Genomic DNA, 56,403 nt, shown 5'->3' on the forward strand with positions numbered 1-56,403 from the left:
CGCGGTGAAGATACTGGATGCCGTGTCCGAGGCCGAAGGCGCGCTGACCCGCGCCACAGCCCAGCCGCGCGGCATGTTGTTTGTTGCCGCGCCCTTGGGTATCGGGCGGCGGTTGATTGCGCCGCATGTGCCGGTATTCAAGGATGAGAACCCGCAGATCGAGCTGCGCTTGCGCCTGTCCGACCGCAGCATTGATGTGACCGCTGAAGGGCTGGATGTGGCCTTTCACCTTGGCCCGCTAGAGGATTCGGCGCTGAAAATGCGGGTTATTGCGGAATGTCCGCGCATTCTATGCGCTGCCCCCTCTTATATTGCGCGGCGCGGCATGCCTGCGGATGGCGACGCCCTTGTGCGCGACCGCCATGACTGTCTGAACCTACGCTTTCCGGGCGCGCGCGAGTTTCAATGGCGGTTGCAGACAGCCAACGGCCCGCAGCGGTTCAAGATTGCAGGCCCCTTCGAATCGGATGATGGCGATGTGCTGACCGCTTGGGCGCTTGCAGGGCGCGGGATCATCCTCAAGCCCGCATTCGAGGTGGTGGACTATCTGTTGGCAGGCACGCTTGTCCCTGTTGCCACCGCGACGCCCCCCATGGCCGTAACGCTGGCGGCACTGACACCGCACCGGCATTTGCGCGACCCGAAGGTGACGATCTTTACCGATTTCATCGCCACCCATATCAAAACCGCGCTGGCAGAGGCGATGGCCCGCTGCGCTCAGCTTCCGCGATAGGTAGAATAGCCGAAAGGCGACAGCAACAGCGGCACATGGTAATGGCTGGTCTTGTCGCTGATGCCAAAGCGGATCGGCACCTCGTCCAGAAACAGCGGGTCCGGCCCCGCCTGGCCCGTGGCGCGCAGATAGTCGCCTGTAAAAAAGACCAGCTCATACTGGCCCGCGGCAAAGGCGTCTTGGGGCAGAATCGGGGTGTCGGTGCGCCCGTCGGCATTGGTTACACGTTCGACCAACGCCTCTCGCGCGCCCCCGTCCAGCCGGTACAGCGCGATCTTCAGCCCTGCCGCAGGCAAGCCGCGCGCTGTGTCCAGAACATGGGTGGTCAGGAATCCGGCCATGGTGATCTCCCTCAAACTACGGTCCGCGCGATCTTGCAGCGCAAAGCAGTGTTTTGCCAGCCCCTTGCATCTGCCCTTGGCTTGAGGTCTTTCAAAAATTGACAGAAGGTCGAGACAGCTTTTGTGCTTTATCACCTGTTCATGCAACGCTCCGGAGGCTCTTGTGCAACGCTATCCCCGCAACCTGACCGGCTATGGTGCCACTGGCGCCCAAGCCAAATGGCCCAATGGCGCAAACATCGCCATATCACTGGTGTTGAATTATGAAGAAGGCGGCGAGAATTGCCTGCTGCATGGCGACGCCGCCTCTGAAGGGTTCCTGTCGGACATTCCGGGCGCAGCCCCCTGGCCCGGCCAGCGCCACTGGAACATGGAATCGATCTATGATTACGGCGCACGCGCAGGGTTCTGGCGGCTGCACCGCTTGTTCACCGCGCGCAATCTGCCGGTAACAATTTACGGCGTGGCAACCGCATTGGCGCGCAACCCGGAACAAGTGGCCGCCATGAAGGCCGCCGATTGGGAAATCGCCAGCCACGGCCTGAAATGGGTCGAGCACCGCGACATGAGCGTGGAAGAAGAACGCGCCGCGATCCAAGAGGCTCTGCGCCTGCATACGCAGGTCGTGGGAGAGGCCCCGCGCGGCTGGTACACTGGGCGCTGTTCGGTCAACACTGTCCGCCTTGCCGCCGAGACAGGCCAGTTCGACTGGATTTCAGACACTTATGACGATGACCTGCCGCATTGGATGGAATTCGGGGACCGCGACCAGCTGATTCTGCCCTACACGCTGGAAGCCAATGATATGCGCTTCGCCACATCCCCCGGCTGGACGACGGGTGCGGAGTTTGAAAGCTACCTTCGGGACGCATTCGATGTGCTTTATGCCGAAGGGGCCGCTGGCGCGCCCAAGATGCTGTCCATCGGGTTGCATTGCCGCCTGATCGGGCGCCCGGGCAAGATTGCGGGGCTGATGCGCTTTCTTGGCCATGCCATGGCGCATGACGGGGTGTGGTTTGCCCGCCGCCGCGACATTGCGCAGCACTGGGCCACAACCCACCCCCATACCCGCCGCGAACGCCCCAGCCAGATGGACCGCGCGCGCTTTGTCGCCTGCTTTGGTGGCATATACGAACATTCCGCTTGGGTGGCAGAACGCGCGCATGGGCTGGAGTTGGGACCAGCACATGACAGCGCGACCGGCCTTGCCAATGCGCTGGCGCGCGTATTCCGTGCGGCACAAAGCGACGAACGCATGGCAGTTCTGCGCGCCCATCCGGACCTTGCGGGCAAACTCGCTGCCGCCAAACGCCTGACCGCTGACTCGACTCAGGAACAGGCCAGCGCAGGGTTGGACGCGCTCACCGATGCCGAGCGCGCGCAGTTCCAAAGCCTCAACACGGCCTATGTGAAAAAACACGGCTTTCCCTTTATCATCGCCGTGCGCGACAATACCAAAGCCACAATCCTTGCCGCCTTTCAGACGCGCCTTCACAACGACACTGAAACAGAATTCGCCACGGCCTGCCGACAGGTCGAACGCATCGCCGAATTGCGGCTGAAGGAGTGTCTGCCCTGATTGTATTTTCTTGCTAAAAATACTCAATCCCACGCCGCCACCAGAACCGGAGCCAGACCAGATGCAAACCCTCACCCCCAGCCCGTTGACGCAAGCCGCTTTTGCGCCCTTCGGGGATGTGTTGGAGGGTGCAGGCACACCCGACAAGCTGATCAATCAGGGGCTTTGCGGGCGGTTTCATGACCGCGCGCGGCTGGATTTCGGGCCTGATGGGCGCGCGGGCATCTCGATCTTTGACGCGCAGCCGCGCGCCCTGCCCTACTTGCTGGACATGGTCGAGCGGCACCCTGACGGCTCTCAGGCCTTTATCCCGATGCATGAACAGCCATTTCTGGTGATCGTTGCCCATGATCTGGGCGATGCGCCGGCAAACCCGCTGGCCTTTATCACAAACGGGGCGCAGGGTATCAATTTCCACCGCAACATCTGGCACGGGGTTCTGACCCCGCTGGCCAGCCCCGGCCGCTTCGCGGTAATCGACAGAATCGGGGATACGCCGAATTTACAGGAATACTGGTTCACAGCCCCGTGGCAGGTGCATCACCCGGTGTGAGCGGCGCTGGACTGCGGCCTTGTCAGGCCACAGCTTCCATCTCGGCAATGATCCCGTTCACCACTTCAGAGAGCAGACCCTCATCATCGCATTCCGCCATGACGCGCACCAGCGGTTCGGTGCCGGATTTGCGGATCAGCAAACGCCCCCGCCCGTTCAGGCGCAGTTGTGCATCTTCAATAGCGGCTTGCACTTCGGTCTTGGACAGCAAATCCACCCCCGGCGCATAGCGCAGGTTTTTCAGCATTTGCGGCACAGGCTCGAAACTGCGGGTCAGCATCGAGGCGGGCTTGTCCGTCTCGACCATGGCGGCCAGAAATTGCAAGGCTGCGATCATGCCATCCCCTGTGGTGGCGTAATCGGTCATCACAATATGGCCCGACTGCTCGCCACCCAGATTCCAGCCCCCCTGACGCATCCTCTCGACCACATGCCGGTCGCCCACGGCGGTGCGTTCCATCCGCAGGCCACGGCCTTGCAAGAATTGCTCCAGCCCCAGATTGGACATGACAGTGGCGACAAGCACGCCTTCATGCAGGCGGTCCGCCTCGGCCCAGCGGCGGGCAAACAGCGCCATGATCTGGTCGCCATCCGCGATCTGGCCGCGCTCGTCTATCAAGATCACGCGGTCCGCGTCGCCATCCAGTGTGATGCCCAAATCCGCGCCCGTCTCCAGCACTTTGGCGGCACAGGTGCGCGGATGGGTCGATCCGCATTCAAGGTTGATATTCAGGCCATTCGGGCTGGTGCCAATCGGGATCACATCCGCGCCCAGTTCCCACAGCAATTGCGGGGCCACGCGGTGGGCCGCACCATTGGCGCAATCCAGCACAATGCGCAGGCCATTCAACTGCGTGCCGCGCATCAGCGTGGTTTTGGCATATTCGACATAGCGCCCGCCTGCATCTTCAATGCGCTTGGCCCGCCCGATATTGGCGGGTTGGGCAGGGGTGATATTGCCTTCGGTAATCTTCTCGATGGCTTCTTCATCTGCATCCGACAGTTTGAACCCGTCAGGGCCGAAAAACTTGATGCCATTGTCCTGATGCGCATTGTGACTGGCCGAAATCATGATCCCAAGGTCGGCGCGCATGGAGCGGGTCAGATACCCCACCGCCGGTGTCGGCACTGGCCCCAGCAGCAAGACATTCATCCCGGTTGAGGTCAGACCCGCTGTCAGCGCCGTCTCGATCATGTAGCCCGACAGACGGGTATCCTTGCCGATCACAACGCGGTGCCCGTTGGACCCGTCGCGCCGGAAATGCCGGCCCGCCGCCGCGCCCAGTTTCAGGGCCATTTCAGCTGTCATCGGAAAACTGTTTGCTGTGCCACGAACCCCGTCCGTGCCAAATAACTTGCGTGTCATACCTTCACCCCATTTACCGTTTTTTCAAGCGCCTGCCCAACAGCCAGCGCCTGTCTTGTTTCAATCACGTCATGCACACGCAGTATTTGCGCACCCTGCCCTGCTCCAAATAAAGCCGCAGCAACCGATCCCGCCATCCTGTGCGACGCCACCTCGACCCCGCAAAGCGTGCCGATAAACCGCTTGCGCGATGCCCCGAGAAGGATAGCACATCCCAACTGGTGCAGCAGCGCCAAAGATTGCAGCAGTGCAAGATTATGCTCAAGCGTCTTGCCAAAGCCGATGCCCGGATCGACAATCACCTTCGAGCGGTCGATCCCCGCCGCCTCGGCGCGCGTCACAGCCTGTGCAAGCCAATCATACACATCCAGCCGCACATCGTTGTATTTAGGGTCATTTTGCATGGTCTGGGGGGTGCCTTGGGCATGCATAAGGCACAAGGGCACGCCCGCTTCCGCGACCACGCGGCCCATATCACGATCCCATGTCAGGGCTGAAACATCATTCACCAAATCGGCACCTGCGGCCAGTGCCGCAGCCGCGACCCGCGCCTTGCGTGTATCGATCGAGATGGGCACGCGCAGCCCGTCCGCGCGCAAGGCTGCGATCAAGGGCGCTGTCCGCGCGATCTCTTCGGCGACCGGCACCTCTTGTGCACCGGGCCGTGTCGATTCGCCGCCGATATCCAGAATATCAGCCCCCTCCGCGACCATGCGGTGTGCCTGTGCGCAGGCGCGCTCGAAACTGTGGAACTGGCCCCCATCCGAGAAACTGTCAGGGGTGACATTCAAAATGCCCATGATCCGCGGGCGCGCAAGGTCCAGACCGCATAGCGGGGGCAATTCTGCCAGCAAACCCGCATCCTGCGTGCGGCAAAACGCGCGCTCGGCCCAGCCGCCATCGCGGTTAATTTCGGCAATTGCAGCAAGACGCACCGCCTTCTGGCCGCGCAAGGCAGGCATTTCGGGCGATGCAAGGGCAGCGGGGCGCAACAGCGGCAGCAGGTATTTCATGCAAGCTGTTTGCCCAAAGCGCGCAGGGCGCGCAAGCCTCAGCGCGGCAAATAGGCCTGCGGCACATGGCTGCCGGGGGGCGCGCTTAGCCCTTCGGGCATCAGCAGTTGCGCGGCGGCAACATGTTCGGCCAGCCACAACGCCAGCGCCAGACCATCTTGCGCCGGGCCATCAGGGCTGTCGGTGGAATCGAGCATCAGCTTGGACGGCGCCCATGCGATCACCTGCCCCTGCTTCATGGCCCAATCAATCTCTGTGCGGCTGGATACAACCACGCAACGCGGGTCCAAAGCCGCCAGTCGCCACGCGTTCTGTTCAATCGCCAACAGGTTTATCCGCCGCTGCACAGCCGGATGGCCCGTTGTCGCAACAGCCTGTGGCGGCATGCCGACACACAGAATTACCGGCAAGCCCCGCGCCAGAAGCGCATCCAGCCGTGCGGAAAGATCGGGCGCGTCAATCGTGCTATTGTCCAGATACACCACCAACGGGTGCACAGTGGTTTCTTCGCCTTTGGGGTCCAGCGCACGCAAGGGCTGCGCGGCGCGATTGCGCACAATCTCGACCCCAAGCGCGCCCGGGCCACGATCCAGCTTTTCCACCCGCACAAAAGCGCGCATCGCCTGCGGTTCCAGCAAAACACGCGCGGCAATGCGTTCCGCCAGTGTTTCCAGCAGGTTCAGACGTTCTGCGGCCAGTTCAGCGGTGATGGCTTCGGTGATCCGGTCATAGGACAGGATGCGATCCACATCATCTTCAACCGGGGCGGGGTGCGGACGCAATTCCACCACGACATTGAAGCGCACGCGCTGGGTCTGGCCACGCTCTGCCTGAAAAGCGCCAATCTCGACGGCCACAACATGATCGCGCACCGAAATACGGTCGCGCGGGTCTGCGGGCGCAGACGCTTCCGCGCGCGCTTCGGGATGGGCGAAGGCCAAACGAATATCAGAGGTCATGCAGTCTCTCTCAGCGCTGTTGCCCCCTTGTAACGCCTGAACCGCCCGACACAACGCGCAATCCCGCCCCCACGCGGGCAGGAAGCGACATGGGATGCCAGGTCAGCCGCGATAAAACAGATGCGCGCCGATATGTGTGGTTTGTGTGAAACGGTGTGCCCAAGACGGGTTGACGGCAGTTGTATGGAAATACAGCGCGCCCTGCGTCAGGCCGCGATGCCCGCCTTCAACCATCACCTGTGCAATCCGTTGCGCGCGCGACGCGGCCTTGCGATTGGGCATCGCTTCGGAATTGCCATCACAGGCGAAACTGAACTGGCAGCCCCCCATGCGGCCCGCGCGCACACCCTGATAGACGACACCGCAAATGGAATTGGGGAATTTGCGCGAATCGACCCTGTTCAGGATAACTTCCGCCACAGCAAACTGGCCCCGCAGGCTTTCGCCGCGCGCTTCGTGATAGATTGCTGTTGCAAGGCAGGCTTTTTCGTCATTCAGGGGGCGCAGATCAAGGGTGCGCAACCACCTGTCATTGTATTGCACCACACGCCGCTCCAGCGTGGCGGGCCGCAGCATGGGCCGCGTTGAAGACATGGGCGCAAATGTTCTGTTGAAACGGGGGGTTGCGATCCCTGCGCCCTGCGTGGACAGGCGGACATCCACCTTTGTCAACACCGCCATCGCCGCGTCGTCGCGCGCCATCGGACGGGGCGATGTGGTGACAGCGGCAGACAAAGCAGGGGTTTCAGGCGCTTGATACTCCAGATTTCCCTGCCCCTCTGGCACAGGCGGTGTGACCATCCGCATGGGCCAGATTTTCAAGACATCCGCATCAAAGCGCGCCACTGACGGAGCATGCGGTGCGCCTATATCTGTCATCACCACATTGCGAAGACTGGGGTTCGACTGCTGAACCGAAGCCATGACCAGTTTTGCGCGCATGTCTTCATTAAGTGTCGCATCCTGCACCCGCGAGCCGACACTGAGCGGTGCCATCAAAGCGCCGAGAACACATATAGAAAACACCATGACACGCGAATAGCGAAGATGCCCTGCCACAAACCGAGAGGTCGCCACACGCGCGCCTTTCTCTGGAATACGGTTTTCCCGCGTCAGCACCAAAGTTTCACTAAAATCAGTCATACAAAATAGTGCGGCACTTAATTTTGCGCCTGCTCCCAACGTTCAGATTCACATTTCCGCGAGGACGAGTACAACAAATTGACCAAAAGGTCTACAAACTCGAACCCCACGCCCCTGTGGCATGGGCTTGTTTTTGCCGATAGCCTTAAAAAACTGTATAGTTTCAGAGGTCAGTCAAGCTCTTCGATGACCAGCTGCGCCGCAGCAAGCCGTGCAACCGGCACCCGAAACGGAGAGCAGGACACATAATCAAACCCCAGTTCCCGACAGAATCGAATCGATTCCGGGTTGCCGCCATGCTCGCCACAGATTGACAGGGTCAGGTCTTCGCGTGCCTTGCGGCCGCGCGCAGCACCCAGTTGCAGCAATTCCCCCACCCCGTCCAGATCGAGCGTGTGGAACGGGTCTTCGGGGAAAACCCCTTGCTGGACATAATCCGACATGAACCGCCCCGCATCGTCGCGTGACAGGCCATAGGTCATCTGGGTCAGGTCGTTTGTGCCAAAAGACAGGAACGCGGCATGCAGTGCAATGTCGCCTGCCCGCAATGCCGCGCGCGGGGTTTCGACCATAACGCCCACGCGATATTCAAAATCCACCCCCATACGCGAGCGTACCTGCGCTGCGATGGCGTCGATGCGCGACTTGATCAACTCCACCTCGCGCATGGCCGAGACAAGCGGGATCATGATTTCAGGCGCAACCGGCGTGGCCCGGCGCGATACTTCGACAGTCGCTTCAAAGATCGCACGCGCCTGCATCTCGTAGATTTCCGGTATCGTCACCCCAAGGCGCACGCCGCGCATGCCCAGCATCGGGTTGAATTCCGACAATGCCTCGGCACGGCGGATGATCTCGGACAGGGGTTTGTTCAGCGCATCCGCAAGAAAACGCAACCCTTCTTTGGAATGCGGCAGGAATTCATGCAAGGGCGGGTCAAACAGGCGAATGCAGACGGGCTGGCCTTGCATGATCTCGAACAGGTCAATGAAATCGGCGCGCTGCATGGGCAAGAGCCGCTCCAGCGAATCCCTGCGATCCTCGGATGTGTCGGCAAAGATCATCTCGCGCATCAGGGTCAGGCGATCATCCTCGAAAAACATATGCTCGGTGCGGCACAGCCCGATGCCCTGTGCCTTGAACTCGCGCGCGATGCGCGCATCGGCAGGGGTGTCGGCATTGGCGCGAATGCCGATGTCACAGCGCGCATCGGCCCAATCCAGCAGCGTGGTAAACCGGTCATCCAGCGCAGGTTCCAGCAACGCCACCTCGCCGATCAGCACCACGCCATTGGTGCCATCGACTGTCAGCATGTCGCCCTCGGACAGGGTATGCCCGCCCGCGCGTACAGTCTTGCGCCGCTCGTCGATCTGCATGCCGGTGGCACCGACCACGCAGGGCACCCCCAAGCCGCGGCCAATCACGGCGGCATGGCTGGTCATGCCGCCCCGCTCGGTCAGCACGGCTTGGGCGGAATGCATGCCGCGAATATCCTCTGGCGTGGTTTCGCGGCGCACAAGGATACACGGCTCGTCGCGCGACGCACAGGCTTGCGCGGCGGTCGAGGAGAACACGATCCGCCCGATTGCCGCTCCGGGGCTGGCGGCAATACCGCGCACAAATTGTTCGGTGCGCGCGCGCGCATCCACCTGCCGGTGCAACAACTCGCTCAGCGCTTTGGGTTGGATGCGCATCAGCGCCTCATCCCGCTCGATGATGCCTGCATTCGCCAGATCCACCGCCACCCGCACAGAGGCGCGTGACGAGCGCTGAACCGTCACCGCGTCCAGAACCCACAGCTTGCCATCATCCAGCGTGAACTCGATCTCCATCTCCTCGCGCAGCCGCGTGCGCGCGTAATCGCCGTGGCGCAGCAATTCCGCGAAAGCGTCAGGGCAGCGTTCCTCCAGCGACGGGCCGCGCTTGTCGCGCGTCAGGTACAGCACATTCTCGCCGTTCTGCATCGCATCCAGCGCATGCACCCCGCGCGATTTGAAGCGGCCTGTCACTTGCGGCATGCCTGTCTCGGCATCGATAAACCGGATCAGCCCGGCCCCGCTCTCGCCCGCGCCAATGCCACCTGCCATCGCCTGCACCACCAGCCCAAGGCCCGCATCCGCAGGCGCGCCCTTGGCCTGCCGCAACAGCCGCGCCGATGTCCCTTCCCATGCCCGCGCCATAGAGCGCAGCACATCCGCCAGTTGCTGCGCGGGGGATTGGGGGAAGGGTTCTTCGACTTCCGTCTCGTAATCACGCAAGGCCGCCTGAAGCGCGGGCAGGCAGGGTTCTGTGGCATCGAACATATCAGGGTCCAGATGGGCGACATGGGCGGCATAGGATTGCACGAAGCGCAGATACAACTCTGTCGCCACCGGCTCGCCGTAAGCGGCGGCGATCTCGGCGTGTTTTTCGTCATTCATGCCGATGTTTAAAATCGCCGCAGGCCCGCCCCATTGCGGATGCTCGGCACTGGGGCGCACAGACATAAGCTGGCCTTGCGGGAAATGCCCCAACAGATGGCGCAGGTTCATCTGCGCACCTGTCGCGATTTCGCGCACAACTGCGAAAGACAGCGCAATGGTTTGCGGGACTGGCATATCCAGCCGCACAAGACGTTGCAGGCATTTGGCCCGCCAGCCATGGGTCTCGCGCTTGATCGGGGCCGATCCGGTGATCTGGGCGTAATCTGTCAGGGTCAGGTATTTGGGCATTGGTGGCACCTTCTGGCTGCGCCGCAGCATAGGCCAATACGCACCGGACTCAAGGATTTGTTAGTGCACAGTCTGGCCTGCGATGTGCGCCATGACCCCGGACTTGATCCGGGGTCTCGCGGCCTTGTGCCCTGTGCGCATGGCAGGACCAGAGGTCCCGGATCAAGTCCGGGACCGCGCAGCACCCGGTTCTCAGCCCTCGACCCGCGTCAGATCGGCCACTTGCAGACAGGTCGCGCGGATGCGGTGCAGAAGGTTCAGCCGGTTGCGGCGGATGATCTGGTTGTCCGTGTTGATCTGCACCGCGTCGAAAAACGCATCAATCGGCGCGCGCAGGCCCGCCATGGCGGACATGGCGGCGGCGAAATCCTCGGCCTGCATGGCGGGGGTGATGGCAGATTCGGCAGTGTCGAGCGCTGTGAACAGCGCGCGTTCCTCGTCTGTTTCGGCCAGTTTGGGATCTGGGCCGAAGGAGTATTCCACCCCGTCCTTGGCTTCCTCTTTCGTCAAAATGTTGTTGGCGCGCTTGAAGCCTTGCAGCAGGTTCTCGCCATCGCTGGTTTTCAGGAACGCACTCAGCGCCTCGGCCCGTTTGACCAGCAGGGTCAGGTCGTCATTATTCGGCATGGCAAGGCAGGCGTCGATCACGTCATGCCGGATGCCTTGCTCGCGCAGGTGGACTTTGAGACGGTCGTGGAAGAAGGCGAGGAGGTCTTTTGCTTGTGAAAATTCATCGCTGAACTCCGACCACCCTACCGGCGAATAAATCTTTATGTTTTCAAGATCAGACTTAAGGTGATGCTTCAGGTTTGAGGAGTACATTTCTAGCGCTCTGGTAAGAACCTCTTTTGTTTCATCTGCCTTTGCTTTCAAAATCTGTCCCTTAATTCGGATTAAACCCTCCAAAATACGCGACATACAATCTGTCCGCACCCCATTCCCCAACACCAACCGGATAACCCCCAGCGCAGCCCGTCGCAGCGCATAAGGGTCTTTCGACCCCGTGGGCTTCTCGTCAATCGCCCAGAACCCTGTCAGCGTGTCGATCTTGTCGGCCAAGGCCACAGCCACCGAAACTGGCGAGGATGGCACCGAATCCGATGGGCCCAGCGGTTGGTAATGCTCCACACAGGCGCGCGCCACGTCTTCAAGCAGCCCCGCTTCCCGCGCATAATAGCTGCCCATCAAGCCTTGCAATTCGGGGAACTCGCCCACCATTTCAGACCGCAGATCGGCCTTCGCTACCCGCGCGGCCAAAGCCGCCTGTTCCGCATCCGCCCCCACCAGCGGCGCAATCTCGCGCGCCAGCGCCTCGATCCGCGCGACGCGGTCGGTTTGCGAGCCAAGCTTGTTGTGGAAGGTCACATCGGCCAGCCCTGCGCCCATGCCTTCAAGCCCCGCTTGAGAAACAGTGCGCAAGTCATTGTCCCAAAAGAACTTTGCATCCGACAGGCGTGCTGCCAGAACCTTTTGATTGCCCGCCAGAATGGTCGCGCCACCATCCGCAGTCTCGCGGTTGGCAACGGTCACGAAACCCACGATCTGCCCGCGTTTGGGGTCGCGGACAGAGAAAAACTTCTGGTGTTCCTTCATCGAGGTTTGCAGCACCTCTGGTGGCAGGCCAAGGAATTGCTCCTCGATCCGGCCCATCAGCACGACGGGCCATTCGACCAGCCCTGCCACCTCGGCCAGCAGGCCGCGATCCTCGACCAGCTCCAACCCTTGGGCGAAGGCCATTTGCTGCGCGTCATTCCAGATGTGATCTGCCCGCTCGGCAGGGTCCAGAATGACCTTGGCGCGCTTCAGCTTTGCTGCGTAATCCTCGAAACTTGCAACAGAAAATGCGTCCGGCGCCATGAAACGGTGCCCGCGTGTGGTGTCGCCTGCAACAATCCCGTCCACATCCAGCGGCACCACCTCCGCGCCCGCCTCGGTGGTCAGGATGCACAGGATCGAATGCAAAGGCCGCACCCAGCGCAAGCTGCCATTGCCCCAGCGCATGGATTTGGGCCAAGGGAAATTGCGGATCGTGGCTTCCAGCACTTCGGCCACAATCGCGGGGGCCGCGCGCCCTTCGCTGACGACCATGGCAACATAGACCTGCCCCTTCTTGTCATCGCGGAGTTCCAGATCATCCATCCGAAGCCCGGTAGAACGCAAGAACCCCTCCACTGCCTTTTCCGGCGCGCCCAGTTTGGGGCCGCGCCGTTCTTCGCGCGTGGTGGGAGAGTGGTCGGACAGGCCCTGCACCGCCAGCGCAAGGCGGCGCGGCGTGGCAAAGGTCTCGGCATGGGCATAGGTCAGGCCCGCCTCGACCAACCCGTCGGTTATCAGCCGCTTGAGCGCGTCGCGCGCGCCCGCCTGCATCCGCGCGGGGATTTCTTCGGAAAACAGCTCGATCAGAAGGTCAGCCATGGGTCAATCTCTGCGTTCTGGGGGCGGCGGGCAGCCTTGGGGGACAGGGTCGCCATCGAAATGGGCCTCGCCACAGGGGTTGATCTGTTGCCACGCATAGCCGCGCCCGTCCATCAGGAGGACCACACGATCAATGCCGTAGCTTATATTCGACACGCCCATAACAGCCTGCGCGCGCCCGTCGCGCAGGGCATCCGTCAGCACGCCCGCATCGAAACACTCGAACCAGCCCGGCGCGTTCAGCGGCGTGGCGCGGGTATAGGGCGTCAGTTGCGCAGCGTCGATCTCGATGTCGAAACAGGCGCGGTAGCGGATGGGAGAGCTGTCGGAATCGATGCCGCGAAAATTGGCGACAGCAAAGTCCTGCGCGGCGGCTGCGCCCAAAGGCGTCAGGCGCACGCTGTTTTGGGCGGGCAATTCGTCATAGAACGCATAGACTTGGAAATAATAGGTTCCAAGCCCCGCCAGCACAGTTGCCACCACCAGAAAGCTGACCAGAATACGCCCCGTCACGCGGCCACCCCGCCCGCTTCGGTCTGCACAAACGCATCGGCACAGAGTTTGGCAAGAGCGCGCACGCGCCCGATATAGGCCTGCCGTTCGGTCACCGAAATGACGCCGCGCGCATCCAGCAGGTTGAACAGATGGCTGGCCTTGATGCATTGGTCATAGGCGGGATGCACCATGATGATGCGTTTGCCCGTCGCCGGGTCATCGGCGGGGGTATCCAGCAGCTGGCGGCACTCTGCCTCTGCATCCTCGAAATGGCGCAGCAACGTCTCGGTCGTGGCGGCGTGAAAATTGTGGCGCGAATATTCCTGCTCGGTCTGGCGGAAAATGTCGCCATATGTCAGCGGAATCAGCGCATCGGGCGCATTGAACGGCATGTCCATGACGTGGTCAACGCCCAGCACATACATGGCCAGCCGTTCCAGCCCATAGGTCAATTCGCCCGAAACAGGGCGGCAATCATGCCCGCCAACCTGCTGGAAATAGGTGAATTGCGACACTTCCATGCCGTCACACCAGACTTCCCAGCCCAAGCCCCATGCGCCAAGGGTGGGCGATTCCCAGTCATCTTCCACAAAGCGGATGTCATGCAGCGCATCATCAATGCCGATGGCGCGCAGGCTGCCCAGATACAATTCCTGCAAATCGGGGGGCGAGGGTTTGATGATCACCTGATACTGGTAATAATGCTGAAGGCGGTTCGGGTTCTCGCCATAGCGCCCGTCTGTGGGGCGGCGCGAGGGCTGGACATAGGCCGCAGCCCAAGGGCGCGTGCCCAATGCGCGCAGGGTTGTGGCGGGGTGAAATGTGCCTGCGCCCACCTCCATGTCATAGGGTTGCAGCATGGCGCAGCCTTTTGAGGCCCAGTAAGTTTGCAGCCGCAGGATGATTTCCTGAAAGCACTGGGGCTTTTGTGATGTGGAATCAGACCGCTGTTGCATGGCCGCCTCTTGTCTTGTGCTCAGTTTTTCTTAAAGCTGCGTCTCAATAGGCAAGCTGCCGCGCAGGGTCAACGGACAAACCCGTATCTGACCTGTGGCGTGGCCGCACATAAGGTAATTTGGAAAGGAAGACAGCGTATGGGTTTTCAGACAGGCCGCTTGGCATTTCGGGCGGCAAGCCTGACGGCGATCGCTTTGGTCATGGGCATGGGCGCATATGCGCAGGACGTGCGCTGGGTGCAGATCGAGGCGCAGCGCAATCTGGAAGATGCGCTTGAACGCGCCCGCCTGATCGAGCAGCAGTTAAGCAATGTCAACGGGTTCCGCCTGCCAAGTGACTGGTATGCCATAAGCGTGGGTCCGTTCGAGAATGAAACCGAAGCCTTCAGCGTGCGCAGGCAATTGCGGGCCGACGGGATCATTCCGGCAGATGCCTTTGTCAGCAACGGGTCGGATTATCTGGAACAGGTTTTTCCGGCATCAGGCACAGCCATGACCCCTACCCCGCCCGTGCAAGACAGCTTGCCGCAGGCGGCACAAACTGAAGACCCAGCGCCCCTGACCGGGCTTGCACCAGAGCCAGAACCGGAACCACAGCCCACACCCGAGGAAACACTGCGCGAAGCGCAAGCGGCAGAGCGCGCCTTGGACCGCGATACACGCGCTGATATCCAGATCGCGTTGCAGTGGTTCGGGTTCTACAATCTGGGCATTGATGCCGCTTTTGGCCCCGGCACACGCCGCGCAATGACGGCTTGGCAAGAAGATCGCGGCCACGCGCCGACAGGTGTTCTGACCACAGCGCAGCGCACTGAGTTGCTGGAGGGGTACCGCGCCGAACTGGCAGCTTTGGGCATGGACACATGGCGCGACGAGGACGCGGGCATCAGCATTGATCTGCCGCTGTCCATGGTCGCATTTGACCGCCGCGAAACACCTTTCGTGCATTTCTCGGAACGGAACGATAGCGGCGTGCAAGTGCTGCTGATAAGTCAGGCAGGCACGCAGGCCACGCTGTTTGGCCTGTATGAAATCATGCAGACGCTGGAGATTGTACCGCTGGAAGGTCTGCGCGAAAGGCGGCAGAATTCTTTTGTGCTGACAGGTCAGAATGACACTCTGCGTTCGCACACAGTGGCACAGTTCCGCAATGGCGAGGTCAAGGGCTTCACCCTGATCTGGACGCCCGAGCGTGACGAGCAGATGGCGCGCGTCCTGCCGATGATGGAGACAAGCTTTGCGACCTTCAGCGGCAGTCTGCCCGCGAGTGCGGGCCAGCCCAGCACTGTGCAACGCGCGGCCCTGTTGTCGGGCCTGTCTGTCAGGCGGCCGCAGTTTTCGCGCTCTGGCTTTTATGTTGATGCGACCGGCACAGTTCTGACCAGCGCCGCGGCAGTGGCGGAATGTGGCCGGATCACGATTGACGAAGCCTATAACGCGCGCGTCATTGCCCGCGATGAGGGGTTGGGGCTGGCTGTCCTGCGCCCAGAGACGCCGCTTGTCCCGATGGCATTTGCGCAGTTTCACAACCGCGAGACGACATTGGGCGCAGAGGTCACAATCGCAGGCTTTTCATTCGAGGATGTGATGACCCGCCCTGTACTGACTTTTGGTCGGGTAGAAGGGATGCAAGGGCTGAATGGCGAGGCTGACACCTTGCGGCTGAGTGCCGAAGTGCGACAGGGCGATCTGGGCGGGCCGGTTTTTGGCAGCAATGGCGCTGTCATCGCCATGTTGCAGGGCCAACCGCAAGATGATGCGCGCCAACTGCCCTCGGATGTGAATTTTGCCGTGAATGCGGCAGTTATTCAGGATTTTCTACGCGCCAGCAATATCTCCAGCGGGACATTGCGCGAGGATGTTGTGGTCGCACCAGAGATGCTGACGCGCATGGCAGGGGATCTGACAGTTCTGGTGTCTTGCTGGAACTGACCCGCACGCGCGGGGGTGGGCCAGAGGTGCCGGGTCAAGCCCGGCACTGCCATCCCGCTAGTGGCGGGCGAAATGGCGCGTGAAATTGGCGAGTATCCGGCCCGAGATTTCGGTCTGCGCATCCGCGCATAGGGCGGTCAGGGCCTCGGCCTCGTCCGGGTGAAAATAGCCTTTGTCGCGGTACACACGGATACGCAGCGCGAAACTTGCGCCATCAGCTTCGGGGTGGAATTGCGTGGCATAGACGCGCGCGCCGTAGCGCAGCATCTGGATCGGGCAGCGCGCCCCTTCCAGCAGATGGGTGGCCCCTTTGGGCAGCGCATCCAATGCCTCTTTATGGCCGACAAGGGCGGTAAACCGGTCTGGCACACCATCGAGAAGAGGATCGCCCGCACTTTCGGGACGGCGCTGGCAGGTGATCGGCCCGATGGGTTCGCCGAAACTGGCTTTCGACACAGGCGCGTCCAGATGGCGCCCCAGAATACCGATACCGTAACAACAGCCCAGAAACGGCACATCCTGCGCAATGATGCGCGGCATCAGGCGTAAGATCTGCGCCTCGATCCGTGCCTCTGTCGGGTCTTTCATGTCCACAGGGTCGCTGACACAGCCCGGACCACCCCCGACGATCACACCAGACAGCGCCGAGAGATCAAGATCATCCGGCAAATCCACCTGATCCAGCCGCAGGCGCTGTACATGCTCTGCATCCAGATGAGCGCGGCGCAGGATCGCTGCGAATTCTTCATCTGCGGCCTCTGCCTCGGGGCGCAGTTGCAAGATTAGAAAAGGTTTCATCTGTGTATCTCTCCAACTGACATATGCGCCCCTCACCCCCGCCAGAAACGTGGCAGCAAGAGCACCAGCACCGCCAGAACCTCCAGCCGCCCCAGATACATGCCCACAATCATCAGCCATTTGGCCGCCGCTGGAAACCCGTCCACTGCGCCCGTCTCGCCCACTTCCAGACCGAAGACAGGCCCGACATTGCAAATCGCCGTCCAGGCCGCAGTAATCGCTGTGCGCAACTCCAACCCTGTCAGCGACAGCGCGACCGCCAGCAGCATGAAACTTGCGACAAACACCGTGAACATGACAATCACAGATGAAATCACATCTGGCTGCAAGCGTTTGCCGCCAAGTCGCAGGGCCACCACCTCATTGGGGCGGCGCAGGCGTTGCATCTGCGCGCGGATCGCCTCGAACAGGACCAGATAGCGAAATATTTTCAGCGAACACCCCGTGGATGCCGTACAAGCCCCGATAAAGCCCACAAGTATAACCACCAGCAACGGGAAATCGCCCCAAGCCGACACATCGTCGCTGCCATAGCCCGTGCCCGTGAACAGGGTCACCACATTGAACAGCGTGCCGCGCAGTACATCAAGAAAACCTGCATCGCTGGTCATCATGCGGTAGACGATCACAGCGCCCACCGAATACGCGATCCAGCGCACAAAGGCACGCACCTGCACATCTTTCCAGACCGCCGCCCAAGACCCGCCCAGAAGCTGGATAAACCGGATAAAGGGCAGCCCCGCCAAGACCATGAAGACGACAGAAACATATTCCAGCGGCCCTGTGAACTTCGCAAAAGAGGCGTCCGAAGTTGAAAACCCCCCCGTTGCAATGGTCGTCATCGCGTGGTTGATGGCGTCAAAGCCGCTCATCCCGAAGGCCATATAGGCCGCGATGGCCGCCAGTGTCAGGCCGAAATACACCTGCAACAACCCTGCCGAAATATCATAGACGCGCGGCAAGACCTTGCCCATCGTGTCAAACGCCTCGGCCTGAAAATGCTGCATGCCGCCCACGCGCAGCACCGGCAAAAACACCAGCGCGACAATGACAATCCCCAAGCCCCCCAGCCATTGCAGCATAGAGCGCCATAACAGCACGCCCGGCGGCAGGCTGTCCAAGCCGACAAACACGGTCGTGCCTGTGGTGGTCATGCCGGACATGGCCTCGAAATAGGCATGGGTCAGATCGGCTTGTGGCGCGCCCAGTGCGAAAGGGATCGCGCCCAGCGCTGGCAGCACCGCCCAGACACTGGCGGTCAGCAGGAACGATTGTCGCCGTCCAAGCCCCGCATCCAGCCCGTTGCGCGTTGTCATCGCGGCCAGCCCGCCCACAAGGCACACGATGAAACTGGCCCGTGCGAAGGCGCGCCAATTCGCTTGGCCTGCCTGCCAATCCACCGCAGCCGGAATCAGCATCAGCAGGCCCAGCACAAGACCAAGCAAACCAAGCAGATGAACAATGGGGCGAATATCCAGCATGACGAGCAGCCTTTGCGCGTGTCTTGGCGGGTGTCAAGCGCCCATAGGCGACAGCGTGCATGCGCCAAGCAGCTGCGCCACATCTTCGAGGCGGCACAGTTGCGTGCCATCGGTCATGACAGCCGCCGCAGCAGCGGCGGTGCCAAGGCGCAGCCCCTCGAAAAAACTGGCCCCCCGCGCCAGCGACAAGGTGAAAGCGCCAGTGAAACTGTCGCCTGCGCCAACTTTGCTGCGTACTGCGACATCGGGCGCGCGGCAGTGGAACACCCCGGCCCCACCGGCCAGAACTGTCCCATCTGCCCCGCGCGCGATACACACATGCTCTGCCACCCCGCGCGCGACCAGCGCTTGTGCAAATCCGCTGGTATCTGTGGCCTCGGCAAGGACGTGGCCTGCCTGTGCCTCTGCCTCGGCCTGATCCAGCCGCAAGACAAGCGGGCGCGCCTGCGCCAAGGGTTGTTCCATCAGCCGCGCAAGTGCGGCGCCGGATGTGTCCACAATCAGCCGCCCCGCGCCCAGTTCCTGCGCCAGCTCTTGCGCGAAAGCGGCCCCGACGCCATCGGGCTGACTGCCAGACAGCACGACAAACCCCGTCGCTTGCGCCACAATGTCGCGGCGCGCCTGCACGGCCAGCCCCTCTGGCCAATCTTCGCCCGGCAGTTGCAGGCGGAATTGCTGGCTGTCGTTATCGGTGATTGCCCAGCTTTGGCGCGTGTCGCCGGGCGCATCAAACACATGCGGGACAATCCCTTGCTGGTGCAACAAGGCTTGATGCTGCGCGCCACTTGCCCCGCCCAAGGCAACCCATGCCTGCACCGAGCCACCCAGCGCATGAATGGCACGCGCAACATTGACGCCACCGCCGCCGGGTTCCCACACAGGTGCGGACAGGCGCAGCTTGGGGCCAGCCTGCATGCGAGAGACCCGCGCGGACAAGTCCAGCGCGGGGTTCAGAGTGACTGTCAGAATTGGGTCTTGGGCCTGCTGCATGGCGCGAGCCTAGCAAGGCCCGCGCCAGATGCAAGATCAGCCAACGTGAAACAGCGTGCTGAACAGGCGCGGGTCCAGTGAGGCGGCTTCAAAACTGGGGCCGCGTGTCAGCACGCTGACCGCGTCATGGCTGTGCAGACTTTCCTGATGGCTGGCAACCACACGGAAATCACCAATGCGTGCATCACCTTCCAACTGTGCACAGAAACTACGCGCGGCATCTTCGACAAAGATCGGATTGGCGGCGTTCAATTCGGCAAAAGCCTGTTCATCTTCGCGCTTGACCATGACTTGCGTCTCGGTGGGTACAGCCGCACGGCACAGCTCGACCAGATCTTCAAACCACAAGGTGCCCCCCGCCAGTACCTCGACCGAGACACGCGCCACAGATCGCTGCGAATGCGGCGTGGCCAGCTGGCCGCGCGTTGCGCGGGCATGCTCGCTCAACTCCAGCGAACAGGGGCAGGTTGAAGAATACACATAGTCCAGATGCATGAACACCTGCCGCGACCCGCCCAGATCGACCAGTTCCAGCGCGATATCGTAATACTGATACCCCGACAGGCCCGACCGCAGGCTTTGCACCTTCAGCGGGAAGGAGAAACGCATCATGATGCGCGCATCGAAACTTTCCAGATCGGCTTTGTAATCGTCAAGCGCGGCTGTAATCACATCGGTGCTGAATGTGCGTTCGGCATGCGCGTAAAAACTGCGCATGATCCGCGACATGTTAATGCCCTTTTTCTCGGCTTCCAGACTGACCGTGCCTGTGACCGAAGTTTCCAGCGTCAGATCGCCATTGTCGCGGGTGTGATAGCGGATCGGCAGGCGGAAATTGGAAATGCCCACATGCTGGATCGCGGCTTTCGCGCCCACAATCAGGCTGGCTGGCCCGTTCTGCAAATCTGGCAGACCGTCTTTATAGGCACCATCCACCGCAAAATCGCTTGGGTAATCGCGGTTCAACACAGGGTATCCGGCGGCGGGCAACAGGCTGGTCACCGCTGTTTCCAGTTCTACACGCTCGGCCTCTGGCGCCGTGTCGGTGAAACGGCGCAACAGATCAAGCGCGGCCTCTGCCTCTTCACGGCTGGGCGTTTTCTCTAGACTGGAGACATGCAAGTTCATTGTGGGAGTTCCTTCCTGTCTGCCAAGTGAAATATAGGCAGAGGTGTTTGCTTTTCCACATCTATACGCTCGTAAACCGTAATCAGATCATATCGAGTGCGGCGCGAATGTCACCAATCAGATCCGCCGCATCTTCCAGCCCGACCGACACACGGATCAACCCCTGTGTGATACCCAGCGCCTCTTTCTGGTCTTCTGGCAAGCGTTGATGGGTTGTTGTGGCGGGATGGGTGACAATACTGCGCGCATCGCCCAGATTATTCGAGATGACAGCCACTTGCAGCGCGTTCAGGAAACGGAACGCCGCCTCCTTGCCCGCCTTGATGTCCAGTGCCAGAACCGTGCCGAACCCATCCATCTGCGCCGATGCAATGGCATGCTGCGGATGGCTGGCAAGGCCGGGATAGATGACGCGCGCAAGGCGGGGGTCACCGTCAAGCGCCTCTGCGATGGCCTGCGCGCTTGCCGCCTGCGCACGCACGCGCAGATCCAGCGTGGTCATCCCGTTCAGCATGACCCAAGCGTTAAAGGGCGAAAGCGCGCCGCCTGTGTGTTTCATATAAGGCTCGATCGTGCCGCGGATAAACTCGCGTGTGCCACAGATCACGCCGCCCAGCGCGCGGCCCTGCCCGTCAATATGCTTGGTCGCCGAATAGATGATGACATCCGCGCCCAGTTCCACCGCACGGCTGAACACGGGCGTGGCAAAGACATTGTCGACCACCACTTTCGCGCCCACCTCATGCGCCAATGCGGCAACCGCGCGCAGGTCGATCACTTCCAGTGTGGGGTTCGAGATCGACTCGAGAAACACCACCTTGGTATCTGGCCGGATCGCGCCGCGCCACTGGTCCAGATCCAGCCCATCGACGAAACTGACCTCGACCCCGTAGCGGGTTAAAACCTCTTCCAGAATATACAGGCAAGACCCGAACAGCGCGCGCGACGACACCACATGATCGCCCGCGCGCAACATGGCTGTCATCGCGCCCGACACAGCCGCCATGCCAGAGGCCGTGGCGAAGGCGTCCTCTGTCCCCTCCAGCGCCGCGATCCGGTCCTCGAACACCGCCACAGTGGGGTTGCCGTAACGGGCATAGATGAATTCGTCGGGCGATGACTTCAAAAACCGCGCTTCGGCGGCTTCGGCATTGGGGTAGACGAAGCCTTGTGTCAGGTAAATCGCCTCGGCCACCTCGCCATATTGGCTGCGCCGTGCGCCGTGATGCACCATTTTGGTGCGCTTGCCCCAGTCTTGCGTCATCTCTGCCCTGCCCCGGCCCATTCGGCCAAAAGAAAACCCCCGGACCAATTTGAAAAAGGCCGGGGGCTGCGCCCTGACCTCTTTAGCGGTGTCTTTAACGTGGCCCGCAATCCGGTAACAAAGCGCCACGGGTCATGCTGACCACGCGCAGTCGATACGGCCTAATTTCCAGCCGGTCAATGGCGCGATTGCTCAGGCGACCTTTTCCAAGCCCGCTTGCGGCTGCACCCCCAACGCATGGCACACATCGCGCGTCAGGTGCGGGCGGTTCAGGGTATAGAAATGCAGGTCTTCCACCCCTTCGCGTACCAGCTTGTCGCATAATTCAGTGCACAAAGCGGTGGCCAACAAATCCTCGCGCCCGTCGCGTGTGGCTTTCTCGAACGCATCATCCAGCCATGCAGGCACGGTGGCCCCTGTGGCCAGCGCGAATTTGCGAATGCCCTTCCAATTCTCGATCGGGATGATGCCGGGAATGATGCGCCCTGTGATCCCTTCGCGCGCGCAGGTGTCGCGGAAGCGCAGGAAAGTGTCTGCCTCGAAGAAAAACTGGGTGATGGCACTATCCGCACCGGCTGCAAATTTCTGCTTCAGCCAGCGCACATCGGCCAGATCATCTGCGGCTTCTGGATGCGGCTCTGGGTAGGCGCCCACGCGCAGCTTGAAATTTCCAGTTGCTGCCAGCGCCTCGATCAACTCGACCGAATGGGCGAATCCTTCGGGGTTGGGGGTGAAGCGCCCCTGCCCTTTGGGCGGATCGCCCCGCAGCGCCACAATCTCGGTCACGCCTGCTTTGGTGTAGCTGTCGGCAATCGCCAATGTTTCCGCGCGCGTCGCATCCACACAGGTCAGATGCGCGGCCACATTCAGCCCGAATTGCGCGCCAATGGTGGTGACCGCCTCATGCGTCAATTGCCGCGTGGTGCCCCCTGCGCCATATGTCACCGACACGAAACTGGGCGAGAGTGGCGCCAGCATGCGCACCGTGTCCCACAGCCGAAAGCTGGCATCCAGCGTTTTGGGGGGGAAGAATTCGAACGAGACGCGCGGTGTGGACATTGGACAGGCTCCATTTCTGTTGCCCCCTTGTGCCATGCCTACGAATGTGAAACCAATTCATTATCTTCAACACCATTATGAGTATCGCATGCATATCGAATTCCGCCACCTGCGCACGATCAAGGCGATTCACGAGGCGGGCGGGCTGGCGCGCGCGGCCGATCTGCTGAACATGACGCAATCGGCGCTGTCGCATCAGGTGAAAGGGATCGAGGAACAGGCGGGCGTGGAACTTTTCGTGCGCCGCTCCAAGCCGCTGAAACTCTCCTCGGCCGGCATGAAGATGCTGCGCGCCGCCGAAGACATTCTGCCGCGTGTGGCGGCACTGGAAGAAGAATTCACAGGGCTGGTCAAGGGCAGCTCTGGCCGGTTGCATATTGCCATTGAATGCCACGCCTGTTTCGACTGGCTGTTTCCGGTGCTGGAGCAGTTTCGCAAGGCATGGCCTGAAGTCGATGTCGATATCCGCCCCGGTCTGGCCTTTGACGCCCTGCCCGCCCTGCGCCGCGAGGAAGTGGACCTTGTCATCTCGTCCGACCCCGAGAAGCTGGAAGGGGTCAGCTTCCTGCCGCTATTCGACTACGAGCCGGTCTTTGTTGCCGCCGCCACCAACCCGCTGGCGCAAAAACCCTATATCGAAGCTGCCGATTTCCGCGACCAGACGCTGATCACCTATCCGGTAGAGCGCACGCGGCTGGATGTGTTCACCCAACTCCTGACTCCCGCCAAGATAGAGCCGCGCGCGATCCGGCAGGTGGAACTGACAGCGGTGATCCTGCTGCTGGTGGCCTCTGGGCGCGGCGTGTCGGTCCTGCCCGACTGGGTGCTGCGCGATATCCGCTACCATTCCGACTATGTGACAAAACCCCTGACCGCAGCGGGGCTGACCCGGCGGCTTTATGCGGCCGTGCGCGAAGAGGATGCGGGCAAACCGTTTATGTCGCATGTGCTGCGACTGGCGCGGACGGAGCCGGTGAAGTTGCAGCGGGGGTGAGAAGTTCTATAGGGGTCACTAAAGTCCGATAGCTTGGGCAAATGCTCTGCCTAGAGTATTCAAGCCAAAATTTGTGCCCTTATGTCCTCCTTCGACCGAAAAAAATGCACGTCGCCCATGATCTGTTCTGGCATCAACTAATTCATATATACTATCTTGCAAATCAGACAGAACTTTATCTAGCCCGTGAGGACTAACTGCATATCCGCGTCGAAAAGGCTCTGGATCAAAATAGTGGAGATTACGATGAGCCTCTATAAGATTCAGCCTTAACAACTCATTTTTCACCAAATCAAGGTGCTCTAAAGAAAAGTTACGCTCATCAAATATATACTCCCAGCCTGATACAACTTCTGATTTAACATTATCTAGCTCTTGTCTTATCTCTTCTTCATCTATTTTGTTTTCCTCGTCAGAGAGGGGAAAAAACTCTTTATGATTGAACCGAGAAATTAATTTATTTACTTCATTTAATCGATCCTCTTTAGCCAGCTGTATAAAAACTCTTGCAACATCAGCGCTCATCTGTTCAAGAATAATTGCAGCTGACTTTTTTGATAAGCCGGATACATTTCGAACCGACATTGCATCGGCCAGTAGACTTGCCCAAAGATCAGATAAACTATCTTCTTCAGCTTTGGACATGCCATCAAATATTGCCAACATCTCTCCATACGGAAGCGCTTTTGCTTTCTCTAATGGAATCCCTTTATCTTTGAGCTTACCAGCGGTTTTTGTCAGACCAATACAAAACCGCTCAATTCGCCAAAATCTAATTCTATCACCGACAATTCCACCCCAGACATCACCGCCACTCTGCTTTATTCCATCCAGCATACCACCTGCCGCAGCAACTGCGACTTTAGCCGCCACATCGCTAGCAGGGTCGCCAAGACCGGTTAAAAAACCCTTATTTTCGTTCATAAGACCTCATAATAATTAGACTAAGATAATATTTAATTAAGATTGCCATACTCGACTGAGGCTCGCAACTTAAAAAATCTCTGCGTGATTGTGCCTCAAATCCCCTTCACATCCCCCCCATCCCGGCGTATAGCGCCCCCTGACCCAATCTAGGAGCCGTTCGGATGCAAGGCAGTGCAAACCTCAACCTGATGATCAAGGCCGCGCGCAAGGCGGGCCGGGCTTTGGTCAAGGACTTCCGCGAGGTCGAAAATTTGCAGGTCTCCAGCAAGGCCGCAGGCGATTTCGTCACCCGCGCGGACATTGCCGCCGAAAAGATCATCCGCGAAGACCTGATGGAGGCGCGCCCCAATTACGGGTTCCTTGGCGAAGAATCAGCGGAGCATATCGGCACAGACCCCACCCGCCGCTGGATCGTCGACCCGCTGGATGGCACCACCAATTTCCTGCACGGGTTGCCGCATTGGGCGGTGTCCATCGCGCTGGAATTCAAGGGCGAGATCGTCTCGGCCGTGGTGTTCGACCCTGCCAAGGATGAATTGTTCGTGGCCGAAAAGGGCATGGGCTGTTTCATGAATGACAAGCGGCTGCGCGTGTCGAACCGTAACACCATGATCGAATGTATTTTTGCCACCGGCGTGCCCTTTGCCGCCAAGAAAACCCTGCCCGCCATGCTGCATGATCTGGCGCAGTTGATGCCTGCTTGTGCAGGGGTCCGGCGCTGGGGCGCGGCCTCGCTTGACCTCGCCTATGTTGCGGCGGGGCGCTATGACGGGTTCTGGGAACGGGAATTGCAGCCTTGGGACATGGCCGCCGGTCTGTTGCTGGTGCGCGAGGCGGGTGGTTTCACTGGCCCCATCCGCGAGGGTGAGGGGATTTTCGAGCGCGGCGAGGTGATTGCCGCGAATACCGAGATTTTCCCCAATTTCGCCAAGCTGATCCGCAAGAGGCCCGAGTAACCTCGGGCCTGATTGGGCCTGCCCTGCGTTAGCGGCGGATAAACGCGTCCGAAAACCCCATCCCCCGCACCGAGGCGAGGGCGTATTGCGCCTCGCTCGGGTGGGCGAATGGGCCAAGCGTCACCACATTATACTCCCGCGCCCGATGCACCTGCGCAGGCAGGCCAGAGCGCTGCAATCTGGCCCGCAGCCGCGTGGCATTTTCCGCAACCGCGAAGCTGCCCACCTGAACCCTGCGGCCCGACATGCCTGCGGGGCGGTCTGGCGCAACCTGACTGCGCCGCGCGCCCCCATCAGGCAGGGCGATCGGGGCATGCGGGGCAAGAGAGGGGCCATTCTGGATCGGGTCCAGAAACAGCGCGGGGCTGGTCACACAGCGCACCAAAGGGCGGCCCAAGGTGGTGTCCACCAACTGCCCGAACGGCGCGCTGGCAGGGCAAGAGGGGTGACGCCCCGACGCATCCGCGCGTGGCAGGGCGGGACGGCGCGGTGTGCGCGCGGGCGCTGCGGCGGCGCGTGGCTGTGCCACGCGCGCAGCAGGCGCAGGCCGCGGGGCCTCACGCGGGGCCGCTGCCGCTTGGGGCGCGACCTCTGCCTGTGCCGCCATGCTGGGCGTGCCATCACATACAGGCTGGCGGTCAGGCCCGTAGCGCGGAACCCAAGCCACCTCGCCCCCGAAGGTTGAACGCAGGAACACGCATCCGCGACTGTCCGTATATTCGCGCCCGTCAAATCCGGCAGCTGGCAGTTCTGCCGGACCAAGTCCGTTTGTCTGGGCCTGCCCCATTGTCGCAACACCCATTGCGACACCGCAGATCATCAAAAATTGTTTCATCAAATTCCCCTTCGCAACGCGATCAGGATGCACCCGAAGGGGGATGAAAGTAAAGTCTATTCACAGGGCGACACACTCTATACTGTGCCAAAAATGCGATCACCCGCATCCCCTAGCCCCGGAACGATGTAACCCTTCTCGTTCAGGTGCGAATCGACCGAGGCTGTGACGATGCGCACATCAGGGTGTTCGCGCGCCATACACGCCACCCCTTCAGGGGCCGCAAGCAGACAGATCAGGCAGATATCCGTTGCGCCCGCCTCTTTCAGCAAGTCGACAGCCGCCGCCGAGGAATTGCCTGTCGCAAGCATCGGGTCCACGGCGATGACCAGCCGCCCCGATAGCTCTGGCGGCAGTTTGCAGTAATACTGCACCGGCCGCAGGGTTTCTTCATTGCGGTACAGCCCCACGAACCCCACTTTCGCAGTCGGGATCACATCCAAAACCCCGTCCAGCAGCCCATTGCCCGCGCGCAGGATCGACACAACAACCGGGTCAGCGCCCGCCAGCATGGGGGCCTCCATCTCGGTCAGGGGGGTGGTGATGGTCTGGGTCTTCAGGGTCAGGTCGCGCGCGGCTTCATAGGTCAGCAGCAGGCTGATTTCGCGCAACAAGCGGCGGAAATCCGGCCCCGGCGTGCGCGCGTCGCGCATCAGCGACAATTTATGCTGCACCAGCGGATGATCAACGAGGGTTAGCTTGGGGTGGGTCATCTGGCCTCCAGTTTCTTGGCGATGGCCGCGCGGGTCCGGGTGTCACAGAACGCGGCGTTCAGGGCGGTTTGGTGCATCTGCGCGAAATCTTCATCCTGCCAGTCGAAGGTATCGGCCAGCATCTGGTATTCGCGCGTCATGTCGGTGTGGAAAAACGGCGGGTCATCGGTCGAGACGGTAACCAAGACCCCCTTGCGCCGCAGCGTCTCGATGGGATGCGCAGACATGTCGGGATAAAGGCCCAAGGCGATATTCGAGCCGGGACAGACTTCCAGCACGATCCCGCGTTCCGCCAGATGGGCGATCAGCGCCTCATCCTCGACCGCGCGCACCCCGTGCCCGATGCGCGTGACGTGCAGATACTCCAACGCGGCGCGCACAGACTCTGGCCCGCCCCATTCGCCCGCATGCGCGGTCAGGCCCAAGCCCGCTTCGCGTGCGGCGTCAAAAGCATAGGCGAATTCGCGCGGGTGAAACTGCGCCTCATCCCCCGCAATGCCGAAACCGGTGATGAATGGCCCCGCCGTTTCTTGGGCACAGCGCGCGATCTGGCGCGCCTTTTCAGGGCCGAAATGGCGAATGCATGTAATGCAGCCGCGCAAGGTGATGCCCATCTCGGCCTCGGCGGTGGCGGCGGCCGCTTCGATTGCGGCCAGATAGTCGCGCCACGCGATCAGATCCCCGCCGCCGCAAAAATCGGGCGAGAGGAAAGCTTCGGAATACACCACGCCATGACGGGCCGATTGTTCCAGCACCGCGAGAGTCAGATTATGGAAATCCTGCGGGTTGGTCAGGACTGTGCAGGCGGCCTCATAGACGCGCAGGAAATCGGGGAAATCCCGATAGACATAAGCGCCGCTGCCGTCAAAAATCTTGGACAGATCCACTTTCTTGCGCGCAGCAAGACTGCGGATAAATGCAGGCGGGGCCGCCCCTTCCAGATGCAGATGCAACTCCAATTTGGGCAGGGTGCGCAGGTCAGTCATGCCAGAAAACTCCGTCCGGGGCCTTGGGCGGGGATGCCCAGATGCGCGGCGATGCTTGCGGCAACATCCGCGAAGGCGCAATGCCCAATCTCGCCCGCGCCCTTGCCTGCGACCAGCACAGGCACCCTTTCGCGGGTATGGTCGGTGCCGGGCGCTGTGGGGTCATTGCCGTGATCAGCGGTGATCACCAGCATATCGTCCGGTTGCAGACGCGCCAGCGCCTGGCCTGCGACAGCATCAAACCGTTCCAGCGCGCGGGCATAGCCAGAGACATCGCGCGGATGGCCGTAAAGCGTATCAAATTCGACAAAGTTGCAAAAGGTAAAGGAATCCGCCTCTGCCTCGTCAATTAGCCGCAAGAAATGTTGGAAAAGTGCAAGATCATCTTTCCCTTTATGCACCGCGTCAATGCCTTGGCCCGAGAAGATATCATTGATCTTGCCCACCGCATGCACGCGCCCGCCCGCGCCTTGCACCCAGTCGCACAATGTGGGCGCAGGCGGGGCGATGGCGAAATCGCGCCGGTTGCCGGTGCGGGCAAATCCGCTTTGCGCATCCCCCACGAAAGGCCGCGCAATCACGCGGCCCACGCGCATGTCGTGCAAAAGGGGCGCAAGAGCCGCGCAGAGGTCATAAAGCCGTTGCAGGCCAAACCCATCTTCATGCGCGGCAATCTGCAACACGCTATCGGCAGAGGTGTAACAGATTGGCCAACCGCTGCGCAGGTGCTCGTCGCCCAGCGCCGCGACAATCGGAATGCCCGCCGCATGGCAATTGCCCAGAATGCCATCTGTTCCGGCTGCGGCGCAAATCCGCGCAACCAAAGTATCAGGGAAACAGGGGGTCGTGTGTGGGAAATACGTCCATTCCCATGGCACTGGCACGCCTGCCAATTCCCAATGGCCCGAGGGCGTGTCCTTGCCGCGCGACACTTCCGTGGCCGCCCCCCACAGCCCGCGAGGCACAGAGTGCAAGCCCGGCGTATCCGCCCCCGATGCAAGCCGGATCGCAGCCCCCAGTCCAAGTGCGTCCAGCACCGGCAGCGCCAGCGGGCCGCTGCGCCCCTCTTCCGCCTGCCCCGCCGCGCAAGCCTGCGCGATATGGGCCAGCGTATTGGCACCCGCATCGCCAAACTCTGCCGCATCGGGCGCGCCGCCGCAGCCGACGGAATCCAGCACCACCAAAAACGCGCGCGCCATCAGGCTTGGTCCATATGACCAATACCAAAGGCCCCCGGCAGTAATTCGGCCACTGTCATAACCTGCCGCGCGCCTTCAAGCGCGCATAGTGTGACCTGCACATCCTGTGCGGCAAATTCCGCGATTTTCTGGCGGCATCCGCCACAGGGCGGCACGGGTGTGGGGCTGTCGGCCACGACGAGCAACTCCATGATCTGCGTCTCGCCCGCCGCGACCATCGCGGCAATCGCGCCTGCTTCGGCGCAAGTGCCTTCGGGATAGGCGACATTTTCGACATTGCAGCCCACAAAGACAGCCCCCGAACCAGAGCGCAGCGCCGCCCCCACCTTGAAATTGGAATAGGGCACATAGGCGTTTTCGCGCACCTTGCATGCAGCATCATAGAGCGTCATTCTTCCCTCCAAAGGCTTTTGCGGATTTTGCGCCGCAAGCGGGCGCATTGCAACCCACGTCCTACATGTTGCACCAAACTTGCCCAAGCCGCGCTGCAAAACCGGACTTGTCGTCGGCACACAATAGTTTAATGCTAAACAAACGCTGAGGGAGGGAAAAACATGCCAGATAATTCAACCGATGACAGCCGCCATCCGGCCCTTTTATACCACGAATTCCCCCGCCCCGGAAAGCTGGAGGTGCGCCCGACCAAGCCACTCGCCAATGGCTATGACCTGTCGCGCGCCTATTCCCCGGGCGTGGCCGAAGCCTGTCTGGAGATTAAGGCAGACCCCGAAAACGCTGCCCGCTACACCACACGCGGCAATCTGGTGGCGGTTGTCACCAATGGCACAGCCGTGCTGGGCTTGGGCAATATCGGCGCGCTGGCCTCCAAGCCGGTGATGGAAGGCAAGGCGGTTCTGTTCAAGAAATTCGCCAATATTGACTGCTTTGACATAGAATTGGACGAACCCGACCCCGAGAAGCTGGCCGCGATTGTCTGCGCGATGGAACCCACCTTCGGGGCCATCAATCTGGAAGATATCAAAGCCCCCGATTGCTTCATCGTCGAGAAAATCTGCCGCGAGCGGATGGGCATTCCTGTCTTCCATGACGACCAGCATGGCACGGCCATCGTGGTCGGCGCGGCGGCCACCAACGCGCTGCGCGTGGTGGGCAAGCGGTTTGAGGATATCAAGATCGTCAGCACCGGCGGCGGCGCGGCTGGAATTGCCTGCCTGAACATGCTGGTGAAGCTGGGTGTCAAGCGCGAGAATATCTGGTTATGTGACATCCACGGGCTGGTCTATGAAGGGCGCGAGGTGGATATGAACCCGCAAAAAGCCGCCTTCGCCCAAGCCACCGACAAGCGCACCCTTAGCGATGTTGTCGCGGGCGCCGACCTGTTTCTGGGCCTGTCCGGCCCCGGCGTGCTGACTCCTGCGCATGTCCAACAGATGAGCGCGCGCCCGATCATCTTTGCGCTGGCCAATCCCGCGCCCGAGATCCTGCCTGATGATGTGCGCAAGGTCGCACCCGATGCGATCATGGCCACGGGCCGGTCAGACTTTCCCAATCAGGTCAATAACGTGCTGTGTTTTCCGTTCATTTTTCGCGGCGCGCTGGATGTGGGCGCAACCGAGATCAATGACGCCATGCAAATCGGTTGTGTCGAAGGCATCGCCGCCCTTGCCCGCGCCACCACCAGCGCCGAGGCTGCCGCCGCCTATAAGGGCGAGCAACTCAGCTTTGGCCCCGACTACCTGATCCCCAAACCCTTTGACCCGCGCCTGATGGGCATTGTGGCCAGCGCCGTGGCCAAGGCCGCAATGGAATCCGGTGTGGCCAAGCGCCCTGTCGCGGACCTTGTGGCCTATAAAGAAGGGCTGGATGCGTCGGTCTTCCGCTCTGCCATGATCATGCGCCCTGTATTCGAGACCGCGCGCCAGACCGAACGCCGGATCGTCTTTGCCGAGGGCGAGGATGAGCGCGTCTTGCGCGCGGCCTCTGCCATGCTGGAAGAAACGGTCGAGGTGCCCATCCTGATAGGCCGCCCCGAGGTGATCGAGATGCGACTGGAACGCGCGGGCCTGTCGATCAAGCCCGGGCGCGATTTCGAACTGGTCAACCCGCAAGATGACCCCCGCTACCGCGATTACTGGCAAAGCTATCACGCGATCATGCAGCGCAGCGGCGTGACGCCCGACCTTGCCCGCGCGATTCTGCGCACCAACACCACCGCCATCGGCGCGATCATGGTGCACAGGGGCGATGCAGACAGTCTGATCTGTGGGACATTCGGGCAATTCCTGTGGCACCTGAATTACGTCACCCAGATTCTGGGCAATGCGGAACGTCACCCCGTGGGCGCATTGTCGCTGATGATCCAGCAAGAGGGCAATCTGTTCATTGCCGACACTCAGGTTCATCCCAACCCGACGCCCGAGCAGATCGCCGAGACCGCCATCGGGGCCGCGCGCCATGTGCGCCGCTTTGGCCTTGCGCCCAAAATTGCGCTGTGTTCGCACAGCCAGTTCGGCAATCTTGACACGCCTTCGGGGCGCAACATGCGCGCCGCGCTCGACATCCTGAATGCAAAAGGCGTCGATTTCGACTATGAAGGCGAAATGCATGTCGATGCCGCCCTTGACCCCGAGCTGCGCGCGCGGCTGATGCCGAATTCCCGCTTTGCAGAACCCGCAAATGTGTTGATTTTCGCCAATACCGATGCCGCCAGCGGGGTGCGCAACATCCTCAAAGCGCGCGGCGGCGCGTTAGAGGTGGGACCGATCCTGATGGGTATGGGCAACACGGCGCATATCGTCACCCCCTCGATCACGGCGCGGGGCTTGCTGAACATGTCAGCGCTGGCGGGAACACCAGTTGCGCAATACGGGTAAGACCGGACACGGGCAGGTTTGCAAACCTGCCCGTGTGGCTTCGCAATAGCTTAGCATAGCCTGTGGTTTGCATAATTTTGCAACATTTGCAGGTAAATTCTGCAAAGTTTCTTGGAATAACCCGCTGTGTTGCCGGTAACAGCCATTGCAGCAGGCCGCGCCTGTGTTCTATGCCTTGGAACAGCTTGCAAATCGGGAGGGACACGCATGCGCTACGCACAGCTTCACCAGAAATCGATCACCGACCCCAACGGGTTCTGGATGGACCAAGCGCAAGCGATTGACTGGGTCAAGCCCCCCTCGAAAGCCCTGTTTGACGACAACGCCCCCCTGTATGAATGGTATAGCGACGGGCTGGTGAATACCTGCTGGAACGCTTTGGACCGCCATGTTGAAGGCGGGCGCGCGGATCAGGTGGCGGTCATTCATGACAGCCCTGTGACAAACTCCATCACCCGCCTGACCTACCGCGAGATGCGCGATCAGGTCGCCAAGCTGGCAGGTGCCTTGGCCGCGCAAGGTGTGACCAAAGGCGACCGCGTCATCATCTATATGCCCATGGTACCAGAGGCGCTGATGGCCATGCTGGCCTGCGCGCGTCTGGGGGCCATTCACTCGGTCGTGTTTGGCGGCTTTGCCGCGCATGAACTGGCCGTCCGGATTGATGATGCGCAGCCAAAATGCATGATCGCCGGCTCTTGCGGGATCGAGCCGGGGCGCGTGGTCGCCTATAAGCCATTGCTGGACGGCGCCATTGCCGAAGCCACGCACAAGCCCGAATTCTGTGTAATCCTGCAACGCGACGCGCTTCAGGCCGATCTGATCGAGGGGCGCGACCATGACTGGGCCGAATTCGTCAAAGACGCCACCCCGGCCGACTGCGTGCCGGTAGAAGGCAACCACCCCGCCTATGTGCTTTACACCTCTGGCACCACAGGCCAGCCCAAAGGCGTGATCCGCGCAACGGCTGGGCATCTGGTGGCGCTGAACTGGTCGATGAAGAACATCTACAATGTCGATCCGGGCGATGTGTTCTGGGCCGCATCCGATGTGGGCTGGGTCGTGGGCCATAGCTATATCTGCTATGCGCCCCTGATTGCAGGCAACACCACCATTGTGTTCGAAGGCAAACCCGTCGGCACCCCCGATGCAGGCACCTTCTGGCGCGTGATATCCGAGCATCAGGTCAAAAGCTTTTTCACTGCCCCCACAGCATTTCGTGCCGTGAAACGCGAAGACCCGAAAGGCAGCTTTGTGGGCAAATACGATCTGTCTTGCCTGAAAACTGTCTATCTGGCAGGCGAGCGTGCGGACCCTGACACGATTGTCTGGGCGCAAGACCAGTTGAAAGTGCCCGTCATCGACCATTGGTGGCAGACCGAAACCGGCTGGGCCATCGCGGCCAATCCGGTGGGGTATGAGGCGTTGCCGGTCAAGCTTGGCTCTCCTGCTGTGGCCATGCCCGGCTATGACCTTCAGGTACTGGATGAAGGCGGCCATCCCGTCAGCCCCGGCACACTGGGCGCGATTGCGATCAAGCTGCCCCTGCCCCCCGGCACATTGCCCACCCTGTGGAACGCCGAGGCCCGCTTTCGCAAAAGCTATCTCGACCAGTTCCCCGGCTATTACGCCACAGGCGACGCGGGCTATATGGATGAAGAGGGCTATGTCTACATCATGGCGCGCACGGATGATGTGATCAATGTCGCAGGCCACCGTTTGTCGACAGGGGCCATGGAAGAAGTGCTTGCCAGCCACCCCGATGTCGCGGAATGCGCCGTGATTGGCGTCTCGGACGAGTTGAAAGGCCAGTTGCCGCTGGGGTTCTTGTGCCTGAACAAAGGCACTGACCGCCAGAGTTCCGAAATTGTTGCCGAATGCGTCCGGCTGGTGCGCGACCAGATCGGGCCTGTCGCGGCGTTCAAGCTGGCTGTTGTGGTGGACAGGCTGCCAAAAACCCGCTCTGGCAAAATCTTGCGGGCAACAATGGTCAGCATTGCAGACAGCAAAGCGTTCAAAATGCCCGCAACAATCGACGACCCTGCAATTCTTGACGAAATCGCCGCAGCGCTGAAAGACTTGGGCTACGCCACAACTTGACGTTGCGTAAACCTTGGGGGTATGTGTGCCGTCCCGAGGTTGGCATGGATGTCAGCCTAGTGTATTGATGGCGGGTATAGCACGGTCGCGTCTTGGTTATTGCGTTTTTGATTTACCTGCCCTCTTTCCTGTCAAGGCCGTCATGATAGCGCAAACATACGATGAAAAACAGATGAGCGCGCTCCTGTCTTTGGATGGGGGGGCCTTGCGTGAACCGCTGCTGAACGATCTGCAACGGTGTCAAACCCTGCTGGATCAAACCCTGCCGCTTGACGCACGCGACAGCGCCATGGTTATGCGAAACGCCTTGCACGAACTGCGCGGGATCGCGTTGACAGTTGGGGCAACTACGCTGGCCCGTCACTGCGCCAAGGCCGAGGCGTTTTGTGACACAGGCCATCTGGCAGAGGTTCTGGAACAACGCGCCGCGATCCACATCGCCTGCGAAGACCTGCGCGCGCGTCTCAAAGCATTCACCGACGTGGCGGCATGAAATCAGGCATCCCATCCCACCCGCCGGTCAAGCTGCTTCTGGTTGAAGATACCCCCTCTTTGCAAATGCTGTATCAAACCGTCCTGAACAAGGCCGGCCACCCCTCGATCACCGCATCAACCGGGGTCGAGGCCCTTGCAAAGTTTGAAGACCACCGGCCAGGCGTTGTGCTGCTTGACCTTACCTTGCCGGATGCGGATGGCATGGCGATCATGCGCCAGATGCTGGCAAGACAGCCCACAACCCGCGTTATCGTCATCACCGCGAACGGGTCTGTTGACAAAGCGCTGGATGCAATACGCAACGGGGCGCATGAATATCTGGTCAAACCGCTGGGCGACCAGCGCCTTGTGGCAGCGGTTGCCACTGCGCTGTCGGATTACCGCACACAGAGCGAGGCGGCAAAAGCGCTGTCGCATTCGCCATATGATCTGCCCGTCGAAGATTTTATGGGCCAGTCCGAGGTGATGCGGCACCTGAATGTGAAAATCAACGCCGTCGCGCGGTCAACCGCGCCTGTATTCATTCTTGGGGAACGCGGCACAGGCAAGAAAACCATCGCGCGCATGGTCCACCGCAAAAGCCGCCGCGCCGCAAAGCCGCTGGTTTGTGTCAACTGCTCTGCCCTTACCCCGGCCGAGCTGGAAGCCACATTATTTGCCCCACCCGCGCCATCGGATACAGGCATATCAGATTGCGCAGGCGCGTTTTACCACGCCAATGGCGGCACATTAGTGCTGGAAAACCCGCAAGACATTCATCTGGATCTGCAGGCGCGGCTTGTTACGGCCTTGCAAGATGAAAGCCGGATTGCGGCTGCGGGCGCGTCGCCTGCGCCTGTCGATATACGTCTGATATGCTGCGCACGCGCCCATCCCACCGAAGAAATGCGCGCCGGTCGCCTGAGCGAGGATCTGTATTACCGCCTTTTTGTCATCCCCCTGACCGCCCCGCCCCTGAGCCAGCGCGGCGATGACATCTTGCGACTGGCACTCAACTTTCTGCACCGGATTGGCAAGCAGGAAGGCAAGATATTCACCTCGGTGGCAGAGGATGCGGCTGCCATCATGAACGCGCATCGGTGGCACGGGAACATGCGCGAATTGATCAATGTGCTGCGCCACGCGGTTGTCTTGCATCAGGGGCCGGAATTGACCCGCGCAATGCTGCCCGAAGACATGACAGGCCACGCCCCAAACCACGAGGTTTCGGGCCGGCGCCATGCTGCATCGGGCGGGCTGGAAGCGGCAATGAAAGGGCTGACCATGGCCGAGATCGAGCAACGCGCCGTCATGGCGGCCATCGAACGGCATGGCGGGTCTATCCCGCAAGCCGCGCGCGAACTGGACATCGCCCCCTCGACCATCTACCGCAAGCGCGATGTCTGGACAAAACCCAAAGCCTGAACCTGCGCGCAGCGTTCTGATCACCGGCTGTTCCTCTGGAATCGGCTATCACGCCGCGCATGCGCTGCATGCCCGCGGCTGGCAAGTCTTTGCAACTTGCCGCAAAGAGGAAGACTGCGCGCGGCTGCGCAGCGCGGGGCTGCATAGTTTCCAACTGGATTACACCGATACAGCGTCCATACATGCCGCCGTCCAACAGGTGCTGGAAGCGACCGGCGGCAGGCTGGATGCGCTGTTCAACAACGGGGCCTACGCCATTCCCGGCGCGGTGGAAGACCTGCCCACCGACGCCTTGCGCGCCATATTCGAGACGAACCTGTTTGGCTGGCATGAATTGACACGACAGGTTCTGCCGGTAATGCGCGCCCAAGGGCATGGGCGAATTGTGCAGAACTCTTCCGTGCTGGGCTTGGCGGCGCTGAAATGGCGGGGGGCCTATGTGGCCACAAAATTCGCGCTGGAAGGGCTGACAGATGTACTGCGGCTGGAACTGGCGGACACCGCCATCCATATCTGCCTGATAGAGCCGGGACCAATCACCTCGCGCATCCGCGAAAACTCGATCCCGCATTTTGAACACTGGATCGACTGGCACACCAGCCCCCGCGCCGACCATTACCGCGAAACCCTGCTGGCGCGCCTCTATGACAAGCGCGCGCCGGATTTCTTTGAACTCCCCCCCGAGGCGGTAACCCGCCGCCTGATTCACGCGCTTGAAGCCAACCGCCCCAAAGCGCGCTACTATGTCACCACGCCCACGCGCCTGCTGGGCAGTATCCGCAGGGTTCTGCCCACACGCGCGCTGGACTGGATATTGGGAAAATTGTGACTTGGCCCTTGTTTTGGGGTCGCAATCGGGCACAACCTCGCTAGATTGCAGCAAATCCGCGAATTTACGCAGAAAAAGGAAAACCCATGCTGTCAGACCCGCTTTTCTTGCTTGCTGCTGCGGCATCGCTTGTGGTGCTGGTTGTTCTTGCCGTGGGAATTGGCGGCTTTGCGCGCGGCGGTGAATTCAACCGCAAACATGGAAACCGCATGATGCGCTGGCGCATCTATGCGCAGTTCGGCGCTGTCGTGCTGATCATGATTTTTGTCTATTTCCGATCTAAAGGAGCCTGAAATGGTCGTGCTGAACCGAATATATACCCGAACAGGCGATGCGGGCGAAACTGCGCTTGGCAATGGTACGCGCGTGGCCAAGCATGCGCAGCGCGTCACGGCCTATGGCACTGTTGACGAATTGAACGCCGTCATCGGCGTGGCGCGTCTGCATGCCAGCGGCGACACAGTCGCGGCCTTCTCGCGCATTCAGAATGACCTGTTCGATCTGGGCGCCGATCTGTGCCGCCCCGATATGGAACGGGATGCCGAGGCAGAATATACCCCCCTGCGCATGGTCCCTTCGCAGGTGGACAGGCTGGAAGCCGAGATCGACGCCATGAATGCCCGCCTGCAACCGCTGCGCAGCTTCATCTTGCCCGGCGGGTCTGCGCTTGCGGCGCATCTGCATGTCTGCCGCACGGTCGCCCGCCGCGCCGAGCGTGAAACGGTCGCCCTGTCTGCCATGGAAGCTGTCAACGAATCAGCCGTCAAATATCTGAACCGCCTGTCCGACTGGTTCTTCGTGGCGGGGCGTATTGCCAATAATGACGGGCTTGACGACATTTTGTGGGTTCCCGGCGCGAACCGTTAGCGCACACAGGTCTGAAAACGCGGCGTCGATATGAAGCAATGCGTCGATTTTGCACTGTTTTCTGCAAAAGCGCGCCGCTACAAACACAGTATGTAAGGATATAGGGAGATACACGCCGATGAAGGTGCTCGTGCCAGTCAAGCGCGTGATCGACTATAACGTGAAAGTCCGTGTCAAAGCGGATGGCAGCGGGGTCGATCTGGCGAATGTGAAAATGTCGATGAACCCGTTTGACGAAATCGCGGTGGAAGAGGCCATTCGCCTGAAAGAAGCCGGTGTGGTGTCGGAAATCGTGGCCGTGTCCATCGGGGTGAAACAGGCGCAGGAAACCTTGCGCACAGCGCTTGCAATGGGCGCGGACCGCGCCATCCTTATCGTGGCTGCCGATGATGTGCATACCGATATCGAACCGCTGGCCGTGGCCAAGCTGTTGAAAGGCGTGATTGCCGAAGAAGCGCCGGGGCTGGTGCTGTGTGGCAAACAGGCCATCGACAATGATATGAACGCCACCGGCCAGATGCTGGCAGCGCTGACAGGCTGGGCACAGGCGACATTCGCCTCTGACATCAAGATTGAAGGCGAACACGCGCTGGTCACCCGCGAAGTGGATGGCGGCTTGCAGACCATCAAGGTCACGCTGCCCGCCATCATCAGCGTCGATCTGCGCCTGAACGAGCCGCGCTATGCCTCGCTGCCCAATATCATGAAGGCCAAGAAAAAGCCGCTCGATGAAAAGACGCCTGCCGATTACGGTGTCGATATCAGCCCGCGGCTCAGCGTGGTCAAAACATCTGAACCGGCGGCGCGCGCCGCAGGGGTAAAAGTGGCCTCAGTGGATGAGCTGGTCGCAAAACTCAAAGACGAAGCGGGGGTGATCTGATGGCGGTTCTTCTTCTGGCAGAAGTCACCGATGGCGCGCTGAATATCGATGCAACTTCGAAAGCTGTGACAGCCGCGAAAGCCTTGGGCGATGTGACTGTGCTCTGCGCAGGCGCGTCAGCGTCGGATGCGGCGGCAGATGCCGCCAAGATTGACGGCGTGGCCAAAGTGCTTTGCGCCGAGGATGCCTCGCTTGGGCACAGGCTGGCAGAACCCACGGCGGCGCTGATCGTGTCGCTTGCGGGGGATTACAGCCATATCGTGGCCCCTGCGACCACGGATGCCAAAAACATCCTGCCGCGCGTGGCGGCCCTTCTGGATGTGATGATCCTGTCGGATGTGTCTGGCGTGGTCGATGCGGACACGTTTCAACGCCCGATCTATGCGGGCAATGCCATCCAGACCGTCAAATCAGCGGATGCGACGAAGGTCATCTCCTTCCGCACCTCCAGCTTTGAGGCAGCGGGACAAGGCGGATCTGCAAGCGTCGAGGCGATCAGCGCGGCCGCCAATCCCGGCCTGTCCGATTGGATTGAAGACAAAGTAGCCGCCAGCGACCGGCCAGAGCTGACATCGGCCAAGGTCGTTGTCTCGGGCGGGCGCGGTGTCGGCTCGGAAGATGATTTCAAAATCATCGAAGGGCTGGCCGACAAGCTGGGCGCCGCCGTGGGCGCGTCGCGCGCAGCGGTCGATTCGGGCTATGCGCCGAATGACTGGCAAGTGGGCCAGACCGGCAAGGTGGTGGCCCCGGACCTGTATATCGCCGTGGGGATTTCCGGCGCGATCCAGCATCTGGCAGGTATGAAAGACAGCAAGGTGATCGTTGCGATCAACAAGGACGAAGAAGCACCCATTTTCCAAGTGGCCGATTACGGCCTTGTGGGTGACTTGTTTACACTGGTGCCGGAACTGACCGAAAAGCTGTAAGCGGACGCGTCAATCACAGTCCCAAAGGCAGCCCTGACGGGCTGCCTTTGTCGTTTGTCCTGACATGTCGTGCACCATAGTCCCGGGCTTGACCCGGGACCTCAGGTTTGGCCCAGAGGTCCCGGGTCAAGCCCGGGACTGCGGCGCAGCGTCAGGATGCGAAGCGCGCCTGCCAGCTGGGATAGATGTCACCGGGATACGCTTCGGCCAGATACACCCCCCGCGCAATGGCCCGAGTCAGACAGGTTGCCGCTGCATGCCCGATATCCAGCAGTTCGGACGGACCAGAGACCGCTTTCACCCCGGTTGAGACAGCAAAGACCAGATCACCATCAAAGGGCGTATGTGAAGGCACTATGGCCCGCGCGATCCCGTCATGAGCGGCAATTGCCACGCGGGTCAATTGTGCCTGATCAAGGGCTGCATCTGTCGCCACAATCGCGATGGTCGTCGCCTCTCGGGTGCGTTTCGTCACGGGCACTGCCGCAGCCTTGCCCATGCCAAGCCCGCCGAATTCCGCGCCCTGCTCGAACGGGGCGGCCCAGAATTCCGGCCCCTGCCCCATTGTCACGCATCCCACAGGGTTCACGGCCACCAGCGCGCCCACGCGCACGCCCCCTGCCAGCACCCAAGACGCCGACCCCAGCCCCCCTTTCAGCCGCGCCGTTGTCGCGCCATAGCCCGCCCCCGCGCTGCCCAAGCCGAAATCAACCATTGCACTGTCAAAAGCCGCCCGACCAAGCGCAGAATAAGGGTTTTGCACCCAATCCTTCGCCCCGCCATTTGCCAGATCGAACAGGATCGCCGCAGGCACGATGGGCACACGGGTTGCGCCCACAGCAAAGCCCCGCCCTATTGCGCGCAGTCCGTCCATAACCCCTGACGCCGCATCCAGCCCATAGGCAGACCCGCCCGAGAGCACCAGCGCATCCACCTCTTGCACCAGCCGGTCGGGGGCAAGCAGTTCTGTCTCGCGCGTGCCCGGTGCGCCGCCCATCACATGCAGCCCTGCGCGCAGGGGCGTATCTGCACACAGCACGCTTACCCCGCTGCGTATCGCGCCATCCTGCGCATTGCCCACCCGCAGCCCTGCGACATCTGTGATCAGGTTTCGTGGCCCCGGTGCGCCGTTCATGAACTGCCTTCCATGCCGTCCTCGCGGCGCCACAAGGCCAGCAGATCGCCCGCATTTTGCGCGGCCGCCCCACTAAGGGTCAGGTAATGCACATCCGCCCCAACCATTGCCGCCTGACGCCAGACACGTTGGGCGCGCTGTCCGCTTTCACCCCCCTCGCCGAACACGGCCTGCACCGCATCCGCCGCCGAGGCCAGCGCCACCGCCAGTTCCAGCGCGGGCGCCTCGGGCCATTGCGCGGCCAGCTGGGCGGGCAGCGCATCCAGCATCTGCGCCGGATCGCAGATGGACTGCGCCGCACTCTCGATCATCGCATCCAGCCGCGCCACGCTCATCTGGCCGCAGCGCTGCTTTGGACGCGCACAAGTCGGGCGCGACTGTCCTGGCTGATATGCATATGACAAACCGCTCCAAGCCCGAAAAGACCGATGGCATAGGTAAAACCCCCACAGTCATATACAGCACACTTAAGTGGCGCAACTCCCCTTGCGGTGCGCGCCTTTGCCGAAACATCGGCAATTTTCGGAAAATTCCTGACGATTTCAATTGTGAAACTTGTTCCAAGATGGGAAAAAGCGCCGCGAAGATATAGGTAAAGGGCAGCACCACTGCCGCCCAGGCATGTTCAACCAAAGGAGCCCGACCCCAAAGATGGCGGATCATTCGGACCCCAATGCGCCGTGGAAAACTGTTTCCGGTATCGGCACTTCGGCCATAACAGCGCTGCTGTTCGTGTTTTTCCTGCAATACCTGCCCGGGGTCGCCGCAGGCGACCCGGTGCGCTGGGTGATTCCATGGATACCCAGCCTTGATGTCAATCTGACCTTCTGGATAGACGGCCTTAGCCTGATGTTTGCGCTGCTGATCACCGGCATTGGCGCGATGGTCATGCTATATGCGGCGAAATATCTGGCAGGCCACCCGCAATATGACCGTTTCGCGCTGTATCTGTTCAGCTTCATGCTGTCCATGCTGGGGCTGGTGCTGGCGGATAACCTGATCGCGCTGTTCGTGTTCTGGGAACTGACGACCTTCACCTCTTACCTGTTGATCGGGTTTTCGCATACCGACCCGAAATCGCGGCGCAATGCGCTGCAGGCGCTTTTGCTGACTGCGGCGGGCGGGTTGGCCCTGCTGGCGGGTCTGATCATGCTGGGGATCACGCAAGGTACGTTCGAGATGTCGCAGATCAATGCGGCAGGCAGTCTGGAAGGGCAGCGTTTTTATCTGCTGATCCTGATTCTCGTGCTTTGTGGGGCCTTTACCAAATCGGCGCAGGTGCCGTTCCATTTCTGGTTGCCCAATGCAATGGCTGCCCCCACGCCGGTTTCGGCCTATCTGCACTCGGCCACAATGGTGAAAGCGGGCGTCTATCTGCTGGCGCGCATGCATCCGTCGCTGTCGGGCAGTGATGTCTGGATCTGGACATTGTCGATTTTTGGCGCGGTCACGGCGGTGTTTGCCTCTTTCATGGCGCTGCGCCAGACTGACCTGAAACAGACGCTGGCCTATACCACGCTGATGGCGCTTGGCACGCTGGTCATGTTCCTTGCAGGCTCTACCGGCTACGCGATCACAGCCGCCATGACCTTCTTGCTGGTGCATTCGCTGTATAAAGCGGGCTTGTTCCTGACCATCGGCATTATCGACCACAGCACCGGCACGCGCGATGCAAACCTGCTGGGCGGTCTGGCCAAGGCCATGCCGATCACGGCTGTCGCTGCGGCGCTGGCGGGGCTGGCCATGGCAGGCATTCCACCATTTTTGGGCTTTATCGCCAAGGAAGTTGCCTATGCGGGTGCCTTGGAAGCGCGGCTTCTGGTCTTTGTGGTGCCAATGGCGCTTGTGGCCTTTGCGCTGATGTTCGCGGTCGCGGGCATTGTCGCCTATAAGCCGTTCTTCGGCCCGCAAGGCAAACTGCCGCATGCCCCGCATGAAGGGCCTTGGCCCATGCTGCTTGGGCCGGTTGTGCTTGGGGTTCTGGGGCTGGCCTTTGGTCTGCTGCCGGGCTTGAGTGCCTATTACCTGATCGAACCTGCCGTGGCCGCCGTAATGGGTGCCCCTGACTCTGGCGGGCGGGTCAAGCTGTGGGCCGGGTTCAACATGCCCCTGCTGCTAAGCCTTGTGACCTTTGCTTTGGGCTTTGTGCTGTATCTCAAGCATCAGTCGCTGCGCGGCCTGCTTGCGCGGATCGAGGCGCGCGGGCCAAATCTGGATGCAGGCTGGGATGTGTTTCTGGACAAGTTCATGGCGCTGGCCAAAGGGCAGACCAAGCTGATCCAGACAGGGGTTCTGCGCCAGTATATGTTCGCCACCTTTGCTGTCTTTGCCACCACTGTTCTGGTCACGCTGCTGACGCGCAATGTGGGCGGCATTTCGCTGGGCTTTGCAGGGCTTGGCTTCATGGAATGGGGTGTGGCCGCGCTGATCGTGGCGGGCACTGTGCTGGTCTTGCAGACCTCGTCGCGCATTGTGGCACTTGTGGCGCTGGGGGTTGTGGGCATTGGTGTCGCGCTGATCTTCATCATGTATTCCGCACCCGATGTGGCCATAACGCAGCTGCTGGTGGAATTGCTGGTGGTGGTGTTGCTGGCGCTGGCCTTCCTGAAAATGCCGCATCTGGACCCTAGCGGCACGCAAACCCACAGCTTTGCCAATGCAGCCCTTGCGGCCACAGTCGGCGTGCTGACCACTATTGTGGTGTTGCTGGTGGTCGATCAACCCTTTGACCGCCGCCTGACCGAGTTCTTCGAGGCCACAAGCTGGACCGAAGCCTTCGGGCGCAATATCGTTAACGTTATCCTTGTGGACTTCCGCACGCTGGATACGTTCGGCGAGATTGCAGTGGTTCTGATCGCAGCACTCGGGGCGTTTGCGCTGCTGAAAGGCGCGACCAAGGCCCGCGCCGCGAAAGGAGATCGGAAATGAATTCCATCATCTTCACCGCTGCGGCCCGTCTGCTTGTCGCGCTGTTATTCGTGTTCTCGCTGTTCATGCTGCTGCGCGGGCACCATCTGCCCGGTGGCGGCTTTATCGGCGGGCTGATCGGGGCTGTGGCCTTCATTGTCTATTCACTGGCCACTGGCCCGGCAGAGGCGCGGCTTGCGCTGCGCATCTCGCCCGAAGTCATCGCCATGATTGGGCTTGGCATTGCGCTGCTTGCGGGCCTGTTCTCGTTCTTCATGGGCGATCCGTTCTTTACCGGCCAATGGTATTGGGTCGGCGGCGACAGCTACGAGACGGCGGCCTTCTCGATCAACACTGTGCTGGTGTTCGATATCGGGGTCTATCTGGTGGTTCTGGGCGGTATCCTGTCGCTTACCTACGCATTCGAGGAGGAGACCTGAGATGGAAGCCCTCACTGCAATCGTGATCGGCGTTCTGACAGCCGCTTCGGTCTATCTGATGCTGGCACGCAATTTCATGCGCTTTCTGTTTGGCATGATCCTGCTGTCCAACGCGGTCAACCTGACGATCTTCGCCTCTGGACGCATGACCAAGGGCGCACCGGCGCTGGTGCCTTATGGCGAAGACGGGCCATTGGGCGTGGTGGGCAATGCCCTGCCCCAAGCGCTTGTTCTGACTGCCATTGTTATCGGGTTCGGCCTGCTGGCCTTTACCCTTGCGCTGGTGTTTGAAGGGTATCGGCGCATGAATTCAGTCGATACTGACGAGATGCGTTTTGCAGAACCCAAGGAGGATACGACGAAATGAGTTGGGTTCTTGTACTGCCCATCGCCGTGCCCTTTGCCACGGCGGTGGTGGCCTATCTTGCGCGCAATTACCCCGCAGGGCGCTGGATTTCACTTGCAGGTTCTGCCCTGTCACTGGTGGTGTCCGCAATCCTTATGGTTGCGGTGCTCAATGAAGGCGTGATCGCGGCGCAAATGTCGAATTGGAACGCGCCTTTCGGGATCACGCTGGTTGCGGATTACCTCAGCGCGGTCATGGTTGTGATCACCGCCATAACCGGCTTGGCCACGGCCATCTATGCGCTGGGTGAAATCCCGGAAGAGACGGAATCTCTGGGCTTCTACGCGCTGTTCCAAGTGCTGATCGCGGGTGTGACAGGCGCGTTCCTGACAGGCGATTTGTTCAACTTGTATGTCTGGTTCGAGGTGATGCTGATCGCGTCCTTCTCGCTGCTGGTCATTGGCGGCGGGAAAGAGCGGCTGGATGCAGGCATCAAATATGTCGCTCTGAACCTTGTCTCGACCCTGATCTTCCTGTCGGGCATCGGGCTTTTGTACGGGGTCACAGGCACGCTGAACATGGCCGATCTGCGCCAAGCCGTTGCCAATGCCGAAAACCAAGGGCTGATTACAGTTATCGCCATGATGTTCATGGTGGGTTTCGGGGTGAAAGCGGCGGTGTTTCCGTTGTTTTTCTGGCTGCCCGCGTCTTACCATACGCCATATTTCACCATCTCGGCGGTGTTTGCCGGGCTGCTGACCAAGGTGGGCGTCTATGCCATGATGCGCATGTTCACGCTTGTGTTTGTGGGCGATGTGGGCTTCACACATGAAATCCTGATCTGGGTGTCACTGCTGACCATGTTCACGGGCGTTATCGGTGCGGCTGCACAATCCGACTTCCGCAAAATCCTGTCCTTCCACATCATCAGCCAGATCGGCTATATGACATTGGGGCTGGCGCTGTTCACACCGCTGGCACTGATGGGGGGCGTGTTCTATCTGGTGCACCACATCATTGTGAAAGCAAACCTGTTCTTTGTCGCGGGTCTGGCCAAGCAATATGCAGGCAGCACAGACCTGAACAAGATTGGCGGGCTTTACAAATCCTCGCCGCTATTGGCCGCGCTGTTCATCATCCCCGCCTTCTCGCTGGCGGGTTTCCCGCCGCTCTCGGGGTTTTGGGCGAAATACCTGATCGTCAAGGCCGCGCTGGAAATTGACGCATGGTTCATCGCTTTCGTGTCGCTGCTGGTGGGCTTGCTGACCATCTTCTCGATGACGAAAATCTGGGGCATGGCGTTCTGGAAACCACACCCCGACGGGATAGACCCGACACCCGACCGCGCACCCGCGCGCGTGACGCGTGCCATGATGATCCCCATCATCGGGCTTGCGGCCATGACCATCCTGATCGGTTTCTACCCTGAACCCTTTGTGCAATTCGCGCAAACGGCGGCGCAACAGTTGCTGGACCCAACCGATTATGTCACCACAGTGCTGGGGGTGCAGCCATGAACGGGCTATTGCTTAACCTGCTGCTGGCCTTTGCATGGGCCGCGATGACCGCCGATTTCAGCTTTGTGTCATTCGCCACAGGGGCTGTTCTGGGCTTCTTCGCGCTATGGATATCGCAACCCCTGACGGGGATAGATGCGATGTATTTCAAGCGCTTCTGGCGGTCGGTCTATCTGGGGCTGTTCTTTATCTGGGAATTGCTGCTATCCTCGATCAAGGTCGCTTGGGACGTAATCCGCCCCGTACCCCAGAACAAACCGGCGCTGATCGAAGTGCCGCTATCTGTCAAATCAGATTTTGAAATCCTGCTGCTGACCAACCTCATCTCGCTGACACCGGGCACATTAAGCGTCGATGTGACCGAGGATCGAGAGACACTGATCGTGCACGCCATGTTCGGCGATGACGCCGAGGAGATTACGCGCGACATCAAAACAGGGTTCGAGCGGCTGATCATGGGAGTATTCGAGAAATGACGGGATCTGCCTTTCTCACTTTCGCAACACAACTGTCCTTGCTGCTGATCCTGTTGGGGTTGGCGGTGGCCTTCGTGCGCCTTGCCAAAGGGCCTTCGCTGGCCGACCGTGTTGTGGCGCTTGACATGATGACAGTCACAATCATTTCATTCTGCGGCGTCTATGCCGTGTTCATGGACGAGCCATCCTTTCTGGACGTGGCCATCGTTCTGGCGCTGGTGGGCTTTTTGGCGACAGTCGCGCTGGCCCGCTATGCCGAACGCCAGTTCGACATAGACAAAACCGCGCAGAAACATGCCAAGCAAGAAGGGCAAGACACATGATCGACGTTATCGTAGGTCTGTTTCTGATCTCGGGCGCGGCATTCGTGCTGATCGCTGCAATCGGCATCGTGCGCCTGCCCGATTTGCTGACCCGCATGCATGCCTCAACCAAAGCAGGGACATTGGGCGCGCTGCTGGTGCTGGTGGGGCTGGCGTTTCACCAAGGGTCTGGCGAAGTTGTCAGCAAGGTTGTGGCCACATCGCTGTTTCTGCTGCTGACCGCGCCCATCGCGGCCCATATGATTGGCCGCGCCCATGCGCGCGTCATGCGCAAGCTGAAATATAACGACCCGAAAGACAGCTAACCACGCGCGCCTCAGGCAGCGGGGCGCGCGTTATCCAAGGTTGCATTGCGGGCGTGGTGCAGCGTTTTGAAATGCGCCAGTTCCGCCTGTGTCCATGCCGTTATGTCCCAAGTGCTGGCGCAGCGCCGCAAGGCCGCCATGCGCGACGCGGCCTCTTCATGGTCCATTGCCAATGCCTGATCCAGTGCCGCATCCATCGAGGCATGCGAGAAGGGATTGACCGGAATCGCCCCGTCCAGCAACACCGCACAGCCCGCAAATTCCGAGAGTATCAGCACACCGGGGCGTGTCAGGTCTTGCGCGGCGCAGAATTCTGACGCCACAAGGTTCAACCCATCCGCCAGCGGCGTGATCGAGGCAACATCCGCCGCCGCGTAATAGGCCACCAACTGCGCCAGCGGAATCGCCTGCGAAATCAGCGCGACTGGTTGCCATTCCAGACTGCCATAGGTGCCATTGATCCGCCCGGTCAGCGATTCAATCTTTTCCTGAATCTCGGCATAAGCCGTCATCGCGCGATTGGCCCCGACCGAGACCAGCATCAAGCGCACTTTGCCATGCAGATCGCGCCTGCGTTCCAGCAGCCGCGCGAAAGCTTCAAGCTGCTCGATATTGCCCTTGGTGTAATCTGTGCGCGAGACGGACAGGATCAATTTGCACCCGCCCATCTCGCGGCGGATCGCGTCATATCGCGCGCGCACCTCCCCTTCTTGGGACAGTTGCTCGATATACTCGAAATTCACCCCCACAGGCCGCGTGTGAATACTGATCTCGTTGCCATAATGGCGCAGCGTCAGGGGCATGCGCCGGTCATTCAGCGCGCCGCCCGCAGCGGCAAGGGTGGTTGGGGTGGCGCATTCCTCGACCAGTTGCGCGCCTGTCAGGCTGCGCACCACGGCGGCGAAATTCTGCGCATAGCGCGGAATATGAAACCCCACAGAATCGCAAGCCAGCAAACTGTCAATAATCTCGCCCCGCCACGGCAACACGTTGAACATATCGGGGCCGGGAAACGGGGTGTGGTGGAAAAAACAGATCGTCGCATGCGGCTTGAGCTGGCGCAGATAGCCGGGCACCAACCACAGGTTATAATCGTGAATCCAGATCACAGCATCATCAGTGGCCTGTTCGGCGGCAGCTTCGGCAAAGGCCCAGTTGACCGACCGGAAGGCAGGCCAGTCCACGGGGTCGTAATTATACCGTTCCTTGAACCCGTGCAAAATCGGCCAGAACGCTTCTTTTGAAGTGACATGGTAGAAACTGCGCACCTGTTCTGCCGTCAAAGGCAGGCGGCTGACATCATAAGTGCCGTAGCTGTCCGAAATCTCGATCACCGGCTCGAAACCGGGGGAAGAAGTGTCCTCTGCCTCTTTCCATGCCACCCAAGCCCCGCGTTTGGCCTTGCCCAGAAACCCTTTCAGCGTGGGAACGATCCCGTTCGGGCTGGAATTTTCGCGGTATTCAACGCCCGCCTCTGTCTCGACTTCTTCATATGGCTGACGGTGATACACGATCACAAGGTCGGATTTCATGCCCACTCCTTTGGAATTGTCGGGAAAAGCGCATGTGCGCGGATAGCCTCCAGAATACCGCCAGCCCCGAAGGCACGGCAGTGATAGGCCAATGGCAAACCCGCAGTTTGGGCCAGCAGCTCCACCTCTGCCCCGCCAACCACAGCACCATGCAGGCCGGTCTGGAACATGGACAGATCATTCAACGTGTCGCCCGCCACCAGCACCCGCGCGCGCGGCAGTTTCAGATGGTCAATCAGGCGCAACAGCGATGGCCCCTTGCTGACACCTTTCGGCAAGATATCGACAAAACACCCGTGCGAGATCAGAATATCCACATCCACGCCATCCAGCACATGCAACGCCTCTGCATTGAAGCGGTCATCATACTGATAGGACAGGCGGTGCCGGAAAGATGTTGGCTGCATCCACAGCCCGCGCACCCCTGCAAGGCGCGTGCGCACCAGATCGGCCTTGCCGTGCCAGCGCCGCACGATCGGGGCTTCCAATGCCGCGATGGGGTGCACACGGCCATTTTCAAACCGCGCAATCGTCGTGCCAACATCGCTGATCACATATTCTGGCGCAGGCACACTGCCATCGGCACAAAGTTGGGCTATAAATTCCGGGTCGCGCCCACTGACAAAGACAAGGCGCACCGCCGGGTGCTGGTCACGCAGCCACTGATACAGCGCGCGCCGATCCGCTTCTGCCCCCCCAAGAAAGGTTCCGTCAAGATCGGTTGCCAGCACCATTTCGCACTCTGGTGCATGTTTTGAAAACTCGGACAGACTATCCATAGCCCAAGGCTAGCGGGTGCAGGGCCAAAGGCAAAGCCGCACAGGCAAGACGCGCGTTTAAAACCAGCAAAATAAAAAACCGCCCATTTTTTGGGCGGCTTGATGTCTTTTCACACAGATTAGGTGTGGTCCCGGCCTTAAGCCAGCGCGATATTGCTCGCGGATTCGCGGCCATCACGGCTTTTTTCCAGATCGAAAGTCACTTTCTGACCATCGTCCAGACCACGCAGGCCCGCACGCTCGACAGCAGAGATGTGAACAAACACGTCTTTTGAACCGCCTTCGGGCTGGATAAAGCCGTAACCCTTGGTGGCGTTAAACCATTTCACTGTGCCATTGGCCATTGTGAAGTCTCCTGTCTAAACGCTGCCCACACAATGCGGCAGCCCGGCTCAGTCAGTGCAAGATCGAAAGGACTGTGGCCTCGGACAGAGAACAGTGGTCGATAGTGGTAACGTCGCATTGAAATCATGCCTGTTTCCCTGCAATTTTGCAAGAGCAAACACAGTTCACAATTTTGAAATGCGTGCGCCCATGTCCAGCATACGGCAGGAAAATGCCCATTCATTGTCATACCATCCCATGACGCGCAGCATGCCTGCCTCGGTCATCTGCGTCTCTGGCAGGGCCATGACAATGCTCTCGGGGCGCGCGCGCAGATCGGTGGAAACAAGGGGCCGGTTTGTCCAGCCGATAACGCCGCCCGCATGTTGCAAAGCATGGTTAACCTCGTCCACCGTGACGGGTTTGGTAAGCATCACACATAAATCAACCGCCGAGACAGAGGCCGTGGGCACACGGACCGCAGCCCCCAGCAAGCGGCCGCGCAGGTCTGGCAGAACCCGTTCGACAAGACGCTGCGCACTGGTCGTCGTGGGCACCATCGACAACCCCGCAGCACGAGAGCGCGCAGGGTCACCGCGCGGCGCATCCACCGTGGGCTGGCTGCCGGTGTAGCAATGCACAGTTGTCATGAACCCTGTCTCGATACCCCAAGTCTGGTGCAACAGCCGCGCCAGCGGCGCAAGCGCGTTGGTCGTGCAAGATGCGTTCGAGATAAGCCGGTGCCCGGCATCAAGCCGCGCGTCATTGGCCCCGATCACCAGCGTGACTTCCGCCGCATCCGACGGGCCAGAAATCAGCACACGCCCTGCCCCCGCCTGCAAGCCGCGCTGCGCAACCTCACTGCTGTCTGCGCGGCCGGTGCATTCCATCACCAGATCAATATCTGACAAATCGAGCTGCGACAGATCTGCCGCATGGCTTAACCGCAAGCGGCGTCCGGCCACACACAGGCTTTCGCCATCCAGACGCACCTCGCCGCGAAAAGGGCCAAAAACGCTGTCATATTCAAACAGATAAGCGCAATCTTCGGGCGATGCGATGTCATTCACCGCCACAATCTCCACCTCTGGCCAGCCGCCTTGCAACCATGCGCGCAAAACTGTCCTTCCGATCCGGCCAAAGCCGTTAATGGCGACTCGCTGCATCGTTACTCCCCTCCCCAGTGGTCCAGCGCGCACAAGGACCGATTTTGGCAGCATGTGCAAGCTTATGCAGCGCAGGACCACAAGATCAAGAATCTCCCGAGTGTTTTAGTTGGTCTTTACTTTTCCAAGTAAAATACTCATATTTAGTCGAACAGAGCCAGCGAATCAGCCAGCGCGCCACGCCACTCATCGATGGAGATACTTATGAACGCCATGACCGCGCCTTCGCTTATGCAGCCTGCCGCAAACACGCCTCCGGTTCATGATGCCTATAGCCTGACCAAAGGCGGCGGGATGGCGCAAATTCTGCTTGATGGAAAAATCTATCAATTGCGGATCACACGGGCGGGCAAGCTTATCCTGACGAAATAAGTCGGGCACAGGGTTCGGCGCTATTCAAGCGCCCCCATTTCCGCGCGGCGCAGGTCAAGCGGCCGGCCTTGTGCGAACTGGTATCGCGTCGGCTCAGCCACCCAAACGCGACCAGAACGTAGCGCGTGGCACAGGGTGGCCCGCACCCTGCGCACCTTATGCTTTGCCAAGAAACCCGGCTCATTCCCGCAGCCCGACCACTGCCGCGCTGTCCACAACATGCCCCCCTTCCACAACCAACATCACTTGGCCCGCATCGCTGCGCGCTTCCAGAATGCGGGAATATGCCAGCACGGGCTTTGTCCCGATCTTCGCCCCCTCGCGGAAGCCATCCATTTCGATGCTGTAATATCCGGTTTTAGGGCCGCCCATGCTCTGATGCGGCGGCTCGAACATGATTTCAGGTGCAGTCAGGTCCACCCCATAGCGCGCAACCTCCGCGCCAGAGAGGTCGCGCAGCACAAGTTCCGCACGCTCTGCCCCTTCAATTCTGGGCGGCACCAGTTTCAGCGGTGTGCCATCAAGGAATTTCGGCGCAGGCGTCAAGGCATCGCGCCCAACCCAATTGGCCAGTTCCGACAAGCCCAACCTGTCTGTCAAATGCACCAGCAGATCATTTGTTCTAACCTGTTGTTCCACCCCGGAAAAAGTTGCCAGTTGCACCGCGAAATCTGACGCTGCAATCGGTTCCAGCGGGTTTTGGTTTTGCATTTGCGCGGTCAGCATGCGCAGGAAAGTTTGAAAATCGCTCGATATGCCCGAAGCCTTTGCCGCGGGCGGTCTGGTTTCTGCGGCACCCGGCCTGTCAGGCATATTCGGGTAAATAGGCATTGTCATAACGAATTTCCCTTTTGAAATAGCGCGGTCATTACAGAAAGCCGCCGCGCCGTACTGGCATGGCTTGCGCACCCGCCCGTGTAGCCCCTAGCCCCGCAAGCATGCTGAATGGCTGGCGAAATGTGGTCTTCAATCAGGCGTAAGCGCGCAGATCTCCGCCACTGCTCAGACACGAATATCCATCCCTTTTTCCCCATATCCATGCTGCACCTGGGTCAGGGGCATGGGTGCAAGCAGGCTGTCAACCGGCGGGCTGGCCGCTTCCCTTGCCCCCCCGGCTTGCGCATGCTGCCCCGAATTCTGGCCGTGCGAAAAAGACAAGTCGAGGTGCTGATACCCCATATCCCGCAAAGACTTTTCAAAATCGGACGCAAATTTTCGCATCAGCTCAAGCGTTTCTGCGCGCTCTGCTGTGATAAGAACCTGCATGCCCGCCTCTGTCGTGTTCAGGGAAATTTGCACTTTCCCCAACTCTACCGGCGCAAGCTGTATCTGATAAGACCGCTGTGTTGCGTTGCGCATTCCTTCTGCCACTTGCGCCCATACAAAGGGTGCCAAGCGGTCCCCCAGCGGGCCATGCGTTTTTACAAACAGCGTATCCGCATTCTGCGCGCTGGCTGGTCTGAATGTCGGGTGTTCACTGCCGGGCCTGTCGAAGGGTGACAAGTCCCCCCCACCCTCTGAAGGGCCGTAACCCGCAATCGATGCTGCGCGCACCCCCCCAAGGGCCACGACCGTCTGTCCGGGTGTCCCCCCATGCTGCAAACGCGCGTCAAATCCGGTTTGTCCGAACGCCAAAGGGGGCGCCGCGCCAGTGGCTTCAGCTAAGGGCACAGAAAATACTGTCCTGTACGGCGCAAGACCTGGACCTTTCTTTTGCGCCAAGCCCGCGTCACCGGTGCTGGCGCGCGGCCCTGTCAGCCCATCGCTGCCATGCGCCTCGGTGCTGTGCACAGCCCTTTGCACTGGCGCGAACACAGGGGCGCGCGTCTTTGGCTTTGTCAGTACGGGCGCATCGGCGGCGCGTTGGGGCTGATCCGCCAACCTCAAAACGCCCCCCCACGGCCCCTCTGGCAAGGCGCGGGCCGTTGCCTGCAGAGGTGTCACCGCGCCCCCCCCCTCAAGCCCATCGGGCACCTGCACATCTGCCCGTTCAACAGGCGCATAGACCGGCTGACCCCTTGCATACAGATCATAACCCTGACCCGCATCCAGATCAGGCGGGCCAGCCACGGCCCCCTTTGCCCCGACTTCGCGTGACTTCGCGTCAGGCATTTCAGTATCCGCGCTGCCTTGCACCCGCTGCACTGGGTTGTGCCCAGCCCCTTGCGCACCGGACTTAGGCGCAGGCGATACACGCAGTTCAAGCGCCGGATCATCCGTTTCCTCGCCCGCGCGCATCGGGGGTGCTGCGGCGTGAACTGTTGGCGGCCCCCCTCCCTCAGAATGACAGGCAGCACCATCCAAGACTTCCCCGTCAGCCGCGATACCCGCCCCCACCACTGACTGGCGTATTGGGAGAGAGACCCCGACAGGCCCATCGGGCGAGAGATACCCCGCATCCGCGCCTTGGGCGGGGGGGGCGAGGCGTATTAGCTCAACCGGCGCGCTGGCAGCCCCAACAGCTTTAGGGCGCGGTGCAAAGCCCGATGCGCCAGTGATTTCGGGCGTCTGCAACACAGGCGCATCCCGTGCCTGATTGTCATGCAGGCGGGCCAAAGCCCCGCTAGGACCGCCTGCCTGCGTCTGGGCAATGGCGTTTTCACTGTGCCAAAACTCCAGAAAAGTCATGTGTGCCTCTGGCATATCGGCCTGTGGCGCACCCTGTTTTGCAGCGAAATATCGTAGATCAGCCAGAATGACTGCAAGTTGTTCAGACATTGGAAACCCGTGCCTTCTCTCAATTTCTTTCATTATGCGCCCAATTGCTTACCGAATCTTTACCGAAGCCGCTGATTCTGGGGGAAGCAGAACAAAATGGATAAACGCACATGCATATATCACCCGCCCCCCTTCACGCGGCCCCTGCCGTGCCAGCCCCATCGCGCCCGACCGCCCTTGCGCATGCCGCACAGGAGTTTGAAGCGGCTATTCTGACCGAAGTTTTGCTTGCAGCCGGTGCGGGCAAAACCGAAACGCAATTCGCCGGCGGCATTGGGGAAGATCAGTTCGCGTCGCTTTTGGTGAATGCACAGGCGCGCGCCATGTCTGCGGCGGGCGGAATTGGGCTTGCGGAAATCGTGCTGCGTGGGCTTTTGGCGCAGGACACGCCGGAGCAGGCACCATGACGGCCCCGACCACACAGTTGCACGCGCTTCTGAAAGAGGAAGAGGCCGCAGTGCTTTCAGGCAAATATGACCAGCTTGAAGCTTTGGCACAGGCAAAACAGCGCGCGGTTCAGGCGCTGGACACGGCAACCTTGCCGCGCGCCATGCTGCGGTCCCTGCACGACAGGCTCAGGCGAAACGCAGCGCTTTTGGGGGCCGCCGCGCAAGGGGTGCAGGATGCAAAAGCCGCGCTGGCACAGCTGCGCGCAGGGCAGCAAACCCATCTCTATCATCAGGACGGAACAAGCAAAACAATGCAGCCCATAGCAAACCGATTGGAGCATAAAGCCTAACAACCCTTAACCAACAGCTTCAAAAACGGACTATTGCGGCAAATAAATCTTCGGCGTTCAGTTTCTGTAAATCAGTTGATGTGACACTGAGAGCCAACAGCAAGAACGCTGACACCGCGCTCCAAAAGATCGCACTATCCTGCAGAATGCAGCCATCCGCACCCCAAACAGGTGCTCTCTTTACCTGTGCAAAACGCACAAAACGAAAGGCTAATTCATGTCAAGCATTCTGACAAACTCCGGCGCGATGGTCGCCCTGCAAACTATGCGCGGGATCAACAAGAACATGGCGCAAACCCAGAACGAAATCTCGACAGGCAAATCGGTTGCCACCGCGCGGGACAATGCCTCCACTTGGGCAATCTCGAAGGTCATGGAATCCGATGTAGCCGGTTTCAAGGGCATTTCGGAGAGTCTGGCCCTGGGCAAGGCGACAGTGGGCGTTGCCTCGGCCGCCGCCGAACAGATCGTCAGCGAATTGAACGGCATCAAGCAATTGATCGTCGCGGCACAAAGCGAGAATGTCGATCATGCCAAAATTCAGGACGATATTGCCGAACGGACAGCACAAATCGCATCAATCGTCGCAGGTGCGCAATTCAATGGGGCAAATCTACTCGCAACCGATGTCGATGGAAATGGCGCGACCAGCTTTGGTGTTCTGGCCTCGCTTGACCGTGTCGGCGCTGGCGCGCCAACCGCCTCCATGATCACTGTCGATACGGTCGATTTCGAGGCAGATCTCGATCTGGTAGCCGATCTGACCGCGATTACAGACACAGCAACAGCCGCAACCGCGCTGGGGGAAATTGAAACCTTCATTCAGACAGCAGTGGCCGGGGCGGCTGCACTTGGCGCATCAGCCAGCCGGATCGACAGCCAAAGCGAATTTGTCTCGAAGCTGACCGACTCGATGACTGCGGGCATCGGTGCATTGGTCGATGCAGATATGGAAGCGACATCGGCGCGCCTTCAGGCGCTGCAAGTCCAGCAGCAGCTTGCCATGCAATCGCTTTCGATTGCAAACCAGCAGCCCCAGAATATTCTGGCCCTGTTCCGCTAATTCAGCAAGCCGCGAGCCTTGTTTTGCCAAGGCTCGCGGCCCTTTGGCCTCTAGCATCGAAAGGGTCCGGCAATGAACGCGCAAAGTTTGGCGAGCGCAGCCTATGGGCAAGCAAACACTGCCCAAAAAACGCCGCGTGCGGCAGAATATGATGTGATTGCCCGCATCACATCCAGATTGCGAACCGCTGTTGAAACCAGCCCCCGAAACTTTGCCATGCTGGCCGAAGCCATGCATGAAAACAGCAGGCTCTGGACAGAATTCGCCATCGATCTTGCGGGAACTGGCAATGGGTTGCCCCAAACCTTGCGTGTGCAATTGCTGCAAATCGCACAATTCACGTTGCGCCACACAGACAAGGTGCTGTCTGGTCAGGAAGACCCCGCAGTTCTGGTCGATA

Annotated in this window: 56 protein-coding genes and 1 riboswitch (2 of these 57 running past the window's edge); of the genes, 27 read left to right on the forward strand and 29 right to left on the reverse strand. The window is 60.4% G+C overall.

What is annotated here, in order from left to right:
- A protein-coding gene (locus tag BG455_RS13135; protein ID WP_071470608.1) for a LysR family transcriptional regulator crosses the window boundary here: on the forward strand, window positions 1–733 show its 3' portion. Its footprint begins 203 nt before the window's first position; 733 of the gene's 936 nt are visible here — the last part of the coding sequence; its start codon lies off the left edge, out of view; it ends in the stop codon at window positions 731–733.
- Here BG455_RS13135 and uraH read toward each other — a convergent pair.
- Window positions 718–1,074 carry a hydroxyisourate hydrolase gene (uraH, locus tag BG455_RS13140; protein ID WP_071470436.1) on the reverse strand — a complete coding sequence of 119 codons (357 nt, stop codon included), beginning with the start codon at window positions 1,072–1,074 and terminating at the stop codon, window positions 718–720. The two genes, BG455_RS13135 and uraH, sit on opposite strands and share 16 nt — an antisense overlap.
- A 163-nt stretch (window positions 1,075–1,237) precedes the next feature.
- On the opposite strand from uraH, the gene puuE reads away from it, so the two are divergent.
- On the forward strand, window positions 1,238–2,653 hold the full coding sequence (puuE, locus tag BG455_RS13145) for an allantoinase PuuE (RefSeq protein WP_071470437.1): 1,416 nt from the start codon (window positions 1,238–1,240) through the stop codon (window positions 2,651–2,653).
- 61 nt (window positions 2,654–2,714) lie between these two features.
- Window positions 2,715–3,206, forward strand: coding sequence for an ureidoglycolate lyase (locus BG455_RS13150; protein ID WP_071470438.1), 492 nt, complete (start codon window positions 2,715–2,717; stop codon window positions 3,204–3,206).
- 22 nt (window positions 3,207–3,228) lie between these two features.
- Here the strand turns inward: BG455_RS13150 and glmM are convergent, their stop codons facing one another.
- From glmM to BG455_RS13190, 8 genes are all read right to left on the reverse strand, one after another.
- Window positions 3,229–4,572, reverse strand: a complete 1,344-nt coding sequence (gene glmM / locus BG455_RS13155) for a phosphoglucosamine mutase (protein WP_071470439.1) — start codon at window positions 4,570–4,572, stop codon at window positions 3,229–3,231.
- On the reverse strand, window positions 4,569–5,585 hold the full coding sequence (gene folP / locus BG455_RS13160) for a dihydropteroate synthase (protein ID WP_084386398.1): 1,017 nt from the start codon (window positions 5,583–5,585) through the stop codon (window positions 4,569–4,571). The genes glmM and folP overlap by 4 nt, the downstream gene beginning before the upstream one ends.
- A 38-nt stretch (window positions 5,586–5,623) precedes the next feature.
- The gene (locus tag BG455_RS13165; RefSeq protein WP_071470440.1) at window positions 5,624–6,544 is read right to left on the reverse strand and encodes a dihydroneopterin aldolase; all 921 of its coding nucleotides are present in this window, start codon (window positions 6,542–6,544) and stop codon (window positions 5,624–5,626) included.
- Between the two features lie 102 nt (window positions 6,545–6,646).
- Entirely contained in the window at window positions 6,647–7,540 is an 894-nt protein-coding gene (locus BG455_RS13170; protein ID WP_245735550.1) for a cell wall hydrolase, read from the reverse strand.
- A 317-nt stretch (window positions 7,541–7,857) separates the two neighbouring features.
- Complete coding sequence (locus BG455_RS13175; RefSeq protein ID WP_071470610.1) at window positions 7,858–10,398, reverse strand: putative PEP-binding protein; 2,541 nt, start codon at window positions 10,396–10,398, stop codon at window positions 7,858–7,860.
- Window positions 10,399–10,590: 192 nt separating this feature from the next.
- A complete protein-coding gene (gene glyS / locus BG455_RS13180) occupies window positions 10,591–12,813 on the reverse strand; it encodes a glycine--tRNA ligase subunit beta (RefSeq protein ID WP_071470442.1) in 2,223 nt (740 codons plus the stop codon).
- A gap of 3 nt (window positions 12,814–12,816) precedes the next feature.
- Window positions 12,817–13,326, reverse strand: coding sequence for a DUF6446 family protein (locus tag BG455_RS13185; protein ID WP_071470443.1), 510 nt, complete (start codon window positions 13,324–13,326; stop codon window positions 12,817–12,819).
- On the reverse strand, window positions 13,323–14,264 hold the full coding sequence (locus tag BG455_RS13190) for a glycine--tRNA ligase subunit alpha (protein WP_071470444.1): 942 nt from the start codon (window positions 14,262–14,264) through the stop codon (window positions 13,323–13,325). The genes BG455_RS13185 and BG455_RS13190 overlap by 4 nt, the downstream gene beginning before the upstream one ends.
- Window positions 14,265–14,402: 138 nt before the next feature.
- On the opposite strand from BG455_RS13190, the gene BG455_RS13195 reads away from it, so the two are divergent.
- Complete coding sequence (locus BG455_RS13195) at window positions 14,403–16,196, forward strand: trypsin-like peptidase domain-containing protein (RefSeq protein ID WP_084386400.1); 1,794 nt, start codon at window positions 14,403–14,405, stop codon at window positions 16,194–16,196.
- Between the two features lie 57 nt (window positions 16,197–16,253).
- Here BG455_RS13195 and BG455_RS13200 read toward each other — a convergent pair whose 3' ends face one another.
- From BG455_RS13200 to metF, 6 genes are all read right to left on the reverse strand, one after another.
- Complete coding sequence (locus tag BG455_RS13200) at window positions 16,254–16,994, reverse strand: glutamine amidotransferase (protein ID WP_071470445.1); 741 nt, start codon at window positions 16,992–16,994, stop codon at window positions 16,254–16,256.
- A gap of 32 nt (window positions 16,995–17,026) precedes the next feature.
- Window positions 17,027–18,475, reverse strand: coding sequence for a TrkH family potassium uptake protein (locus BG455_RS13205; protein WP_071470446.1), 1,449 nt, complete (start codon window positions 18,473–18,475; stop codon window positions 17,027–17,029).
- A gap of 33 nt (window positions 18,476–18,508) precedes the next feature.
- Window positions 18,509–19,465, reverse strand: a complete 957-nt coding sequence (locus BG455_RS13210) for a 1-phosphofructokinase family hexose kinase (RefSeq protein WP_071470447.1) — start codon at window positions 19,463–19,465, stop codon at window positions 18,509–18,511.
- A gap of 36 nt (window positions 19,466–19,501) precedes the next feature.
- On the reverse strand, window positions 19,502–20,593 hold the full coding sequence (folE2, locus tag BG455_RS13215; RefSeq protein ID WP_071470448.1) for a GTP cyclohydrolase FolE2: 1,092 nt from the start codon (window positions 20,591–20,593) through the stop codon (window positions 19,502–19,504).
- An 82-nt stretch (window positions 20,594–20,675) separates the two neighbouring features.
- Complete coding sequence (gene metZ, locus BG455_RS13220) at window positions 20,676–21,857, reverse strand: O-succinylhomoserine sulfhydrylase (protein ID WP_071470449.1); 1,182 nt, start codon at window positions 21,855–21,857, stop codon at window positions 20,676–20,678.
- A 61-nt stretch (window positions 21,858–21,918) separates the two neighbouring features.
- Window positions 21,919–21,996, reverse strand: a riboswitch (SAM riboswitch).
- A 53-nt stretch (window positions 21,997–22,049) separates the two neighbouring features.
- The gene (gene metF / locus BG455_RS13225; protein ID WP_071470450.1) at window positions 22,050–22,916 is read right to left on the reverse strand and encodes a methylenetetrahydrofolate reductase [NAD(P)H]; all 867 of its coding nucleotides are present in this window, start codon (window positions 22,914–22,916) and stop codon (window positions 22,050–22,052) included.
- 88 nt (window positions 22,917–23,004) lie between these two features.
- On the opposite strand from metF, the gene BG455_RS13230 reads away from it, so the two are divergent.
- Window positions 23,005–23,910 carry a LysR family transcriptional regulator gene (locus tag BG455_RS13230; protein ID WP_071470451.1) on the forward strand — a complete coding sequence of 302 codons (906 nt, stop codon included), beginning with the start codon at window positions 23,005–23,007 and terminating at the stop codon, window positions 23,908–23,910.
- Between the two features lie 18 nt (window positions 23,911–23,928).
- On the opposite strand, the gene BG455_RS17180 is transcribed toward BG455_RS13230, so the two are convergent.
- Window positions 23,929–24,834 (reverse strand): Abi-alpha family protein, encoded by a 906-nt coding sequence (locus BG455_RS17180; protein WP_111361123.1) that lies wholly within the window; start codon window positions 24,832–24,834, stop codon window positions 23,929–23,931.
- A gap of 164 nt (window positions 24,835–24,998) precedes the next feature.
- Between BG455_RS17180 and BG455_RS13235 the strand changes: the two genes are divergently transcribed.
- A complete protein-coding gene (locus BG455_RS13235) occupies window positions 24,999–25,793 on the forward strand; it encodes an inositol monophosphatase family protein (RefSeq protein ID WP_071470452.1) in 795 nt (264 codons plus the stop codon).
- 28 nt (window positions 25,794–25,821) lie between these two features.
- Here the strand turns inward: BG455_RS13235 and BG455_RS13240 are convergent, their stop codons facing one another.
- The 5 genes from BG455_RS13240 to BG455_RS13260 all read right to left on the reverse strand — a co-directional run bounded on the left by BG455_RS13240 (window position 25,822) and on the right by BG455_RS13260 (window position 29,918).
- Window positions 25,822–26,628: an SPOR domain-containing protein gene (locus BG455_RS13240; protein ID WP_071470453.1), complete on the reverse strand. Its 807-nt coding sequence runs from the start codon at window positions 26,626–26,628 to the stop codon at window positions 25,822–25,824.
- Window positions 26,629–26,705: 77 nt separating this feature from the next.
- A complete protein-coding gene (gene upp, locus BG455_RS13245; protein WP_071470454.1) occupies window positions 26,706–27,341 on the reverse strand; it encodes a uracil phosphoribosyltransferase in 636 nt (211 codons plus the stop codon).
- Complete coding sequence (locus BG455_RS13250) at window positions 27,338–28,327, reverse strand: adenosine deaminase (protein ID WP_071470455.1); 990 nt, start codon at window positions 28,325–28,327, stop codon at window positions 27,338–27,340. The genes upp and BG455_RS13250 overlap by 4 nt, the downstream gene beginning before the upstream one ends.
- The gene (locus BG455_RS13255) at window positions 28,324–29,526 is read right to left on the reverse strand and encodes a phosphopentomutase (RefSeq protein WP_071470456.1); all 1,203 of its coding nucleotides are present in this window, start codon (window positions 29,524–29,526) and stop codon (window positions 28,324–28,326) included. Before BG455_RS13255 ends, BG455_RS13250 begins: the two co-directional genes overlap by 4 nt.
- Window positions 29,526–29,918, reverse strand: a complete 393-nt coding sequence (locus tag BG455_RS13260; protein WP_071470612.1) for a cytidine deaminase — start codon at window positions 29,916–29,918, stop codon at window positions 29,526–29,528. The genes BG455_RS13255 and BG455_RS13260 overlap by 1 nt, the downstream gene beginning before the upstream one ends.
- A 162-nt stretch (window positions 29,919–30,080) precedes the next feature.
- On the opposite strand from BG455_RS13260, the gene BG455_RS13265 reads away from it, so the two are divergent.
- The 9 genes from BG455_RS13265 (at window position 30,081) to BG455_RS13305 (ending at window position 39,861) form a co-directional block, all read left to right on the forward strand.
- Entirely contained in the window at window positions 30,081–32,360 is a 2,280-nt protein-coding gene (locus BG455_RS13265; RefSeq protein ID WP_071470457.1) for an NADP-dependent malic enzyme, read from the forward strand.
- A gap of 207 nt (window positions 32,361–32,567) precedes the next feature.
- Entirely contained in the window at window positions 32,568–34,460 is a 1,893-nt protein-coding gene (locus BG455_RS13270; protein WP_071470458.1) for a propionyl-CoA synthetase, read from the forward strand.
- Between the two features lie 142 nt (window positions 34,461–34,602).
- The gene (locus tag BG455_RS13275) at window positions 34,603–34,953 is read left to right on the forward strand and encodes an Hpt domain-containing protein (protein WP_071470459.1); all 351 of its coding nucleotides are present in this window, start codon (window positions 34,603–34,605) and stop codon (window positions 34,951–34,953) included.
- Window positions 34,950–36,359 carry a sigma-54-dependent transcriptional regulator gene (locus BG455_RS13280; protein ID WP_071470460.1) on the forward strand — a complete coding sequence of 470 codons (1,410 nt, stop codon included), beginning with the start codon at window positions 34,950–34,952 and terminating at the stop codon, window positions 36,357–36,359. Before BG455_RS13275 ends, BG455_RS13280 begins: the two co-directional genes overlap by 4 nt.
- The gene (locus tag BG455_RS13285) at window positions 36,334–37,188 is read left to right on the forward strand and encodes an SDR family oxidoreductase (protein WP_071470461.1); all 855 of its coding nucleotides are present in this window, start codon (window positions 36,334–36,336) and stop codon (window positions 37,186–37,188) included. Before BG455_RS13280 ends, BG455_RS13285 begins: the two co-directional genes overlap by 26 nt.
- 86 nt (window positions 37,189–37,274) lie before the next feature.
- Complete coding sequence (locus BG455_RS13290; protein ID WP_071470462.1) at window positions 37,275–37,481, forward strand: twin transmembrane helix small protein; 207 nt, start codon at window positions 37,275–37,277, stop codon at window positions 37,479–37,481.
- 1 nt (window position 37,482) lies between these two features.
- Entirely contained in the window at window positions 37,483–38,055 is a 573-nt protein-coding gene (locus tag BG455_RS13295) for a cob(I)yrinic acid a,c-diamide adenosyltransferase (protein WP_071470463.1), read from the forward strand.
- A gap of 118 nt (window positions 38,056–38,173) precedes the next feature.
- Window positions 38,174–38,935, forward strand: a complete 762-nt coding sequence (locus BG455_RS13300; protein ID WP_071470464.1) for an electron transfer flavoprotein subunit beta/FixA family protein — start codon at window positions 38,174–38,176, stop codon at window positions 38,933–38,935.
- Window positions 38,935–39,861 (forward strand): electron transfer flavoprotein subunit alpha/FixB family protein, encoded by a 927-nt coding sequence (locus tag BG455_RS13305; protein WP_071470465.1) that lies wholly within the window; start codon window positions 38,935–38,937, stop codon window positions 39,859–39,861. Before BG455_RS13300 ends, BG455_RS13305 begins: the two co-directional genes overlap by 1 nt.
- A gap of 151 nt (window positions 39,862–40,012) precedes the next feature.
- Here the strand turns inward: BG455_RS13305 and BG455_RS13310 are convergent, their stop codons facing one another.
- Together BG455_RS13310 and BG455_RS13315 are read right to left on the reverse strand one after the other, a co-directional pair.
- Complete coding sequence (locus tag BG455_RS13310) at window positions 40,013–40,996, reverse strand: P1 family peptidase (protein WP_071470466.1); 984 nt, start codon at window positions 40,994–40,996, stop codon at window positions 40,013–40,015.
- A complete protein-coding gene (locus BG455_RS13315) occupies window positions 40,993–41,331 on the reverse strand; it encodes a hypothetical protein (RefSeq protein ID WP_071470467.1) in 339 nt (112 codons plus the stop codon). The genes BG455_RS13310 and BG455_RS13315 overlap by 4 nt, the downstream gene beginning before the upstream one ends.
- A gap of 316 nt (window positions 41,332–41,647) precedes the next feature.
- On the opposite strand from BG455_RS13315, the gene mbhE reads away from it, so the two are divergent.
- From mbhE to mnhG, 7 genes are read left to right on the forward strand one after another with little or no spacing between them, the layout of a single operon-like run.
- Entirely contained in the window at window positions 41,648–43,924 is a 2,277-nt protein-coding gene (mbhE, locus tag BG455_RS13320) for a hydrogen gas-evolving membrane-bound hydrogenase subunit E (protein WP_071470468.1), read from the forward strand.
- Window positions 43,921–44,343: an MnhB domain-containing protein gene (locus tag BG455_RS13325; protein ID WP_071470469.1), complete on the forward strand. Its 423-nt coding sequence runs from the start codon at window positions 43,921–43,923 to the stop codon at window positions 44,341–44,343. The genes mbhE and BG455_RS13325 overlap by 4 nt, the downstream gene beginning before the upstream one ends.
- A 1-nt stretch (window position 44,344) precedes the next feature.
- Entirely contained in the window at window positions 44,345–44,710 is a 366-nt protein-coding gene (locus BG455_RS13330; RefSeq protein ID WP_071470470.1) for a Na+/H+ antiporter subunit C, read from the forward strand.
- Window positions 44,707–46,206 carry a Na+/H+ antiporter subunit D gene (locus BG455_RS13335; RefSeq protein WP_071470471.1) on the forward strand — a complete coding sequence of 500 codons (1,500 nt, stop codon included), beginning with the start codon at window positions 44,707–44,709 and terminating at the stop codon, window positions 46,204–46,206. The genes BG455_RS13330 and BG455_RS13335 overlap by 4 nt, the downstream gene beginning before the upstream one ends.
- Window positions 46,203–46,682 (forward strand): Na+/H+ antiporter subunit E, encoded by a 480-nt coding sequence (locus BG455_RS13340; RefSeq protein WP_071470472.1) that lies wholly within the window; start codon window positions 46,203–46,205, stop codon window positions 46,680–46,682. Before BG455_RS13335 ends, BG455_RS13340 begins: the two co-directional genes overlap by 4 nt.
- Window positions 46,679–47,005, forward strand: coding sequence for an MrpF/PhaF family protein (locus tag BG455_RS13345; protein ID WP_071470473.1), 327 nt, complete (start codon window positions 46,679–46,681; stop codon window positions 47,003–47,005). Before BG455_RS13340 ends, BG455_RS13345 begins: the two co-directional genes overlap by 4 nt.
- Complete coding sequence (gene mnhG, locus BG455_RS13350; RefSeq protein WP_071470474.1) at window positions 47,002–47,310, forward strand: monovalent cation/H(+) antiporter subunit G; 309 nt, start codon at window positions 47,002–47,004, stop codon at window positions 47,308–47,310. Before BG455_RS13345 ends, mnhG begins: the two co-directional genes overlap by 4 nt.
- Window positions 47,311–47,321: 11 nt before the next feature.
- Here mnhG and ggpS read toward each other — a convergent pair whose 3' ends face one another.
- From ggpS to BG455_RS13370, 4 genes are all read right to left on the reverse strand, one after another.
- The gene (ggpS, locus tag BG455_RS13355) at window positions 47,322–48,842 is read right to left on the reverse strand and encodes a glucosylglycerol-phosphate synthase (protein ID WP_071470475.1); all 1,521 of its coding nucleotides are present in this window, start codon (window positions 48,840–48,842) and stop codon (window positions 47,322–47,324) included.
- Entirely contained in the window at window positions 48,839–49,621 is a 783-nt protein-coding gene (locus BG455_RS13360; RefSeq protein ID WP_071470476.1) for an HAD-IIB family hydrolase, read from the reverse strand. Before BG455_RS13360 ends, ggpS begins: the two co-directional genes overlap by 4 nt.
- A gap of 137 nt (window positions 49,622–49,758) precedes the next feature.
- Complete coding sequence (locus tag BG455_RS13365) at window positions 49,759–49,965, reverse strand: cold-shock protein (RefSeq protein ID WP_071470477.1); 207 nt, start codon at window positions 49,963–49,965, stop codon at window positions 49,759–49,761.
- 165 nt (window positions 49,966–50,130) lie between these two features.
- A complete protein-coding gene (locus BG455_RS13370; RefSeq protein WP_071470478.1) occupies window positions 50,131–51,111 on the reverse strand; it encodes a type I glyceraldehyde-3-phosphate dehydrogenase in 981 nt (326 codons plus the stop codon).
- 204 nt (window positions 51,112–51,315) lie between these two features.
- On the opposite strand from BG455_RS13370, the gene hemP reads away from it, so the two are divergent.
- Window positions 51,316–51,483, forward strand: a complete 168-nt coding sequence (hemP, locus tag BG455_RS13375) for a hemin uptake protein HemP (protein ID WP_071470479.1) — start codon at window positions 51,316–51,318, stop codon at window positions 51,481–51,483.
- Window positions 51,484–51,663: 180 nt separating this feature from the next.
- Here the strand turns inward: hemP and BG455_RS13380 are convergent, their stop codons facing one another.
- Window positions 51,664–52,320, reverse strand: a complete 657-nt coding sequence (locus tag BG455_RS13380) for a flagellar hook capping FlgD N-terminal domain-containing protein (RefSeq protein WP_084386406.1) — start codon at window positions 52,318–52,320, stop codon at window positions 51,664–51,666.
- Between the two features lie 165 nt (window positions 52,321–52,485).
- Window positions 52,486–54,201 (reverse strand): flagellar hook-length control protein FliK, encoded by a 1,716-nt coding sequence (locus BG455_RS13385; protein ID WP_071470480.1) that lies wholly within the window; start codon window positions 54,199–54,201, stop codon window positions 52,486–52,488.
- Window positions 54,202–54,311: 110 nt separating this feature from the next.
- On the opposite strand from BG455_RS13385, the gene BG455_RS13390 reads away from it, so the two are divergent.
- The 4 genes from BG455_RS13390 to flaF form a co-directional block, all read left to right on the forward strand.
- Window positions 54,312–54,608 carry a rod-binding protein gene (locus BG455_RS13390; protein ID WP_071470481.1) on the forward strand — a complete coding sequence of 99 codons (297 nt, stop codon included), beginning with the start codon at window positions 54,312–54,314 and terminating at the stop codon, window positions 54,606–54,608.
- Window positions 54,605–54,940 carry a hypothetical protein gene (locus BG455_RS13395; RefSeq protein WP_071470482.1) on the forward strand — a complete coding sequence of 112 codons (336 nt, stop codon included), beginning with the start codon at window positions 54,605–54,607 and terminating at the stop codon, window positions 54,938–54,940. Before BG455_RS13390 ends, BG455_RS13395 begins: the two co-directional genes overlap by 4 nt.
- Window positions 54,941–55,157: 217 nt before the next feature.
- Window positions 55,158–56,003, forward strand: a complete 846-nt coding sequence (locus BG455_RS13400; protein WP_071470483.1) for a flagellin N-terminal helical domain-containing protein — start codon at window positions 55,158–55,160, stop codon at window positions 56,001–56,003.
- 72 nt (window positions 56,004–56,075) lie between these two features.
- On the forward strand, window positions 56,076–56,403 hold the 5' portion of the coding sequence (gene flaF / locus BG455_RS13405; RefSeq protein ID WP_071470484.1) for a flagellar biosynthesis regulator FlaF. The gene runs 50 nt beyond the window's last position; 328 of the gene's 378 nt are visible here — the first part of the coding sequence; its start codon is at window positions 56,076–56,078; the stop codon falls past the right edge of the window.

The organism is Roseinatronobacter thiooxidans, from assembly GCF_001870675.1.
GTDB lineage: Bacteria > Pseudomonadota > Alphaproteobacteria > Rhodobacterales > Rhodobacteraceae > Roseinatronobacter > Roseinatronobacter thiooxidans.

Coding starts and splice junctions, on each gene's coding strand:
- BG455_RS13390 (WP_071470481.1), top strand. CDS start 54,312: ATGCATATATCACCCGCCCCCCTTCACGCGGCCCCTGCCGTGCCAGCC.
- BG455_RS13300 (WP_071470464.1), top strand. CDS start 38,174: ATGAAGGTGCTCGTGCCAGTCAAGCGCGTGATCGACTATAACGTGAAA.
- BG455_RS13195 (WP_084386400.1), top strand. CDS start 14,403: ATGGGTTTTCAGACAGGCCGCTTGGCATTTCGGGCGGCAAGCCTGACG.
- folP (WP_084386398.1), bottom strand. CDS start 5,585: ATGAAATACCTGCTGCCGCTGTTGCGCCCCGCTGCCCTTGCATCGCCC.
- folE2 (WP_071470448.1), bottom strand. CDS start 20,593: ATGAACTTGCATGTCTCCAGTCTAGAGAAAACGCCCAGCCGTGAAGAG.
- BG455_RS13240 (WP_071470453.1), bottom strand. CDS start 26,628: ATGAAACAATTTTTGATGATCTGCGGTGTCGCAATGGGTGTTGCGACA.
- BG455_RS13270 (WP_071470458.1), top strand. CDS start 32,568: ATGCGCTACGCACAGCTTCACCAGAAATCGATCACCGACCCCAACGGG.
- BG455_RS13265 (WP_071470457.1), top strand. CDS start 30,081: ATGCCAGATAATTCAACCGATGACAGCCGCCATCCGGCCCTTTTATAC.
- BG455_RS13365 (WP_071470477.1), bottom strand. CDS start 49,965: ATGGCCAATGGCACAGTGAAATGGTTTAACGCCACCAAGGGTTACGGC.
- BG455_RS13330 (WP_071470470.1), top strand. CDS start 44,345: ATGGAAGCCCTCACTGCAATCGTGATCGGCGTTCTGACAGCCGCTTCG.
- mnhG (WP_071470474.1), top strand. CDS start 47,002: ATGATCGACGTTATCGTAGGTCTGTTTCTGATCTCGGGCGCGGCATTC.
- BG455_RS13205 (WP_071470446.1), bottom strand. CDS start 18,475: ATGCTGGATATTCGCCCCATTGTTCATCTGCTTGGTTTGCTTGGTCTT.
- BG455_RS13385 (WP_071470480.1), bottom strand. CDS start 54,201: ATGTCTGAACAACTTGCAGTCATTCTGGCTGATCTACGATATTTCGCT.
- BG455_RS13165 (WP_071470440.1), bottom strand. CDS start 6,544: ATGACCTCTGATATTCGTTTGGCCTTCGCCCATCCCGAAGCGCGCGCG.
- BG455_RS13260 (WP_071470612.1), bottom strand. CDS start 29,918: ATGACGCTCTATGATGCTGCATGCAAGGTGCGCGAAAACGCCTATGTG.
- BG455_RS13345 (WP_071470473.1), top strand. CDS start 46,679: ATGACGGGATCTGCCTTTCTCACTTTCGCAACACAACTGTCCTTGCTG.
- BG455_RS13150 (WP_071470438.1), top strand. CDS start 2,715: ATGCAAACCCTCACCCCCAGCCCGTTGACGCAAGCCGCTTTTGCGCCC.
- BG455_RS13250 (WP_071470455.1), bottom strand. CDS start 28,327: ATGACTGACCTGCGCACCCTGCCCAAATTGGAGTTGCATCTGCATCTG.
- BG455_RS13325 (WP_071470469.1), top strand. CDS start 43,921: ATGAATTCCATCATCTTCACCGCTGCGGCCCGTCTGCTTGTCGCGCTG.
- BG455_RS13170 (WP_245735550.1), bottom strand. CDS start 7,540: ATGGCACCGCTCAGTGTCGGCTCGCGGGTGCAGGATGCGACACTTAAT.
- BG455_RS13255 (WP_071470456.1), bottom strand. CDS start 29,526: ATGGCGCGCGCGTTTTTGGTGGTGCTGGATTCCGTCGGCTGCGGCGGC.
- BG455_RS13275 (WP_071470459.1), top strand. CDS start 34,603: ATGATAGCGCAAACATACGATGAAAAACAGATGAGCGCGCTCCTGTCT.
- BG455_RS13335 (WP_071470471.1), top strand. CDS start 44,707: ATGAGTTGGGTTCTTGTACTGCCCATCGCCGTGCCCTTTGCCACGGCG.
- mbhE (WP_071470468.1), top strand. CDS start 41,648: ATGGCGGATCATTCGGACCCCAATGCGCCGTGGAAAACTGTTTCCGGT.
- BG455_RS13290 (WP_071470462.1), top strand. CDS start 37,275: ATGCTGTCAGACCCGCTTTTCTTGCTTGCTGCTGCGGCATCGCTTGTG.
- metF (WP_071470450.1), bottom strand. CDS start 22,916: ATGTCCACACCGCGCGTCTCGTTCGAATTCTTCCCCCCCAAAACGCTG.
- BG455_RS13235 (WP_071470452.1), top strand. CDS start 24,999: ATGCAAGGCAGTGCAAACCTCAACCTGATGATCAAGGCCGCGCGCAAG.
- BG455_RS13285 (WP_071470461.1), top strand. CDS start 36,334: ATGTCTGGACAAAACCCAAAGCCTGAACCTGCGCGCAGCGTTCTGATC.
- BG455_RS13230 (WP_071470451.1), top strand. CDS start 23,005: ATGCATATCGAATTCCGCCACCTGCGCACGATCAAGGCGATTCACGAG.
- metZ (WP_071470449.1), bottom strand. CDS start 21,857: ATGACGCAAGACTGGGGCAAGCGCACCAAAATGGTGCATCACGGCGCA.
- upp (WP_071470454.1), bottom strand. CDS start 27,341: ATGACCCACCCCAAGCTAACCCTCGTTGATCATCCGCTGGTGCAGCAT.
- BG455_RS13370 (WP_071470478.1), bottom strand. CDS start 51,111: ATGCAGCGAGTCGCCATTAACGGCTTTGGCCGGATCGGAAGGACAGTT.
- BG455_RS13380 (WP_084386406.1), bottom strand. CDS start 52,320: ATGACAATGCCTATTTACCCGAATATGCCTGACAGGCCGGGTGCCGCA.
- BG455_RS13305 (WP_071470465.1), top strand. CDS start 38,935: ATGGCGGTTCTTCTTCTGGCAGAAGTCACCGATGGCGCGCTGAATATC.
- glyS (WP_071470442.1), bottom strand. CDS start 12,813: ATGGCTGACCTTCTGATCGAGCTGTTTTCCGAAGAAATCCCCGCGCGG.
- BG455_RS13310 (WP_071470466.1), bottom strand. CDS start 40,996: ATGAACGGCGCACCGGGGCCACGAAACCTGATCACAGATGTCGCAGGG.
- BG455_RS13210 (WP_071470447.1), bottom strand. CDS start 19,465: ATGCAGCAGGCCCAAGACCCAATTCTGACAGTCACTCTGAACCCCGCG.
- BG455_RS13395 (WP_071470482.1), top strand. CDS start 54,605: ATGACGGCCCCGACCACACAGTTGCACGCGCTTCTGAAAGAGGAAGAG.
- BG455_RS13200 (WP_071470445.1), bottom strand. CDS start 16,994: ATGAAACCTTTTCTAATCTTGCAACTGCGCCCCGAGGCAGAGGCCGCA.
- BG455_RS13190 (WP_071470444.1), bottom strand. CDS start 14,264: ATGCAACAGCGGTCTGATTCCACATCACAAAAGCCCCAGTGCTTTCAG.
- BG455_RS13280 (WP_071470460.1), top strand. CDS start 34,950: ATGAAATCAGGCATCCCATCCCACCCGCCGGTCAAGCTGCTTCTGGTT.
- uraH (WP_071470436.1), bottom strand. CDS start 1,074: ATGGCCGGATTCCTGACCACCCATGTTCTGGACACAGCGCGCGGCTTG.
- hemP (WP_071470479.1), top strand. CDS start 51,316: ATGAACGCCATGACCGCGCCTTCGCTTATGCAGCCTGCCGCAAACACG.
- BG455_RS13295 (WP_071470463.1), top strand. CDS start 37,483: ATGGTCGTGCTGAACCGAATATATACCCGAACAGGCGATGCGGGCGAA.
- BG455_RS17180 (WP_111361123.1), bottom strand. CDS start 24,834: ATGAACGAAAATAAGGGTTTTTTAACCGGTCTTGGCGACCCTGCTAGC.
- BG455_RS13315 (WP_071470467.1), bottom strand. CDS start 41,331: ATGAGCGTGGCGCGGCTGGATGCGATGATCGAGAGTGCGGCGCAGTCC.
- BG455_RS13400 (WP_071470483.1), top strand. CDS start 55,158: ATGTCAAGCATTCTGACAAACTCCGGCGCGATGGTCGCCCTGCAAACT.
- BG455_RS13340 (WP_071470472.1), top strand. CDS start 46,203: ATGAACGGGCTATTGCTTAACCTGCTGCTGGCCTTTGCATGGGCCGCG.
- BG455_RS13360 (WP_071470476.1), bottom strand. CDS start 49,621: ATGGATAGTCTGTCCGAGTTTTCAAAACATGCACCAGAGTGCGAAATG.
- ggpS (WP_071470475.1), bottom strand. CDS start 48,842: ATGAAATCCGACCTTGTGATCGTGTATCACCGTCAGCCATATGAAGAA.
- glmM (WP_071470439.1), bottom strand. CDS start 4,572: ATGACACGCAAGTTATTTGGCACGGACGGGGTTCGTGGCACAGCAAAC.
- BG455_RS13175 (WP_071470610.1), bottom strand. CDS start 10,398: ATGCCCAAATACCTGACCCTGACAGATTACGCCCAGATCACCGGATCG.